Origin of the sequence: Streptacidiphilus monticola, from assembly GCF_042658505.1 — a bacterium.
Lineage (GTDB): Bacteria > Actinomycetota > Actinomycetes > Streptomycetales > Streptomycetaceae > Streptacidiphilus > Streptacidiphilus monticola.
Window position 1 is genome coordinate 1 of record NZ_JBHSQJ010000055.1, and the last position, 57671, is coordinate 57671.

At 72.5% G+C, this 57671-nt stretch carries 50 protein-coding genes (1 of these 50 running past the window's edge); 18 read left to right on the forward strand and 32 right to left on the reverse strand.

What is annotated here, in order from left to right; genetic code table 11:
* Nucleotides 1-76 precede the first annotated feature (76 nt).
* The 8 genes from hisF to hisD are packed head-to-tail and all read right to left on the reverse strand — an operon-like array spanning nt 77 to nt 5822.
* Nucleotides 77-838, reverse strand: coding sequence for an imidazole glycerol phosphate synthase subunit HisF (hisF, locus tag ACFP3V_RS13995; RefSeq protein ID WP_380583317.1), 762 nt, complete (start codon nt 836-838; stop codon nt 77-79).
* Nucleotides 835-1242 (reverse strand): RidA family protein, encoded by a 408-nt coding sequence (locus ACFP3V_RS14000; RefSeq protein ID WP_380583318.1) that lies wholly within the window; start codon nt 1240-1242, stop codon nt 835-837. The genes hisF and ACFP3V_RS14000 overlap by 4 nt, the downstream gene beginning before the upstream one ends.
* Before the next feature lie 21 nt (nt 1243-1263).
* A complete protein-coding gene (priA, locus tag ACFP3V_RS14005) occupies nt 1264-2019 on the reverse strand; it encodes a bifunctional 1-(5-phosphoribosyl)-5-((5-phosphoribosylamino)methylideneamino)imidazole-4-carboxamide isomerase/phosphoribosylanthranilate isomerase PriA (RefSeq protein WP_380583319.1) in 756 nt (251 codons plus the stop codon).
* Nucleotides 2016-2648 carry an imidazole glycerol phosphate synthase subunit HisH gene (gene hisH, locus ACFP3V_RS14010; RefSeq protein ID WP_380583320.1) on the reverse strand — a complete coding sequence of 211 codons (633 nt, stop codon included), beginning with the start codon at nt 2646-2648 and terminating at the stop codon, nt 2016-2018. Before hisH ends, priA begins: the two co-directional genes overlap by 4 nt.
* A 28-nt stretch (nt 2649-2676) precedes the next feature.
* Nucleotides 2677-2829 (reverse strand): hypothetical protein, encoded by a 153-nt coding sequence (locus ACFP3V_RS14015; RefSeq protein WP_380583321.1) that lies wholly within the window; start codon nt 2827-2829, stop codon nt 2677-2679.
* On the reverse strand, nt 2826-3419 hold the full coding sequence (gene hisB, locus ACFP3V_RS14020; RefSeq protein ID WP_380583322.1) for an imidazoleglycerol-phosphate dehydratase HisB: 594 nt from the start codon (nt 3417-3419) through the stop codon (nt 2826-2828). Before hisB ends, ACFP3V_RS14015 begins: the two co-directional genes overlap by 4 nt.
* Nucleotide 3420: 1 nt before the next feature.
* Nucleotides 3421-4518: a histidinol-phosphate transaminase gene (locus ACFP3V_RS14025; RefSeq protein ID WP_380583323.1), complete on the reverse strand. Its 1098-nt coding sequence runs from the start codon at nt 4516-4518 to the stop codon at nt 3421-3423.
* Nucleotides 4518-5822: a histidinol dehydrogenase gene (gene hisD, locus ACFP3V_RS14030; RefSeq protein WP_380583324.1), complete on the reverse strand. Its 1305-nt coding sequence runs from the start codon at nt 5820-5822 to the stop codon at nt 4518-4520. The genes ACFP3V_RS14025 and hisD overlap by 1 nt, the downstream gene beginning before the upstream one ends.
* Nucleotides 5823-5939: 117 nt before the next feature.
* Here hisD and ACFP3V_RS14035 point away from each other — a divergent pair, with 117 nt between their 5' ends.
* Both ACFP3V_RS14035 and ybaK read left to right on the forward strand, forming a co-directional pair.
* Nucleotides 5940-6650, forward strand: a complete 711-nt coding sequence (locus ACFP3V_RS14035; protein ID WP_380583325.1) for an LON peptidase substrate-binding domain-containing protein — start codon at nt 5940-5942, stop codon at nt 6648-6650.
* Nucleotides 6651-6719: 69 nt separating this feature from the next.
* Complete coding sequence (gene ybaK / locus ACFP3V_RS14040; protein ID WP_380583326.1) at nt 6720-7217, forward strand: Cys-tRNA(Pro) deacylase; 498 nt, start codon at nt 6720-6722, stop codon at nt 7215-7217.
* Here ybaK and ACFP3V_RS14045 read toward each other — a convergent pair.
* Nucleotides 7189-8625 carry an aminopeptidase P family protein gene (locus ACFP3V_RS14045; protein ID WP_380583327.1) on the reverse strand — a complete coding sequence of 479 codons (1437 nt, stop codon included), beginning with the start codon at nt 8623-8625 and terminating at the stop codon, nt 7189-7191. The two genes, ybaK and ACFP3V_RS14045, sit on opposite strands and share 29 nt — an antisense overlap.
* 93 nt (nt 8626-8718) lie before the next feature.
* On the opposite strand from ACFP3V_RS14045, the gene ACFP3V_RS14050 reads away from it, so the two are divergent.
* The 6 genes from ACFP3V_RS14050 (at nt 8719) to ACFP3V_RS14075 (ending at nt 14391) form a co-directional block, all read left to right on the forward strand.
* Entirely contained in the window at nt 8719-9891 is a 1173-nt protein-coding gene (locus ACFP3V_RS14050; RefSeq protein ID WP_380583328.1) for an NAD(P)/FAD-dependent oxidoreductase, read from the forward strand.
* Nucleotides 9888-10190, forward strand: a complete 303-nt coding sequence (locus tag ACFP3V_RS14055; RefSeq protein ID WP_380583329.1) for a (2Fe-2S)-binding protein — start codon at nt 9888-9890, stop codon at nt 10188-10190. The genes ACFP3V_RS14050 and ACFP3V_RS14055 overlap by 4 nt, the downstream gene beginning before the upstream one ends.
* Entirely contained in the window at nt 10183-11559 is a 1377-nt protein-coding gene (locus ACFP3V_RS14060) for an FAD-dependent oxidoreductase (protein ID WP_380583330.1), read from the forward strand. The genes ACFP3V_RS14055 and ACFP3V_RS14060 overlap by 8 nt, the downstream gene beginning before the upstream one ends.
* A 7-nt stretch (nt 11560-11566) precedes the next feature.
* Nucleotides 11567-12454, forward strand: a complete 888-nt coding sequence (locus ACFP3V_RS14065) for a dihydrodipicolinate synthase family protein (RefSeq protein ID WP_380583331.1) — start codon at nt 11567-11569, stop codon at nt 12452-12454.
* Between the two features lie 33 nt (nt 12455-12487).
* Nucleotides 12488-13489 (forward strand): proline racemase family protein, encoded by a 1002-nt coding sequence (locus ACFP3V_RS14070; protein WP_380583332.1) that lies wholly within the window; start codon nt 12488-12490, stop codon nt 13487-13489.
* Nucleotides 13490-13671: 182 nt separating this feature from the next.
* Complete coding sequence (locus ACFP3V_RS14075) at nt 13672-14391, forward strand: GntR family transcriptional regulator (protein ID WP_380583333.1); 720 nt, start codon at nt 13672-13674, stop codon at nt 14389-14391.
* A 7-nt stretch (nt 14392-14398) separates the two neighbouring features.
* Here ACFP3V_RS14075 and ACFP3V_RS14080 read toward each other — a convergent pair whose 3' ends face one another.
* The gene (locus ACFP3V_RS14080; protein ID WP_380583334.1) at nt 14399-15160 is read right to left on the reverse strand and encodes a hypothetical protein; all 762 of its coding nucleotides are present in this window, start codon (nt 15158-15160) and stop codon (nt 14399-14401) included.
* 169 nt (nt 15161-15329) lie between these two features.
* Between ACFP3V_RS14080 and ACFP3V_RS14085 the strand changes: the two genes are divergently transcribed.
* The 4 genes from ACFP3V_RS14085 (at nt 15330) to ACFP3V_RS14100 (ending at nt 19090) form a co-directional block, all read left to right on the forward strand.
* Nucleotides 15330-16457 carry an NYN domain-containing protein gene (locus tag ACFP3V_RS14085; protein ID WP_380583335.1) on the forward strand — a complete coding sequence of 376 codons (1128 nt, stop codon included), beginning with the start codon at nt 15330-15332 and terminating at the stop codon, nt 16455-16457.
* 220 nt (nt 16458-16677) lie between these two features.
* Complete coding sequence (locus tag ACFP3V_RS14090) at nt 16678-17691, forward strand: ABC transporter ATP-binding protein (RefSeq protein ID WP_380583336.1); 1014 nt, start codon at nt 16678-16680, stop codon at nt 17689-17691.
* On the forward strand, nt 17676-18458 hold the full coding sequence (locus ACFP3V_RS14095) for an ABC transporter permease (RefSeq protein WP_380583337.1): 783 nt from the start codon (nt 17676-17678) through the stop codon (nt 18456-18458). Before ACFP3V_RS14090 ends, ACFP3V_RS14095 begins: the two co-directional genes overlap by 16 nt.
* 23 nt (nt 18459-18481) lie before the next feature.
* Nucleotides 18482-19090: a DUF2567 domain-containing protein gene (locus ACFP3V_RS14100; protein ID WP_380583338.1), complete on the forward strand. Its 609-nt coding sequence runs from the start codon at nt 18482-18484 to the stop codon at nt 19088-19090.
* A gap of 525 nt (nt 19091-19615) precedes the next feature.
* Here ACFP3V_RS14100 and dnaE read toward each other — a convergent pair.
* The 6 genes from dnaE to ACFP3V_RS14130 all read right to left on the reverse strand — a co-directional run bounded on the left by dnaE (nt 19616) and on the right by ACFP3V_RS14130 (nt 28583).
* On the reverse strand, nt 19616-23167 hold the full coding sequence (dnaE, locus tag ACFP3V_RS14105) for a DNA polymerase III subunit alpha (RefSeq protein ID WP_380583339.1): 3552 nt from the start codon (nt 23165-23167) through the stop codon (nt 19616-19618).
* A gap of 80 nt (nt 23168-23247) precedes the next feature.
* Nucleotides 23248-24561: an amino acid permease gene (locus ACFP3V_RS14110; RefSeq protein WP_380583377.1), complete on the reverse strand. Its 1314-nt coding sequence runs from the start codon at nt 24559-24561 to the stop codon at nt 23248-23250.
* Between the two features lie 104 nt (nt 24562-24665).
* Nucleotides 24666-26237, reverse strand: coding sequence for a Na+/H+ antiporter (locus ACFP3V_RS14115; RefSeq protein WP_380583340.1), 1572 nt, complete (start codon nt 26235-26237; stop codon nt 24666-24668).
* A gap of 111 nt (nt 26238-26348) precedes the next feature.
* Nucleotides 26349-27287 carry an RluA family pseudouridine synthase gene (locus ACFP3V_RS14120; RefSeq protein WP_380583341.1) on the reverse strand — a complete coding sequence of 313 codons (939 nt, stop codon included), beginning with the start codon at nt 27285-27287 and terminating at the stop codon, nt 26349-26351.
* Between the two features lie 21 nt (nt 27288-27308).
* Nucleotides 27309-27884, reverse strand: a complete 576-nt coding sequence (gene lspA / locus ACFP3V_RS14125) for a signal peptidase II (protein WP_380583378.1) — start codon at nt 27882-27884, stop codon at nt 27309-27311.
* A 174-nt stretch (nt 27885-28058) separates the two neighbouring features.
* The gene (locus ACFP3V_RS14130) at nt 28059-28583 is read right to left on the reverse strand and encodes a TraR/DksA family transcriptional regulator (protein ID WP_380583342.1); all 525 of its coding nucleotides are present in this window, start codon (nt 28581-28583) and stop codon (nt 28059-28061) included.
* Nucleotides 28584-29062: 479 nt separating this feature from the next.
* Here ACFP3V_RS14130 and ileS point away from each other — a divergent pair, with 479 nt between their 5' ends.
* Both ileS and ACFP3V_RS14140 read left to right on the forward strand, forming a co-directional pair.
* Nucleotides 29063-32197 carry an isoleucine--tRNA ligase gene (ileS, locus tag ACFP3V_RS14135; RefSeq protein ID WP_380583343.1) on the forward strand — a complete coding sequence of 1045 codons (3135 nt, stop codon included), beginning with the start codon at nt 29063-29065 and terminating at the stop codon, nt 32195-32197.
* A 115-nt stretch (nt 32198-32312) separates the two neighbouring features.
* Entirely contained in the window at nt 32313-33011 is a 699-nt protein-coding gene (locus ACFP3V_RS14140; RefSeq protein WP_380583344.1) for a hypothetical protein, read from the forward strand.
* An 84-nt stretch (nt 33012-33095) separates the two neighbouring features.
* Here ACFP3V_RS14140 and ACFP3V_RS14145 read toward each other — a convergent pair whose 3' ends face one another.
* The 16 genes from ACFP3V_RS14145 to rsmH form a co-directional block, all read right to left on the reverse strand.
* On the reverse strand, nt 33096-34292 hold the full coding sequence (locus tag ACFP3V_RS14145) for a DivIVA domain-containing protein (RefSeq protein WP_380583345.1): 1197 nt from the start codon (nt 34290-34292) through the stop codon (nt 33096-33098).
* A 49-nt stretch (nt 34293-34341) separates the two neighbouring features.
* Nucleotides 34342-34626 carry a YggT family protein gene (locus ACFP3V_RS14150; protein WP_380583346.1) on the reverse strand — a complete coding sequence of 95 codons (285 nt, stop codon included), beginning with the start codon at nt 34624-34626 and terminating at the stop codon, nt 34342-34344.
* Nucleotides 34627-34667: 41 nt separating this feature from the next.
* A complete protein-coding gene (locus ACFP3V_RS14155; protein WP_380583347.1) occupies nt 34668-35243 on the reverse strand; it encodes a cell division protein SepF in 576 nt (191 codons plus the stop codon).
* Between the two features lie 130 nt (nt 35244-35373).
* Entirely contained in the window at nt 35374-36096 is a 723-nt protein-coding gene (locus tag ACFP3V_RS14160) for a YggS family pyridoxal phosphate-dependent enzyme (RefSeq protein WP_380583348.1), read from the reverse strand.
* A complete protein-coding gene (gene pgeF / locus ACFP3V_RS14165; RefSeq protein ID WP_380583349.1) occupies nt 36093-36830 on the reverse strand; it encodes a peptidoglycan editing factor PgeF in 738 nt (245 codons plus the stop codon). Before pgeF ends, ACFP3V_RS14160 begins: the two co-directional genes overlap by 4 nt.
* 141 nt (nt 36831-36971) lie before the next feature.
* On the reverse strand, nt 36972-38183 hold the full coding sequence (gene ftsZ / locus ACFP3V_RS14170; protein WP_380583350.1) for a cell division protein FtsZ: 1212 nt from the start codon (nt 38181-38183) through the stop codon (nt 36972-36974).
* A 273-nt stretch (nt 38184-38456) separates the two neighbouring features.
* Nucleotides 38457-39233: a cell division protein FtsQ/DivIB gene (locus tag ACFP3V_RS14175; protein ID WP_380583351.1), complete on the reverse strand. Its 777-nt coding sequence runs from the start codon at nt 39231-39233 to the stop codon at nt 38457-38459.
* A complete protein-coding gene (murG, locus tag ACFP3V_RS14180) occupies nt 39226-40335 on the reverse strand; it encodes an undecaprenyldiphospho-muramoylpentapeptide beta-N-acetylglucosaminyltransferase (protein ID WP_380583352.1) in 1110 nt (369 codons plus the stop codon). Before murG ends, ACFP3V_RS14175 begins: the two co-directional genes overlap by 8 nt.
* Before the next feature lie 6 nt (nt 40336-40341).
* Entirely contained in the window at nt 40342-41682 is a 1341-nt protein-coding gene (gene ftsW / locus ACFP3V_RS14185; protein WP_380583353.1) for a putative lipid II flippase FtsW, read from the reverse strand.
* Between the two features lie 81 nt (nt 41683-41763).
* On the reverse strand, nt 41764-43194 hold the full coding sequence (gene murD, locus ACFP3V_RS14190) for a UDP-N-acetylmuramoyl-L-alanine--D-glutamate ligase (protein ID WP_380583354.1): 1431 nt from the start codon (nt 43192-43194) through the stop codon (nt 41764-41766).
* Complete coding sequence (gene mraY, locus ACFP3V_RS14195) at nt 43194-44255, reverse strand: phospho-N-acetylmuramoyl-pentapeptide-transferase (protein WP_380583355.1); 1062 nt, start codon at nt 44253-44255, stop codon at nt 43194-43196. Before mraY ends, murD begins: the two co-directional genes overlap by 1 nt.
* Complete coding sequence (locus ACFP3V_RS14200; RefSeq protein WP_380583356.1) at nt 44252-45661, reverse strand: UDP-N-acetylmuramoyl-tripeptide--D-alanyl-D-alanine ligase; 1410 nt, start codon at nt 45659-45661, stop codon at nt 44252-44254. Before ACFP3V_RS14200 ends, mraY begins: the two co-directional genes overlap by 4 nt.
* A gap of 7 nt (nt 45662-45668) precedes the next feature.
* The gene (locus tag ACFP3V_RS14205; protein WP_380583379.1) at nt 45669-47333 is read right to left on the reverse strand and encodes a UDP-N-acetylmuramoyl-L-alanyl-D-glutamate--2,6-diaminopimelate ligase; all 1665 of its coding nucleotides are present in this window, start codon (nt 47331-47333) and stop codon (nt 45669-45671) included.
* Complete coding sequence (locus ACFP3V_RS14210; RefSeq protein WP_380583357.1) at nt 47327-49162, reverse strand: peptidoglycan D,D-transpeptidase FtsI family protein; 1836 nt, start codon at nt 49160-49162, stop codon at nt 47327-47329. Before ACFP3V_RS14210 ends, ACFP3V_RS14205 begins: the two co-directional genes overlap by 7 nt.
* 547 nt (nt 49163-49709) lie before the next feature.
* Complete coding sequence (ftsL, locus tag ACFP3V_RS14215) at nt 49710-50195, reverse strand: cell division protein FtsL (RefSeq protein ID WP_465270098.1); 486 nt, start codon at nt 50193-50195, stop codon at nt 49710-49712.
* Between the two features lie 46 nt (nt 50196-50241).
* On the reverse strand, nt 50242-51210 hold the full coding sequence (rsmH, locus tag ACFP3V_RS14220) for a 16S rRNA (cytosine(1402)-N(4))-methyltransferase RsmH (protein ID WP_380583359.1): 969 nt from the start codon (nt 51208-51210) through the stop codon (nt 50242-50244).
* A gap of 530 nt (nt 51211-51740) precedes the next feature.
* Between rsmH and ACFP3V_RS14225 the strand changes: the two genes are divergently transcribed.
* The 4 genes from ACFP3V_RS14225 to ACFP3V_RS14240 form a co-directional block, all read left to right on the forward strand.
* Nucleotides 51741-52742: an AAA family ATPase gene (locus ACFP3V_RS14225; RefSeq protein ID WP_380583360.1), complete on the forward strand. Its 1002-nt coding sequence runs from the start codon at nt 51741-51743 to the stop codon at nt 52740-52742.
* A 5-nt stretch (nt 52743-52747) separates the two neighbouring features.
* Nucleotides 52748-54085: a DUF58 domain-containing protein gene (locus ACFP3V_RS14230; RefSeq protein ID WP_380583361.1), complete on the forward strand. Its 1338-nt coding sequence runs from the start codon at nt 52748-52750 to the stop codon at nt 54083-54085.
* Nucleotides 54082-56400: a transglutaminase TgpA family protein gene (locus tag ACFP3V_RS14235; RefSeq protein WP_380583362.1), complete on the forward strand. Its 2319-nt coding sequence runs from the start codon at nt 54082-54084 to the stop codon at nt 56398-56400. The genes ACFP3V_RS14230 and ACFP3V_RS14235 overlap by 4 nt, the downstream gene beginning before the upstream one ends.
* Nucleotides 56401-56615: 215 nt before the next feature.
* Nucleotides 56616-57671 carry the 5' end (the start) of an ATP-binding protein gene (locus ACFP3V_RS14240; RefSeq protein ID WP_380583363.1) on the forward strand. It continues 1269 nt past the right edge of the window, so only the first 1056 of its 2325 coding nucleotides appear in the window; its start codon is at nt 56616-56618; its stop codon lies beyond the right edge, outside the window.

A 57671-nucleotide genomic window follows, 5' to 3' on the forward strand; every position in this document is an offset into this window, starting at 1 on the left:
CTCTGGCGGCCGCGCCGCCGAAGGGGCCGCGCCGCCGCGAGGGGGCTGCGCCCCCGGAAGGCGCTGCAGCCGCAGGTCAGCGCACGGGGTAACCGGCGTCCTTCAGGCTGGCCTTGACGGCGGGGATCGTCAGATCCCCGAAGTGGAACACGCTCGCCGCCAGCACCGCGTCCGCGCCCGCGCCAACCGCGGGGGGGAAGTCCTCCAGCCGGCCCGCGCCGCCGCTCGCGATGACGGGGATGGAGACGGCCTGGCGCACCGCGCGGATCATGTCCAGGTCGTAGCCGTCCTTCGTGCCGTCCGCGTCCATCGAGTTGAGCAGGATCTCGCCCGCGCCCAGCGCCGCCGCCTGCTCGGCCCAGAGGACCGCGTCCAGGCCGGTGCCCTTGCGCCCGCCGTGCGTGGTGACCTCGAAGCCGGAGTCCGTGCCCACCGCGCGCCGGGCGTCGACGGAGAGCACGAGCACCTGCCGGCCGAAGCGCTCCGCGATCTCCTCGATCAACCGGGGCCTGGCGATCGCGGCGGTGTTGACGCCGACCTTGTCCGCCCCGGCCCGCAGCAGCCGGTCCACGTCCTCCACCGTGCGGACTCCCCCGCCGACCGTCAGCGGGATGAAGACCTGCTCGGCCGTGCGCCGCACCACGTCGTAGGTGGTCTCCCGGTCCCCCGAGGACGCCGTGATGTCCAGGAACGTCAACTCGTCGGCGCCCTGGGCGTCGTAGAGCTTGGCGAGCTCCACCGGGTCCCCGGCGTCGCGCAGGTTCTGGAAGTTGACGCCCTTGACGACCCGCCCGGCGTCCACGTCCAGGCAGGGGATCACGCGCACGGCGAGGGTCATTCGGGGTACTCCAAACCTTTCCGGTAGGCGTCGATCTCCACGGACACCGACATCCGCGAGTCGATCAGCGCATTGATCACGACCATGGTGCTGGCCGGTCGGACCTCGCCGAAGAGGTCCAGATGGGCCCGCCCCACCTCCTCGGTGTCGCGGGCGTGGGTCACGTACATCCGGGTCCGCACGACGTCCTTCGCCGTGAGGCCGAAGCGGGAGATGGCGTCCAGCGCCACGCCGAACGCGGCGACGGTCTGGTCGTAGGGGGAGCCCTCGAAGCGGACCGAGCCGTCGTCCCATGCCGTGCAGCCGGAGACGAAGACGAAGTCCCCTATGGCCACCGCCCGGGAGAACCCGAACTGCTCCTCGTAGGGGCTGTATCCGCCGACCTGCCGCCGGTCGTCCGCCATCCGCCATCTCCTGTCACATCGTCAGGACACTTCCGACAGTGCCTCTTCGAGCGTGAACGCCTGTGCGTAGAGGGCCTTGCCCACAATCGCCCCCTCCACACCCAGCGGCACCAGCGTGGCGATGTCGCGCAGGTCCTGGAGCGAGGACACGCCGCCGGAGGCGACGACCGCCCGGTCGGTGGCGGCGCAGACGTTGCGCAGCAGCTGCAGGTTGGGGCCGGACAGCGTGCCGTCCTTGTCCACGTCGGTCACGACGTAGCGGGCGCAGCCCTCGGCGTCCAGCCGGGCGAGGGCCTCGTAGAGGTCGCCGCCCTCGCTGGTCCAGCCGCGCCCACGAAGCGTGGTGCCGACGACGTCCAGGCCGACCGCGATCTTGTCGCCGTGCTCGGCGATGACCTTGGCGACCCACTCCGGGGACTCCAGGGCGGCGGTGCCCAGGTTGACCCGGGCGCAGCCGGTGGCGAGCGCGGCGGCCAGCGAGGCGTCGTCGCGGATGCCGCCCGAGAGCTCGACCTTGACGTCCAGCCGGCCGGTGACTTCGGCGAGCAGCTCGCGGTTGTCGCCGGTGCCGAAGGCGGCGTCGAGGTCGACCAGGTGGATCCACTCGGCCCCGGCCTCCTGCCAGGCGAGGGCGGCGGAGAGCGGGTCGCCGTAGGAGGTCTCGGAGCCGGACGCGCCCTTCACCAGGCGGACGGCCTGGCCGTCGCGGACGTCCACCGCGGGCAGCAGGATGAGCTTCTGACGGTCGGTCACGGCGTCGGTCACAGGGGCGCTCACAGCGTGTCGGTCCAGTTCTTCAGGAGTGCGGCTCCGGCGTCGCCGGACTTCTCGGGGTGGAACTGCGTGGCGGACAGCGGGCCGTTCTCGACCGCCGCGACGAAGGGCTCGCCGTGCTCGGCCCAGGTGACCAGCGGCGCGCGCAGCTGCTCGATGGGCGGCAGCTCCCATGTCCGCACCGCGTAGGAGTGCACGAAGTAGAACCGGGTGTCCGGTTCCAGCCCGGCGAACAGGACGCTCTCCTGCGGCGGGGTGACGGTGTTCCAGCCCATGTGCGGGATGATCGGCGCCTGCAGCGGCTCGACCGTGCCGGGCCACTCGTCGCAGCCCTCGGTCTCCACGCCGTGCTCGACGCCGCGCGCGAACAGGATCTGCATGCCGACGCAGATGCCCAGCACCGGGCGGCCGCCGGCCAGCCGGCGGCCGATCAGGGTGTCGCCGCGGACGGCCTTGAGGCCGTCCATGCAGGCGGCGAAGGCGCCGACGCCGGGGACGAGCAGTCCGTCGGCGTCCAGGGCCCGCTGGAAGTCGCTGGTGATCTCCGCCTCCGCGCCCACGCGCTCGACGGCGCGCTGCGCGGAGCGGACGTTGCCGGAGCCGTAGTCGAGCACGACCACGCGCTTGGCCATGGGTGTTTCCCTTCGGGTGCTCGGCTGCTCAGATGCGCAGCACGCCGGCGGCCAGGCACATGCCCGAGCCCAGCGCCAGCAGGAGGACTAGGCCCTTCGGGAGCTTCTGCTTCCAGAAGGAGTAGACCCCGCCGGCCAGGAACAGGCCGACGAAGATCAGGAGGATCGCGGAGGTGCTCACAGTGCGCCCTTGGTCGAGGGGATGATGCCTGCGGCACGGGGGTCCAGCTCGCTGGCGTACCGCAGCGCCCGCGCGAGTGCCTTGAACTGGCACTCCACGATGTGGTGGGCGTTCCGTCCATACGGTACGTGCACGTGGAGCGCGATCTGCGCCTGGGCCACGAAGGACTCCAGGATGTGCCTGGTCATGGTGGTGTCGTAGGAGCCGATCATCGGCGCCATCCCGGCCGGCTCGGTGTGCACCAGGTAGGGGCGGCCGGACAGGTCCACGGTCACCTGGGCCAGCGCCTCGTCCAGCGGGACCGAGGCGTCGGCGAAGCGGCGGATGCCGACCTTGTCGCCGAGGGCCTGGCGGAAGGCGTGGCCGAGCGCCAGCGAGGTGTCCTCGATGGTGTGGTGGGTGTCGATGTGCAGGTCGCCGTCGGTCTTCACGGTGAGGTCGAAGAAGCCGTGGCGGCCCAGCTGGTCCAGCATGTGGTCGTAGAAGCCGACGCCGGTGTGGATGTCGGTCTTGCCGGTGCCGTCGAGGTCGATCTCGACCTTGACGGAGGTCTCCTTGGTGGTGCGCTCGACGCGCCCGATGCGGCTCATTTCAGGACTCCTTGAGGACGGAGCGGACGGCGTCGAGGAAGGCGTCGTTCTCCTCCGGCGTGCCGGCGGTGACGCGCAGCCGGCCGGGGACGCCGTTGTCGCGCACCAGCACGCCGCGGTCGAGGATCGCCTGCCAGACGGCGCGGGTGTCCGCGAAGACGCCGAACTGGACGAAGTTGGCGTCGGAGTCGGTGACGTCGAGGCCCATGGCCCGCAGCTCGGTGACGATCCGATCGCGCTCGCCCTTGAGCCGGTCGACGTAGCCGAGCAGCACGTCGGTGAACTCCAACGCGGCGAGCGCGGTGGCCTGGGTGACGGAGGAGAGGTGGTAGGGCAGCCGGACCAGTTGCACCGCGTCCACCACGGCGGGGTCGGCGGCCAGGTAGCCGAGGCGCAGCCCGGCCGCGCCGAAGGCCTTGGACATGGTCCGGGTGACCACCAGCAGCGGGCGGCCGTCCAGCAGCGGCAGCAGCGAGGGCCGGTGCGAGAACTCGGTGTAGGCCTCGTCCACGATGACCAGCGTCGGCTTGACCGCCTGGGCCGCGTCGTAGAGCCGCTCGACCGTGCCGCGGTCCACGGCGGTGCCGGTGGGGTTGTTCGGGGAGCAGATGAACAGGACGTCAGGTCGCTGTTCCCGCAGGGCGGTTGCGGCGGCGGCCTCGTCGATCGTGAAGTCCGGGTTGCGCGGGCCCTCGATCCAGGTGGTGCCGGTGCCCCGGGAGATCAGGTCGTGCATCTGGTAGGTCGGCGAGAAGCCGAAGGCGCTGCGGCCGGGGCCGGCGAAGGTCTGCATCAGCTGCTGGATGATCTCGTTGGACCCGTTGGCGGCCCAGACCTGCTCGCGGCTGACGGCGTGTCCGGTGGAGCGGGACAGGTAGGCGGCGAGCGCGGTGCGCAGCTCGACCGCGTCCCGGTCCGGGTAGCGGTTGAGGTTGCGGGCGGCCTCGGCGACGCGCTCGGAGATCCGCGCCACCAGGTCCTCGGGGAGCGGGTACGGGTTCTCGTTGGTGTTGAGCAGCACCGGCACGTCCAACTGCGGTGCGCCGTAAGGGGACTTGCCCTTGAGTTCGTCGCGGATGGGAAGGTCGTCGATCTGCATTACTCGGGCACACTCCAGTCGAAGCGGGCACGGATCGCGTCTCCGTGGCCCGGAAGGTCCTCTGCGTTGGCCAGCGTGACCACGTGCCCGGCCACCTCGGCCAGGGCGTCGCGGTCGTACGCGACCACATGGATGCCGCGCAGGAAGGACTGGACGGAGAGCCCCGAGGAGTGGCAGGCACAACCCCCGGTCGGCAGGACGTGGTTGGAGCCCGCCGCGTAGTCACCGAGGGAGACGGGGGCGTAGGGGCCGACGAAGACCGCGCCCGCGTTGACGACCCGGGCGGCGACGGCGTCGGCGTCCGCGGTCTGGATCTCCAGGTGCTCGGCGCCGTAGGCGTTGACGACGACCAGGCCCTGGTCGAGGTCGTCGACGAGGACGATCGCGGACTGCTTGCCGCCGAGCGCCTCGGTGATCCGCTCGCTGTGCTTGGTCGCGGCGACCTGCCGGGGCAGCTCGGCCTCGACGGCCTCGGCCAGTGCGAGCGAGTCGGTGACCAGCACGGCGGCGGCCATCGGGTCGTGCTCGGCCTGGCTGATCAGGTCGGCGGCGACGTGCCGGGGGTCGGCGGTGGCGTCGGCCAGGATGGCGATCTCGGTCGGCCCGGCCTCCGCGTCGATGCCGATGCGGCCCTTGAGCAGCCGCTTGGCCGCGGCCACCCAGATGTTGCCGGGCCCGGTCACCAGGTTGACCGGACGGCACTCGCCCGCGCCGTAGGCGAACATCGCCACGGCCTGGGCGCCGCCGACGGCGTAGACCTCGTCGACGCCGAGCAGCGCGCAGGCGGCGAGGATCGTCGGGTGCGGCAGCCCCCCGAACTCCTTCTGCGGGGGCGAGGTGACGGCCAGTGAGCCGACGCCTGCCTCCTGGGCGGGGACGACGTTCATCACGACGGAGGACGGGTACACCGCCCGGCCGCCCGGGACGTAGAGGCCGACGCGCTCGACCGGCACCCAGCGCTCGGTGACGGTGCCGCCGGGGACGACCTGCGTGGTGTGGTCGGTGCGGCGCTGCTCGCGGTGCACGATCCGGGCCCGGCGGATGGACTCCTCCAGGGCGGCGCGGACCGCGGGGTCCAGCTCCTCCAGGGCCCGCGCGATCACCGCGGCGGGCACCCGGATGTCGGACAGCGTGACCCCGTCGAAGCGCTCCGTGATCTCGATCAGCGCCTCGACGCCCCGATGGTGGACGTCCTCGCAGATCGGCCGCACCTTCTCCAGGGCAGCCTCGACGTCGAGCTCGGCGCGCGGCAGGACGGCGCGCGGGTCTGCAACGGATCCGCGGAGGTCGATTCGAGAAATCACAGTGCCGAGTCTAGTGAGGGGTGATTTGTGGTGCCGTTGCGTACCAGTCCCTGATACGCGGAGTGAGACCTGGCGGCTGCGGGTTCCGGATGGCGTGCACCCTCTAGGCTTTCGCCCGTGACGGAACGGCTGCCTCTCTTCCCCCTCAGCACTGTGCTGTACCCGGGGCTGGTGCTGCCCCTCCACGTCTTCGAGCAGCGGTACCGCACGATGATGGCCGACCTGGCGGCCGGACCGGAACCCCACCGCTTCGGCGTCGTCGCCATCCGCGACGGCCAGGAGGTGGCCCCCACCGGCCAGGACACCCGGAATCCCGCGCTGGCCGGGCTGAACCCGGACCCGGCGCAGGCCCTGTACGACGTGGGCTGCGTGGCCGAGGTCGCCTCGCTGCAGCGGCGGCCCGACGGCCGCTACGAGATCCTCGCGAGCGGCACCACCCGGTTCAGGGTGACGGACCTCGACCCCTCCGGGCCGTACCTCACGGCGTCGGTGGAGCCGTACCCGGACGAGAAGGGTGAGGAGGCGGAACTGCTGGCGGCGGGGGTGGACCGGGCGTTTGCCACCTACCAGAAGCGGCTCGCGGGGGCGCGGGAGAGCAGCGTCGCGGGCAAGGCGGACCTGCCGGACGACCCGACGGTGCTGTCCTACCTGGTCGCGGCGACGGTGATCCTGGACACCCCGGCGAAGCAGCGGCTGCTCGCCGCGGAGACATCCGCCGAGCGCCTCCGCGAGGAGCTGCGCCTGCTGCGGCGCGAAGCCGCGATCCTGGGCCGGCTCCCGTCGCTCCCGGCGGTGGAGCTGACCCGGCAGGCCTTCCATCCGAACTGAACCAGTCACCGCCCGACAGCGGCGCGAGGCCGCGGTCGCGTGCCCGTGACGAACTGAGGGAGCGTCAGAGTGGCGAAGAGGACCAAGCCGTCCGGCGGGACGCCGGCCACGCTGGCCCTGGAGCAGGCCGGGGTCCCGCACACCATCCACGCCTACGAGCACGACCCCGCCGCCGCCTCCTACGGGGAGGAGGCGGCGCGGGCCATGGGCGTGCCCGAGGAGCGCGTCTTCAAGACGCTCCTCGCGGAGATCGACGGCACCCTGCACGTGGCCGTCGTGCCCGTCAGCGCGCAACTGGACCTCAAGGCCCTCGCGGCGGCCGTCCGCGGGAAGCGGGGGCAGATGGCGGACCCCGCGGTCGCCGAGCGGGTGACCGGCTACGTCGTCGGGGGCATCTCGCCGCTGGGGCAGAAGCGCCGGCTGGCCACCGTCGTCGACGAGTCCGCCCTGGGCCACGAGACCGTCTTCGCGTCCGCCGGGCGGCGGGGACTGGAGATGGAGCTCGCCCCCGCCGACCTCGTCCGGCTGACCGGCGCGGTCACCGCGTCTGTGGCGCGCCGCCGTTGAGCAGTCCGGCCATCCACGCCTCGACCTCCTCCGCGGACCGGGGCAGCGCGGCGGACAGGTTCTCGTTGCCGTCCTCGGTCACCAGGATGTCGTCCTCGATGCGGACGCCGATGCCGCGCCACTCCTGAGGCACCGTCAGGTCGTCGGGCTGGAAGTACAGTCCGGGTTCGACGGTGAGCACCATGCCGGGCCGCAGCACTCCGTCCACGTACTCCTGCGTCCGCGCGGAGGCGCAGTCGTGGACGTCCAGGCCCAGCATGTGGCCGGTCCCCGCCATGGTGAACCGGCGCTGCAGGCCGAGCTCGTAGGCGCGCTCGGCCGGCCCCGCGATCAGGCCCCACTCCACCAGCCGGGCGGCCAGGGAGCGCTGCGCGGCCTCGTGGAAGTCGCGGTAGCGGGCGCCCGGCCGGACCGCGGCGATGCCCGCCTCCTGGGCCGCGTGGACGGCGTCGTAGATCTGCCGCTGCAGCGGGGTGAACGTACCGCTGATCGGCAGGGTGCGGGTCACGTCCGCCGTGTAGAGCGAGGTGGTCTCCACCCCGGCGTCGAGCAGCAGCAGGTCGCCGGGGCGGACGGGGCCGTCGTTGCGGACCCAGTGCATGATCGTGGCGTGCTCCCCCGCGGCGCAGATGGTGCCGTAGCCGACGCTGTTGCCCTCGACGCGGGCGCGCCGGTAGAAGGTTCCCTCGATCCAGCGCTCGGAGGTGGCGACGGCCTTCGGCAGTTCGCTCACGGCGTCCGCGAAGCCGCGCACCGTGGACTCCACGGCGCGGCGCAGTTCGCCGATCTCCCAGGGGTCCTTGACCAGCCGCAGCTCCGCCAGGGCGTCGTCGAGCTCCTGGTCGCGGTCGGGGTCGGTCGTCCCGACGGCCGCCTCCAGCCCGGGGTCGTGGCCGCGCACGATCCGCACCGGGACGGCCGGACCGGAGGCCAGCTCCTTCGCCGCGTCCCGGACGTCGCGGCACTCGACGCCGAGCAGCTGCGCGGCCTCGGCGAGGCTGTTGCGGCGGCCCGCCCACAGTTCGGCGTTCGCGCCGGTCCAGAACTCGTCGCTGTCGCGGTCCTCGCGCGGCAGTTGGTAGACCCACGCGTCGTGGCCCCCGTCCGGGCGCGGCTCCAGCACCAGGGCGGCGTCGCGGGCCTGATCGCCCGTCAGGTGGACGTAGCCGGAGTAGGGCCGGAACGGGTACTCGTCGTCGTTGGAGCGGGTCTTGAGCCGTCCGGAGGGGACGACGAGCCGCTCGCCGGGGAAGCGGGCGGAGAGCGCGGCCCGGCGCCGGGCGGCGTACGGAGCCTGCTCGATCGGCTCCAGGCCGCGCCGCTCGGTGTCGGCCCAGCCGGTCCGCATGAGCGCGGAGAGCTCGGGCGAGATGGTCGGGTAGAGGCCGTTCTTACGTCCCTGGGCCACGGTGGGAACCTGCTTCCGGATCGACGTCGAGGCGGACGCGGTCCACGGTAGAGCCTCTTGGCGAGCTAGGAAACATGTGACATATTACTGGCCATGCAATCGGCACTGACCTGCGACGTCGTGGTCGTCGGGGCGGGCATCACCGGAGCTGCCTGCGCCCTGGCCGCGGCCCGGGCGGGGCTGCGTACGGCGCTGCTGGACCGCGGTCCGGTGGCCGGCGGGACGACCGGCGCGGGCGAGGGCAACCTGCTGGTGTCCGACAAGGCGCCGGGTCCGGAACTGGATCTGGCCCTGCTCTCCGTCGGACTCTGGGCGGAACTGGCCGCGGAGCTGGGACCGGCGGCCGAGTACGAGCCCAAGGGCGGTCTCGTGGTCGCCTCCTCCCCCGAGGGCTTCGCCGCCCTCGAGCGCTTCGCCTCCCGCCAGCGTGCCGCCGGGGTCGCCGCGCAGACGGTGACGGCGGATCAACTCCCGGGCCTGGAGCCGAAGCTGGCCCCAGGTCTGACCGGCGGCGTGTACTACCCGCAGGACGCGCAGGTCATGCCGGCCCTCGCCGCCGCGGGCCTGGTCCGGCTGGCCCGCGACGCCGGGGCCGAACTGCACGCCGGACAGGAGGTCACCGCCGTCCTCCGCGGCCGCGACGGAGCCGTGCGCGGCGTGCGCACCGCCCGGGGGCACACCTTCCACGCCCCCGCCGTCGTCAACGCCGCGGGCGTGTGGGGCGGACAGCTGGCGGCGCTGGCCGGCGTGCGCCTGCCCGTGCTGCCGCGCCGGGGCTTCGTCCTGGTCACCGAGCCGCTGCCGCGCCTGGTGCGGCACAAGGTCTACGCCGCCGACTACGTCGCGGACGTGGCCAGCGATTCCGCCGCGCTGCAGACCTCCCCGGTCGTCGAGGGCACGTCCGCCGGGCCGGTGCTCATCGGCGCGAGCCGGGAGCGGGTCGGCTTCGACCGGACGCCGTCGCTGCCCGCGCTGCGGGCGCTGGCGGCGGGGGCGACGAGGCTGTTCCCCTTCCTGGCGTCGGTCCGCGCCATGCGCAGCTACCTCGGCTTCCGTCCCTACCTCCCCGACCACCTGCCAGCCATCGGCGCGGACCCGCGGGTGCCCGGACTGCTCCACGCCTGCGGCCACGAGGGCGCGGGCATCGGACTCGCGCCCGGCACCGCCCAGTTGATCGTCCGACAGCTCACCGGCGGCGTCCCCGCGCTGGACCTCGCCCCGTTCCGCCCCGACCGGTTCCCCGACCCGGAGGAGGCCCCCCGATGACCACCCCCCTGCGCCTCGCGGACGCCCACCCCGGCCCCGCCGTCCCCTTCCGCTTCGACGGCCGCGCGCTCACCGCGCTGCCCGGACAGTCGGTCGCCGCCGCGCTCTGGTCCGCGGGCGTCGTCTCCTGGCGGCGGACCCGGGGCACGGGCGCACCGCGCGGCGTGCTCTGCGGCATCGGCGTCTGCTTCGACTGCCTGGTCACCGTGGACGGCAGGCCCAACCGCCGGGCCTGCCTGGTCCCGGTCGAACCCGGCATGGACGTCCGCACCCAGGAGGGGACGGGACACGATGGCTGACCGCCCGCACCTCGCCGTCGTCGGCGCCGGCCCCGCCGGGCTCGCAGCGGCGCAGGCCGCCACGCGTGCGGGCCTGCGCGTCACCGTCGTGGACGCCGCCCCCGCCCCCGGCGGCCAGTTCTACCGCCAACCCGCCGCCGGGCTGCGCGCCGGACGGCCCCAGGCGCTGCACCACCGGTGGAGCACCTGGCAGCGGCTGCGACCCGGCCCCGGCACCACGCTGCTGACAGAGCATCACGTCTGGTTCGCCGAACGGCTACCGCAGGGCTTCGCACTCCACGCCCTGCTCGGACCCGACCAGGAGCGGGGCGCCACCGTCCACGCCGACGGGCTGCTGCTGGCGACCGGCGGCTACGAGACGCTGCTGCCCTTCCCCGGCTGGACCCTTCCCGGCGTGCTCACCGCAGGCGGGGCGCAGGCCATGCTCAAGGGGTCGCTCGTGCTGCCCGGCCGGAACGTCGTCGTCGCCGGGACCGGCCCGCTGCTGCTCCCCGTCGCCACCGGCCTCGCGGGCGCGGGCGCCCGGGTGGCGGCCCTGGTCGAGAGCACCCGCCCGCGCGACGCCCTCCCGCACGCCGTCCGGCTGGCAGGCCGGCCCGCCGCACTGGGCGAAGCCGCCACGTACGCGGCCCGGTTGGCCCGCCACCGCGTCCCCGTGCTCGCCGGGCACACCGTCCTCCGCGCCCACGGCGAGGAGCGGGTCGAGGCCGTCACCGTGGCCGCGCTCGGCGCCGACGGCCGTTCGCTGCCCGGCACCGAGCGCCGCATCGCCTGCGACACCCTCGCCGTCAGCCACGGCATGCGCCCGCACACCGACCTCGCGGACGCCCTCGGCTGCGCGCTCGACGGGCTCCGCGTCGCCGTGGACGACGAGCAGCGCACGGACGTGCCCGGCGTCTGGGCCGCCGGCGAGGCGACCGGTGTCGGCGGCGCGCCGCTGGCCGTGGCCGAGGGCCGCGTCGCCGGGCTCTCGGCGGCCGCCCGCCTGCGCGGTCTCGCCCCTGTCCTGCCCTCGCGCACGGTCCGCGCCCGTGCCGCGCTGCGCCGCTTCGCGGACGCGATGGACGCCGTCTACCGCCCGCCCGCGCGCTGGACCGAGGAGCTGCCCGACGACACCCTCGTCTGCCGCTGCGAGGAGGTGACCGCCCGTCAGGTCCGGGACGCCGCGGCCGAACTGGGCTGTCCGGACGCCCGCACCGTCAAGCTGCTGACCCGGGCCGGCATGGGCTGGTGCCAGGGCCGCGTCTGCGGCCCCGCCGTCGCCGCCCTGAGCCGCTGCCAGGAGCAGGCCGCGCGCCGGCCCTTCGCCCGGCCCGTCCCCCTCGGCGTCCTCGCCGGGACCCCGACCGCAGACGACCAACGAGAATGAGGTAGCGATGTCCGAAGCACCCCGCCCCTGGCACGGCGTCATGGTCGCCACCGCGCTGCCGCTCCGGGAGGACCTGTCCGTCGACTTCGACGCCTACGCCGCCCACTGCGCCTGGCTGGTGGAGAACGGCTGCGACGGCGTCGTGCCCAACGGCTCCCTGGGCGAGTACCAGACGCTCACCCCGCAGGAGCGCGCCCGCGTCGTGGAGACCGCGGTCGCCGCCGTGGGCGGCGCGCGGGTGATGCCCGGCGTCGCCGCGTACGGCTCCGCCGAGGCCCGGCGCTGGGCCGAGCAGGCACGCGAGGCGGGCTGCGCGGCGGTGATGCTGCTGCCGCCCAACGCCTACCGCGCCGACGAGCGCTCGGTGACGGCCCACTACGCCGAGGTCGCGCGCGCCGGACTGCCGGTGGTCGCCTACAACAACCCGATCGACACCAAGGTCGACCTCACCCCCGAACTGCTCGCGCAACTGCACGCGGCCGGGCACGTCCAGGCCGTCAAGGAGTTCTCCGGCGACGTGCGCCGCGCCTACCGGATCGCCGAGCTGGCGCCCGGACTGGACCTGCTGGCCGGCGCGGACGACGTCCTGCTGGAGCTGGCCCTGGCCGGCGCCAAGGGCTGGGTGGCCGGCTACCCGAACGCGCTGCCCGCCGACTGCGTCGCCCTCTACCGCGCCGCCACGACCGGGGACCTGGCCACGGCCACCTCGCTCTACCGACTGCTGCACCCGCTGCTGCGCTGGGACTCACGGACCGAGTTCGTCCAGGCGATCAAGCTCTCCATGGACGTCCTCGGCCGCCCGGGCGGCCCCTGCCGGCCGCCCCGGATGCCGCTGCTGCCGGAGCAGGCGGCCGGGATCCGCAAGGCCACCGAGCGGGTCGCGGAAGCGAACTGACCGTCCGTCACCGAGCAGGGAGGCAGCAGCACCATGCGCAGCAAGCTCGTGCTCCACGCCGTGGACTCGCACACCGAGGGCATGCCCACCCGCGTCGTCACCGGCGGCATCGGGACGGTCCCGGGCGCGACGATGAACGAGCGGCGGCTCCACTTCCGCGAACACCTGGACCACCTGCGCCACTTCCTCATGGACGAACCGCGCGGCCACGCCGCGATGAGCGGCGCGATCCTCCAGCCCCCGACCCGGCCCGACGCGGACTTCGGCGTCCTCTACATCGAGGTCTCCGGCCTGCTCCCGATGTGCGGGCACGGGACGATCGGCGTGGCCACGGTCCTCGTGGAGACCGGCATGGTCGAGGTGACCGAGCCGGTGACGACCATCCGCCTGGACACCCCCGCCGGCCTCGTCATCGCCGAGGTCCGGGTCGAGGACGGCGCGGCGGTCGCGGTGACCCTGCGCAACGTCGCCTCCTACAGCGTCGGCCTCGACCGGGAGGCGGTCCTGGCGGACGGACGCACCGTCCGCTACGACCTGGCGTACGGCGGGAACTTCTACGCGATCCTGCCCCTGGAGCGGCTGGGCCTGCCCTTCGACCGCTCCCGGAAGGAGGAGATCCTCGCGGCGGGGCTGGCCCTGATGGACGCCATCAACGCGCAGGACGAGCCGGTCCACCCCGAGGACCCGTCGATCCGCGGCTGCCACCATGTGCAGTTGCTCGCGCCCGGATCCGACGCCCGGCGCTCCCGCCACGCCATGGCGATCCACCCGGGCTGGTTCGACCGCTCGCCCTGCGGGACCGGAACCAGTGCCCGGATGGCCCAGTTGCACGCCCGGGGCGAACTGCCGCTGCACACGGAGTTCACGAACGAGTCCTTCATCGGGACCACGTTCACCGGCCGGCTGCTCGGCACGACGACGGTGGCCGACCGCCCCGCCGTCCTCCCCAGCTTCACCGGCCGCGCCTGGATCACCGGCACGGCCCAGTATCTTCTCGACCCGACCGACCCCTTCCCCGCAGGATTCGTGCTCTGACGCCCCCGCCCTGGGGGCCGAAGGCCCCGCAGAGGCGCGGGGAACTGCGCGACCAGCCCTCCACCGAGGGAGGTTCGACCCTACGCACGGGTCGGACCTCCCTGAGTGCCGTGTTGCTCGCGCAGTTCCCCGCGCCCCTGCGGGGCGGTGCACCTCAAGGCCGTAACGAAGGAGACGCCCGCATGACCCCGCCCGCCGCGCGCCCGAGCGCATCCGGTCCTGCCCTCCCCCGCCTCGGCGGTCACCGGGGCAGTTACCGCGAGCGCGTCGCCGACGCGCTCCGCGCCGCCCTCGTCGCGGGCGAGCTGCGGGCCGGGGAGGTGTACTCCGCCCCCGCCCTCGCCGCGCGCTTCGGCGTGTCCGCGACCCCCGTCAGGGAAGCCATGCTGGACCTCGCCAAGGAGGGCCTCGTGGACGCCGTTCCGAACAAGGGCTTCCGGGTCACCGCCGTGTCCGAGCGCCAGCTCGACGAGTACACCGAGATCCGCGCCCTCATCGAGATCCCGACCACCGTCCAGCTGGCCACCACCGCGGACCCCGCGGCCCTCGCGCGCCTGCGGCCCGTCGCCGAGGAGATCGTCACCGCCGCCCGCGCCGGGGACCTGATCGCCTACGTCGAGGCGGACCAGCGGTTCCACCTCGACCTGCTCGGCCTCGCCGGGAACGAGCACCTGGTCGAGGTCGTCCGCGACCTGCGCCGCCGCTCGCGGTTGCTGGGGCTCAACGCCCTGTCCGCCGCAGGGCGGTTGGAGTCCTCGGCCGAGGAGCACCTGGAGCTGTTGGACGCCCTGCTCTCCGGCGACGAGGGCGCGGTCCGCGCGGTGATGACCCATCACCTCGCCCATGTCCGCGGCCTGTGGGCGAAGGCCCCCGAAGCCCCGGAGGCCCGGGACCGCGCCTGACGGGACGTCAGCCCACGGTGATGGCGATGGTCGGCGAACCCATCGCCTGCGCCCAGAACTTGCCCGGGTAGTACCACTGGTAGGTGCCGCTCTCGGTGACCCGCACGTCCGCGGTCATCGTGCCGGTGCCGCTGGTACGCAGGGCCTTCACCGTCTGCCACGTCGAGCTGCCCTTGGGCTGGAAGCGCAGCTCGATCGGCTGCCAGGCGTTGGCCACCCAGGACTGGCTGCGCCAGTCCGGCTGCTCCAGCAACCCGTCCACGGTGATCGTGTCACCCGCGCGGGCCCTGGCCGGCACGCCGGTGATGATGATCGTGGACTCCTTCTTCACCTGGAAGTTGCCCGCCGTGTCCGACTCCGCCCTGCTGCCGTCCTTGGCGTGGACGGTCGCCTGGACGTGCCAGTTGCCGGCCTGGTCGTCCCAGATCTGACGCTTCTTCACATTCACCGAGGCCGTGCCGGTGCACACGGAGACCGCGGGGTCGGCCGTCGCCTTGCAGGTCACCGCCGAGGGCCGGAGCACGCCGTAGTTGTTGCCCCAGATGCCGACGTTGTCGACGCCCGCGATGCCGGAGTCGTCCTTGGCGGTGATCGAGAAACCGAAGGTCGTGGTGGTGCTCGGCCCCAGCACCACGTCGTCGCCGTGGTTGACCACCACGCTCAGGATCCGGGTGTCGCCCCTGGACTGCTGCTGCTGGATCGACGGGAGCACCAGTCCGCCCACGGCGAGCACGCCGGACACGGCCAGCAGCATCGACCTTCTACGCATCTCTTCTCTTCCGTCGGGGGCAGGGCGGCACCAGCCACCCATTGTCCCCGACCGCGGCACAACCCCCGTTCCCCCGTTCGAGTCCCTTCGCGCGAGGCGCGGCGTCGCCGTGCCGCGCCGTGGATACGCTGCGCCCCGCGGGGTAGGGGGCGAGCGAGAGGTGTTGCACGTGGACCGGTGCGTCGTCCTGGTGGACGCCGGATACCTGCTCGGCGCGGCGGCCAGCCTGCTGGTCGGCGAGAGCGCGCGCTCGCGCATCGAGGTCGACCACGCCGAGCTGATCCGCCGGCTGCGTGAGCGCGCCGAGCGGGAGACCGGGCTGCCGCTGCTGCGCATCTACTGGTTCGACGCCGCGTACGAGCGCCGCCCCACCCCCGACCAGCGCCGGCTGCGGGTCCTCCCCCGGGTGACCGTCCGTCTGGGCGCGCTCACCCGCGCCGAGGGCCGCTGGGTGCAGAAGGGCGTGGACGCGGCCATGCACGCCGAGCTGTCCGAGCTCGCCCGCAACCGGGCCTGCGCCGACGTGGTGCTGGTCACCGGCGACGGCGACCTGCTGCCGGGCATGACGGCGGCCAAGGACTACGGCGTGGCCGTCCACCTGTGGGCGGTCCAGGCCGCGGACGGCGACTTCAACCAGTCCGAGGACCTGGTCGCCGAGGCGGACGAGCGGCGGGTGCTCGACCGCGAGTGGATCACCGGCGCGATCACGGTCCGCGAGGAGCCGCCCCCGGCTCCGGCGTACTGCGCGACGGACGAGGCGGGCCCCGAGGTCGTCCCGCACCTGCTGCCGCCTCCGGCGGACGCGGGGACCGGGCCCGCGGAGGAGAAGCACCGCATCCCGACGCCCAAGGAGATCGCGGCCGCGCTCAGCCGCCCTCCCGCCCACCCCGCGTCCCAGCTGCGCTGGACCTCCGAGCAGCGCCCGGCCGCGAACGCGGCTGACGGCGCGTCACCCGGTGACGCCCTGCCCACGCTGGCCGTGCTGACCACGGCGGAGCAGCGGTGGGCGGACCGCGAGGAGGACATCACCTCCGTCGGCGGCGACCCCTCCGAGGTCGGCCAGGTCTTCGCCCGCCGCTGGGTCGCCCGCCTGGGCGACGAGTCGCGTCTGACGCCCCTGCTCGCCGAGTACCCGCGCATTCCCCACCGCCTGGACGCGGAGCTGCTGCGGTACGCGGCACGGTTCGGCCTGCTGACGCACAAGGACGAGCAGATCGACGAACACGACCGCTACGCGATCCGGGCCGGCTTTTGGCACGAGATCAGCACCCACGCCCACGCCGAGCCGCCCCGCTAGTTGCTGTGTCCAGCGGCGCGAGGAACTGCGCGAGCATCCCACCACTCGGGGAGGTCCGGCCTGCGATCAGGGTCGCACCTCCCTCAGCGGTGGGCCGGTCGCGCCCACGCGGCGGAAGCCGCACGCGCCGACAGCCCCGCGCCCCTGAGGGGGCTCAGCGCCGTTGCTCACGCCTGGGGAGGTGCGTGGTGCCCGGGGGCGCGGAGGTAAAGTCTCCGGAGTGGAGACCGTGGCACGACCCGAGGCGGGGCAGGTAGGCGTCCGGGCGGAGGCCTGCGCCGTCCGCGGGCTGACCAAGTCCTACCTCGTCGGCCGCGGCGCCAAGGCCACCACCGTCGAGGCCAACCGGGGCATCTCGCTCGACGTCCACCCCGGTGAGGTGTTCGGGCTCCTCGGCCCCAACGGCGCGGGGAAGTCCACCCTGGTCCGGCAGTTGACCGGCCTGCTGCGGCCCGACTCCGGCTCCGTCGAGATCCTCGGGCACGACATCGTCCGCCACCCCGAGCGGGCCGCCCACCTCCTCGCGTACCTGGGGCAGGAGTCCACCGCACTCGACGAGTTGACGGTCTCCCTCGCCGTCGAGACCACCGGGCGGCTGCGCGGCCTGACGGCCCGTCAGGCCCGCGCCGTGCGCGACGAACTGGCCGACGAGCTCGGCCTCGGGCCGATCCTCGCCCGCCCGCTGGCCAAGCTCTCGGGCGGCCAGCGCCGACTCGCCTGCTTCGCCGCGGCTCTCGCGGGCGAGCGCCCGGTGCTGGTCCTGGACGAGCCGACGACCGGCATGGACCCGGTCGCCCGCCGCGCCGTCTGGACCGCCGTGGACCGGCGCCGACGGGAGCTGGGCACGACGGTGGTCCTGGTCACCCACAACGTCATCGAGGCCGAGACCGTCCTCGACCGGGTGGCGGTCGTCGACCGCGGCCAGGTGATCGCCTGCGACACCCCGGGCGGGCTCAAGGCCCTGGTCGACGGGGACGTGCGGCTCGACCTGGTCTGGCGGGAGGACCCGCCGCTGCACCTGCCGTTCGTCGCGGAACTGGCCGGCCGGGCGCTCGCCAACGGCCGCCGCTGGACCGTGCGGACCGCCCCCGAGCAGGCCCGCGAGCTGGTGGCCGAGGTGACCTCCGGCCCGGCCTTCGCGGCGCTCGACGACTTCTCGCTCTCCACCCCGAGCCTGGAGGACGTCTACCTCCTGCTCGGCGGACACCAGGTCGAAGGATGGGCCGCCTCGTGACCGCCGCCGTGCTGCCGCCGCGCACGCCCCTGCTGCCCGCTCTCGGTGCGGTGTACCGGGCGCAGCTGTCCCGGGCCCGGGTGGCCCGGATCCCGCTGCTGTTCGTGGCGACCTTCCAGTCCGTCGGCATCCTGGTGATGATGCGCGGGGTCGTGCACAGCAGCGACACCGAGGCGGCCCGGGACGTCGTCGCCGGGTCGAGCGTGCTCGTCGTCGCCTTCGTCGCGCTGAACCTGCTGGCCCAGTACTTCGGCCGGCTGCGGGCCACCGGGGGCCTGGACTTCTACGCCACCCTCCCGGTCGCGCCCGCCTCGGTGGTCCTCGGCACCGCCGCGGCGTACGCCTCCTTCACCGTGCCGGGCACGCTGGTGACCGCGGCCATCGGCTGCGCCCTGTTCCAGCTGTCCTGGGTGCACCTGTGGGTGCTGCTCGCGGTGATCCCGCTGGCGGGCGCGGCGCTGTCCGGACTCGGCGCGGCCTGCGGCCTGCTGGCGACCCGTCAGGAACTGGCGACGCTGTTGGGCCAGCTCGGCATGAGCGCCGCGCTGCTGCTGGGCGTGCTGCCCGCGAGCCACCTGCCGGAGGCGGTGCGCTGGCTGCGGGACCTGCTGCCGTCCACCTACGGGGTGGAGGCGCTGGCCCGGACGTTCGCGGCCCGGCCGGACTGGGGGATGGTCGGCGTGGACCTGGCCGTCTGCGCCGTGGTCGGCGTCCTGTCGCTGGCCGTCTCCACCGTGGCGTACCGCAGGGCGGCCACGCGCTCCTAGCGCGTACGTGCGACGATGGCGCCGTGACCGTACCCAACGCCCCCCATGAGGCTCACCCCTCGGCCCCGCAGGACGAGTTCGACGCCCGCCTCTCGCGCCGCTGGAACGGACGCACCGTCAGGAACGAGCTGCTGATCCTGCTGGCCTGCGTCGCGGCGGCGACGCTGCTGGGCCTGGTCATGGGCGCGCTGTGGCACTGGTGCGCGCCCCGGGTGCCGGTCTACGCGGACAGCAGCGCGGTGTACCTGCGCGACCCGGAGGGCGAGCAGCAGATCGCCGCCGACGGCTGGTTCGGCGGGCTGGGCCTGCTCTTCGGCGCGGTGTGCGGGGCGCTCGGCTACGTGCTGACCCGCCGCCGCGACGGCGGCGCGGGGGTCGTCTTCGGCCTCGCCCTCGGCGGCCTGGCCGGCGCCTGGGTCGCCTGGCAGTTCGGTGTCTCGCTCAGCGGCGGCAACGAGTCCCTGCTGGCCCTGGCCAAGTCCGTCCCCGCGGGACAGACCTTCTACCGCCCCCTCGCCCTCAGCGCCAAGGGCGTCCTCCTCGCCTGGCCCGTCGCCGCCCTCGCCCTGCTCATGCTGTGCACCGCGCTCTTCACCCCCAAGGCCCAACAGCCCACCCCCGACTGGCATTAGCCCCTCCCGGGCCCCTTCTCCCCGCTCACGCTCCCTCCGGGCCCCTGCCGCGCGCCCCGCCCTGCTCATGCTCCCTCCGGTGCCCCTGGTCCCCGCCCCCGCGCCGGTCCAGCCCCCCGACCACCGGCGCGAACCACCCCCAGGAAGGAGCGCCCGCCCGCGCCGGGTCGGGCGCATCCCGCGGGAGACAGCCCACCCGTGCCAGCGCGAAGCGCAGCACGCCATCTGACGGAGTGCGCCAGGGGCGCCCACGCAGCCGTGTTGGACACCTCCCACGGCACAGCCGATCCCGCTCCCGCGACGCGCGCAGCGCACCACCTGAGGGAACGCGCCCCAGGGAGCACCCGCGCAGCGGATCCCTCCCTCGGGAACCGCACGCCAGGCCACGGCCGCCTTCAGTCCGGCCCGGCCGTCCCCGCCTCCGGCGGGGCAGGTCGCCGTAGCGGGGACCGGGCGGGGGCCCGGACCCCCGCCCGGTCCCCGGGGGCACGCTGCCCGCTCCCTGCCAGGGGTGGGCGGGGCTGACTACGCCGCCCAGGCGCCCGCGCCGAGCATGCCCTTGATGTCGCTGGCGAAGCCGTTGTCCGGGTCCACCAGGAAGCCCAGCTCGAAGAGGACGGACTTGCGGTGGCCCTCCAGCATCAGCCGCACCGGCACGTCGCCGGGATGGGCCTGCAGGGCCCGCTTCAGCTCCGCGATCAGCTGCTCCGTCACCTTCCGCTCGGGGATGGTGAGTTGGATCGGCGGCTTGCCGCCGTACTCCGCCGCCGAGATGTCCAGCAGCTGCAGCTCCGAGCCGAAGATGCTCAGCGCGCCGTCGCGCTCGTTCAGCCGGCCCTTGACCGCGATGACGTTGTCCTCCACCAGCATCTCGCTGAGCAGCATGTAGGTCTTCGGGAAGAAGAGCACCTCCACGCTGCCGTCACGGTCGGCCAGGGTGATCAGCGCCCACGCGTTGCCCGCCTTGTTGATGCGGCGGTCCACCGACGTGATCAGGCCGGAGAGCTTGACCTCGCCCTCCGTCCGGCCGGAGCCCAGCAGCTCCGCGATCGAGATGTCCCGGTTCCGGGCCAGGATGTGCTCCGCGCCGTCCAGCGGGTGGCTGGACACGTACAGGCCGAGCATCTCCCGCTCGGTCGAGAGCAGGTGCTTGCGCGGCCACTCCTTGTCGTCGATGACGAAGTCGAGGCCGATGCCCTTGCCCTCGCCGCCCTCGTCCATCCCCCCGAAGAGGTCGTCCTGGCCGATGGCAGCCTGCTTCTTGACGCCGATCACGGCGTCGATCGCGCTCTCCGCGACCGCGACCAGGCCGCGCCGGGTGTGGCCGAGCGAGTCGAAGGCACCGGCCTTGATCAGGGAGTCCACCGCGCGCTTGTTGCAGACGGGCAGCTCGACCTTGTCCAGGAAGTCCGCGAAGGAGGTGAACTTGCCCTTGGACTTCCGGGTCTCCACCAGCGAGTCGATCACGTTCTCACCGACGTTGCGGATGGCCTTGAGGCCGAAGCGGACGTCCTCGCCGACGGCGGTGAAGTCGGTGACCGACTCGTTGATGTCCGGCGAGAGGACCTTGATGCCCTGGGCCCGCGCGTCGGCCAGGTACACGGCCATCTTGTCCTTGTCGTCGCCGACGGACGTGAGCAGCGCGGCCATGTACTCGGCCGGGTAGTTGGCCTTGAGGTAGGCGGTCCAGTAGGAGACGAGTCCGTAGGCCGCGGAGTGCGACTTGTTGAAGGCGTAGCCGGCGAAGGGGACCAGCACGTCCCACACCGCCTGGATGGCCTCGTCGCTGTAGCCGCGCTCCTTGCAGCCCGCGTGGAAGGGGACGAACTCCTTCTCCAGGACCTCCTTCTTCTTCTTGCCCATGGCCCGGCGGAGCAGGTCGGCCTGTCCGAGGCTGTAGCCGGCCAGCACCTGCGCGGCTCGCTGCACCTGCTCCTGATAGACGATCAGACCGTAGGTGGGGCCGAGGACGTCCTTGAGCGGCTCCTCCAGCTCCGGGTGGATCGGCGTGATCTCCTGCTGCCCGTTCTTGCGCAGCGCGTAGTTGGTGTGCGAGTTCATGCCCATCGGGCCCGGCCGGTACAGCGCCGAGACGGCGGAGATGTCGGCGAACTCGGTGGGCTTCATCAGCCGCAGCAGCGCGCGCATGGGGCCGCCATCGAGCTGGAACACGCCCAGGGTGTCGCCGCGCTGCAGGAGTTCGAAGGTGACCGGGTCGTCCAGCGGGATGGAGTCGGTGTCGACCTCGACGCCCCGGTTGGCCTTGATGATCTTGATGCAGTGGTCGATGATGCCCAGGTTCCGCAGACCCAGGAAGTCCATCTTGATCAGGCCCATGGCTTCGCACGACGGGTAGTCGAAGCCGGTGATGATCGTGCCGTCCTTGTCCCGCATGTGCAGCGGGATCAGGTCGAGCAGCGGGGTCGACGAGAGGATGACCGCCGCCGCGTGGACGCCGGTGCCGCGGATCAGGCCCTCGATGCCCATGCCGGTGTCGATGATCTTCTTGACGTCCGGCTCATTCTCGTAGAGGGCGCGGATCTCGGCGCCCTCGTTGTACCGCGGGTGCTCGGGGTTGAACAGGTCCTTGAGCGGGACGCCCTTGCCCATCACGTCCGGCGGCATCGCCTTGGTGATCTTGTCACCCATGGCGAAGGGGTAGCCGAGGATGCGCGAGGCGTCCTTGACGGCGGCCTTGGCCTTGATCGTGCCGAAGGTGTTGACCTGCGCGGTGTACGCGGCGCCGTACTTCTCGCCCACGTAGCGCACCATCTGGTCGCGCTGGCGGTCGTCGAAGTCGATGTCGACGTCCGGGGGGTTGATGCGCTCGGGGTTGAGGAAGCGCTCGAACAGCAGGTCGTGCTCGAGCGGGTCCAGCTGGGTGATGCCGGTGAGGTAGGCGACCATCGAGCCGGCCGCGGAACCACGGCCCGGCCCGACCGGGATGCCGTTGTCCCGGGCGTACTGGCAGATGTCGGAGACCACGAGGAAGTAGGAGGAGAAGCCCATCGGGTCGATGACGGACATCTCCAGCTCGATCCGGTCGAGCACCTCCTGGCTCGGGTTGTCGCCGTACCGCTGCTTGAGCCCGGCCTGGATCTTCTTGCGCAGGAACGACGCCTGCGTCTCGCCCTCCGGCACGTCGAACTGCGGCATCCGGTCGACGTAGTCGAAGACCTCGTCGTACGGCTCGATCATCTCGCCGATCAGCAGCGTGTTGTCGCACGCCTCCGGCAGCTCGCGGAAGAGCTCGCGCATCTCCTCGGCGGTCTTGATGTAGTAGCCGGAGCCGTTGAACTTGAACCGGTTCGGGTCGTCCTTGTTCTTGCCGACGCCGATGCACAGCAGGTTGTCGTGGGCGTCGGCCTGATCCGCCGTCACATAGTGGGAGTCGTTGGTGGCCAGCAGCGGGATGCCCAGCTCCTTGGCCAGCCGCAGCAGGTCGGCCCGGACCTCGCGCTCGATGTCGAGCCCGTGGTCCATCAGCTCCAGGAAGTAGTTCTCCTTGCCGAAGATGTCCCGGTACGCCGCCGCGGCCTTGACCGCCTCCTCGTACTGGCCGAGCCGCAGCCGGGTCTGCACCTCGCCGGAGGGGCAGCCGGTGGTGGCGATGATGCCCTCGGCGTGCTGCGAGATCAGCTCGCGGTCCATCCGGGGCTTCATGTAGTAGCCCTCGATGGAGGCCAGCGAGGAGAGCCGGAACAGGTTGCGCAGGCCCCTGGCGTTCTTCGCCCACATCGTCATGTGGGTGTACCGGCCGCCGCCGGAGACGTCCTTGCCGCCCTCGCCGCTGACGTCGGCCGAGGGACGCCCGCCCTGCTGGCCCCAGAACACCTGCTTCTTCTCGAAGCGCGAACCGGGGGCGACATAGGCCTCGATGCCGATGATCGGCTTCACCGGGTGCTTCTTCGCGATCTGGAAGAACTCGTAGGCGCCGAACATGTTGCCGTGGTCGGACATGGCGATGGCGGGCATGCCCTGCCGCTCGACCTCGGCGAACATCTTCCCGTTCTTGGCGGCGCCGTCGAGCATCGAGAACTCGGTGTGCACGTGCAGGTGGACGAAGCTGTCAGCCACGGGGACGGATACTCCTCAAGGGGCGTCGGAGCGAGGGAACTCCTCACCCTATCTCCTGGGACTGACGGTGCAGGACGGCTTCAGGCGCGTCGCCGCGAGAGTCGCCAACCCACCGTCAGCGCGGCCGCGATCGGCACGATCAGCAGCACCGTCCAGCGCCCCACGTCGCCCCCGTTGACGCCCATTTCGACCAGCACGAAGAGCAGGAAGGCCAGCGTCGCCAGCTCGGTGAAGGGGGAGAGCCAGAGCCGGAACGCGGGCCGCCGCACGCGCCCCTGCCGGGCGCGGCGCACGAAGACCAGGTGGCAGATCATGATCATGCCCCAGGTGCAGATGATGCCCAGCGAGGCGATGTTGACCACGATCTCGAAGGCCTCGCCCGGCAGCCACGCGTTCAGGCCCACGCCGAGCAGCGCCACGCCGGCCGTCAACAGGATGCCGCCGTACGGGACCTGATGCCTGTTCATCACCGAGGTGAACCGGGGCGCCGATCCGGCCGAGGACATCGAGCGCAGGATCCGTCCGGTGGAGTAGAGCCCCGAGTTGAGGCTGGACATCGCCGCCGTCAGCACCACCAGGTTCATCAGCGAGCCCGCGGCCGGGATGCCCAGCTTGGAGAAGACGGTGACGAACGGCGACTCGTCCGCCGAGTACGCGTTCCACGGCAGCAGCAGGGTGAGCAGCACGACCGAGCCGACGTAGAACAGCGCGATCCGCCACATGATCGAGTTGACCGCCTTCGGCACCACCTTGCGCGGCTCCGCCGTCTCGCCCGCGGTGATGCCGACCATCTCCACGGCCGCGTAGGCGAAGACGACGCTCTGCAGGATGGTGATGCAGGCGGTGATGCCCTTGGGGAAGAAGCCGCCGTTGTCCCGGATCATGTGCCAGCCGGGGGCCGCGCCGCCCACCGGGTGCCCGGTCACCAGCAGACTGACGCCCACCACCAGGAAGACGGCGATCGCCGCCACCTTCACCAGGGCGAACCAGAACTCCATCTCGCCGAACAGCCGCACCGAGATCAGGTTGACCGTCAGCACCACCGCCAGCGCGACCAGCGCCAGCACCCACTGCGGGATGCTGCTGAACGCGCTCCAGTAGTGCACGTAGAGGGCGACCGCCGTGATGTCGGCCATGCCGGTCGTGGACCAGTTGAGCACGTACATCCAGCCGGTGACGAAGGCGCCCTTCTCCCCCAGGAACTCCCGGGCGTAGCTGACGAAGGACCCGGACGAGGGCCGGTGCACCACCAGTTCGCCCAGGGCCCGCACCACGAAGAAGGCGAACAGCCCGGCCACCGCGTAGGCCAGGGCCAGGGAGGGGCCGGCCTTCTGCAGGTTGCCGCCCGCGCCCAGGAACAGTCCGGTGCCGATCGCCCCACCGATGGCGATCATGCCGATGTGACGGGGCTTCAGCGTCTTCGCATAGCCGGCGTCCCCGGCGTCCGCCGCACCTTCCGCCGTCTCCAGTGTCTCCTCGACGGACAAGCGCGCCGCACCTACCTCTCGCTGCGCAGATCCAGCCGCCGGATCACCCGGTCCACCACCTCGGGATCGGCGCCGGGTTCCAGTCGGGCGATCTGCATCTCCTGACGGGACGCGGCCAGCATTTCATCCGCGACGCGCCGGAACTCGCGGGCACGCCGGACGCGGTCCTTGAACTCGGCGCGCTGCTGCTCGTCGTAGATGTCCGGGCGGCTGCGCGCCAGCAAGTCCGTCTGACGCTGCCTCAGGCGTTCGACCAGGTCCTCGGGGAGCTCCTCCGCCTTGGCCAGCTCCTTGAGCCGCAGCAGCCCGGCCCGGGTCGCCCGGAACCACAGCCGCCGCTCCTCGCGGTCCTCGGCGTCCTCGTCCCGGCCCAGCCGCAGCCACTTCACCAGCTGAGGCAGCGTCAGTCCCTGGACCACCAGGGTGAACAGGACCACCGCGAAGGCGATCAGGACCAGCTCCGGGCGCTGCGGCACGGCGGCGGGAAGGGCGAGGGCGAGCGCGACCGACGCCACCCCGCGCATCCCCGACCACCACAGCACCACGGACTCCCGCCAGCCGAGCGGGGTGGCGTCCTCGCGCTCGCCGATGCGCCGGTCCCACCAGTTGGCGAGCCAGCCGCCGCCGAGCAGCCAGAGCAGCCGCACGCCGACCACCACGCCGACGACGATCGCCGCGTCCCCGACCATGTGCTGCCAACTGCGGCCCACCTGCTCGACGACGGCGGCGAGTTCGAGCCCGATGAGGCCGAAGGCCATGCCCGAGATCAGCAGCTCGACCACGTCCCAGAAGGCGCTGCCGACCAGCCGGAACCCCACGTCGTCGGCGCCCACCGCCCGGTCGTTGATCCACAGGGCGCAGACCAGCACCGCCAGCACGCCGGAGCCGTGCAGCTCCTCGGCCGCCACATAGGCGGCGAAGGGCACCAGCAGGCTCAGCGCCACCTGCAGCGTGGGCTCGTCCAGCAGCGACATCAGCCGACCGCTGATCCAGCCGAGGCCGACCCCCAGCACGACGGCGAGCACGGCGGAGAGGATCAGCCGCAGCACCGCCTGCCCGCTGCTGAAGTGGCCGCTCACCGCCGCGTCCACGGCCAGGCCGTAGACGACCAGCGCGGTGACGTCGTTGAACAGGCCCTCGGTCTCCAGGATCCCCATCAGCCGGCGCGGCATGCCGACGCTGCCGGCCACGGCGTTGGCGGCGATCGGGTCCGGCGGGGAGACCAGCGCGCCGAGCGCCACGGCCGCGGCGACCGGGACGGCGGCGTTGGCCCAGTGCAGCACGGCGGCGACCACCGCCGTGGTGACCAGCACCAGGGCCACCGCGAGCAGCAGGATGACCCGGAAGTTGCGCTTGAAGTAGCCGAAGCTGGACCGCTGGGCCGAGGCGTAGATGAGCGGCGGCAGCACCAGCGGCAGGATCAGGTCCGGCTCGATGGCGATGTTCGGCACGAAGGGCAGGACCGCGAGCACCCCGCCGAACAGCGTCATCACGACCGGCTGCGGGAAGCCGATGCGCTCGGCCAGCGGGGTGGTGACGACAGCGGCGAAGAACAGGGCGAACAGCAGGATCAGCTGGGTCATCCCGCCCGACCGCTCCTCTCCCGGCTCACTGCCTGTGCGTGCCCAGCCTGCCAGCGTGCGCGCCCCCGTGCGCTGCCGACTCCGTCATCCGGGTCGGCCGGTGACGCGGCGTCAGCTCTCGGAGCTGATGATCTCCAGGGCGCGGGCCAGGTCCGCCGGGTACGGGCTGTCGAACTGCACCCACTCGCCGGTCGCCGGGTGCTCGAAGCCGAGCGAGACGGCGTGCAGCCACTGGCGGGTCAGCCCCAGCCGCTTGGCCAGCGTCGGGTCCGCGCCGTAGGTGAGGTCGCCGACGCAGGGGTGGCGCAGCGCCGACATGTGCACCCGGATCTGGTGGGTGCGGCCGGTCTCCAGCTTGATGTCCAGCAGGGAGGCGGCGCGGAACGCCTCGATCAGGTCGTAGTGGGTGACCGACGGCTTGCCGTCGGCCACCACGGCCCACTTCCAGTCACTGTGCGGGTGGCGGTCGATGGGCGCGTCCACGGTCCCGGACAGCGGGTCGGGGTGGCCCTGGACCAGGGTGTTGTACTTCTTCTCCGGCACCCGGTCGCGGAACTGCTGCTTGAGGTTGGAGTAGGCCAGCTCCGACTTGGCGACCACCATCAGCCCTGAGGTGCCGACGTCGAGCCGGTGCACCACGCCCTGCCGCTCGGCGGCACCGGAGGTGGAGATGCGGTAACCCGCCCCCGCCAGACCGCCGATGACGGTGGGTCCGGTCCAGCCCGGGCTCGGGTGCGCGGCCACGCCGACGGGCTTGTCGACGACGACGAAGTGCTCGTCGTCGAAGACGATCTTCATGTCGTCGATCTTCTCCGGCACGATCTGCACGGGCGCCGGAGGCGCCGGGATCTCGACCTCGAGCCAGGCTCCGGCGGTCACCCGCTCGGACTTGCCGACGGCCGAACCGTCCACGGTGACCTTGCCCTCCGCGGCCAACTCGGCGGCCTTGGTCCGGGAGAACCCGAACATCCGCGCGAGCGCGGCGTCGACACGCTCGCCCTCGAGTCCGTCGGGCACGGGCAGGCTGCGGTACTGGGGAACGGTGCTCACCTGAACGAGTATGCCCGACGGTCAGGAGTCGATCTTCGCCTGCTGCTGCTCACGCTGGTGGCTGCCGTCCGGGTTGCTGCCGAGGAAGCTGAGCAGGACGACCAGGATGCCGCCGCAGACGATGGCGGAGTCGGCGAGGTTGAAGACGGCGAAGTGCTTGACCGCGATGAAGTCGACGACGTGCCCCTGGAAGATGCTGGGCGCGCGGAACACACGGTCCGTCAGATTGCCCAGCGCGCCGCCGAGGAGCAGCCCGAGGGCGATGGACCACGGCAGGCTGTAAAGCTTGCGCGCGAGCCGGACGATCACGACGATCACACCGGCGGCGATGGCCGTGAAGACGATCGTCATGGCCTGCCCCATCCCGAAGGCGGCCCCGGCGTTGCGGATCACCTCGAACTGCACCCAGTCCCCGACCACACGGATCGGGTCCTGCCCCTCCAGCCGGGAGACGACCAGCAGCTTGCTCCCGAGGTCGATGAGGTACGCGAGGACGGCGACGACGACCAGCACCCCGATCTTGCGCTTCCGCGCGGGGGCGGCCACCCGCGCCGTCTCGACGGGCGGGGCGTCGTTGGTGGAACCGGAGGTGTTGATGATGCGCTCCGCGAGGACCGTAGGCCGACGTACATACAGCCCCGAGCCTACAGGTGCCCGTAGGAGCCCGAGGAACTGCGCGAGCAACCCACCACCCGGCGAGACTCGTCCCGCACGTGGGGAAGGACCTCCGCAGGTGGTGGGTTGCTCGCGCGGTTCGCGCACCCCTGGGGGCTACCGCCGTTCCTGCTTCTGCTTGCACTCCACGCACAGCGTGGCCCGGGGGAAGGCCTGCATCCGCGCCTTGCCGATCGGCTTTCCGCAGGACTCGCAGCTGCCGAAGCCCGTCGCCGTCAGGCGACCCAGCGCGCGCTCCGTCTGGGCCAGCATCTCCCGCGCGTTCGCGGCGAGCGACAGCTCGTGCTCCCGCGAGATGTTCTTCGTCCCCGCGTCCACCTGGTCGTCGCCGGCGCCGTCGCCCGAGTCCCGCATCAGGCCGGTGACGGCCTCCTCGGCGGTGGCGATCTCCGCGCGCAGGCTGGCGGCGTCCGCCGTCAGCTCCTGCTGCAGCTCGGCGACCTCCTCGGCCGTCCACGGGTCCTCGCCCGGACGTACCGGCAGGGACGCCGGGTCCGTGCGCGCGCCGGAGGCGGTGTGCGGACGGGCCGCCGCCGTGGTCTTGAGCCGGGCCTCCCGGTCGCCCGCGGACACTCCGGTGCGGCCTGCCCCCGCTGCCCCGCTCCTTGCCTTGTCCGCCATCTGACCTGACCTTTCTGACGCTCTGACCCGACTGTGAACGTGTGCGGGAACGATAATCCGTGAACATTCGTGCCACAACGGGACATACCGGTACATGCGTGCAACATGCCGCCGGGACTTTCCCGTCTGGGTGGACGAAGAGGTTGTGCCCAGAACGTGACGCGATAACCGCGATGCGTTATGCGTTTGCATCCGCCTGTAGGCTTGCCCTGCAAGGCGTTGATGGGGACGAGTACCCACGTACGCAGCCTTGAGCGACCCGGGGACGGTGCGAGCCCGGGGGCGTGCGCGTGGCGAAGATCACCCCGGAGCCGCCGGAGGAACGCCCAGTTGACGCTGGGTCAGTAGAACCGGCAGCAAACCCCAATGAGGGGGTCGCGCGCTCCGGCGCACGGCCAAGGAGGGTGGTACCGCGGGGCGCGCAGCGCGTCTCGTCCCTCCGTCGGATCATCGAGCCAGCGCTCTCCGCCGGAGGAAGCATGTCAGCGCAGTACCGCGCCGTCCCCGCCCAAGTCGACCTGCCCGCACTCGAGCACGGCATCCTCTCCTTCTGGCAGGACAACAAGATCTTCCAGCGCAGCCTGGAGCAGTCCGAGGGCCGCCCCGAGTGGGTCTTCTACGAGGGCCCGCCGACCGCCAACGGCATGCCCGGCGCGCACCACATCGAGGCCCGCGTCTTCAAGGACGTGTTCCCGCGGTTCAAGACCATGAAGGGCTACCACGTCGCCCGGAAGGCCGGCTGGGACTGCCACGGCCTGCCGGTCGAGCTCGCCGTCGAGAAGGAGCTCGGCTTCTCCGGCAAGCAGGACATCGAGGCCTACGGCATCGCGGAGTTCAACGCCAAGTGCCGCGAGTCGGTCACCCGGCACACCGACGCCTTCGCCAACCTGACCACGCGGATGGGCTACTGGGTCGACCTGGACCAGGCCTACCGGACCATGGACCCCTCCTACATCCAGTCGGTCTGGTGGTCGCTCAAGCAGATCTTCGACAAGGGCCTGCTGGTCCAGGACTTCCGCGTCGCTCCCTGGTGCCCGCGCTGCGGCACCGGTCTGTCCGACCACGAGCTGGCCCAGGGCTACGAGACGGTGGTCGACCCGTCCGTCTACGTCCGCTTCCCGCTGACCTCGGGCCCGCTGGCCAGCAAGGCCTCGCTACTGGTGTGGACGACCACGCCGTGGACTCTGGTCTCCAACGTCGCGGTCGCCGCCCACCCGGAGGTGACCTACGTGGTCGCCACCGACGGCACCGAGCGGGTCGTCGTCGCCGAGCCCCTGGTCGAGAAGGCGCTGGGCGAAGGCTGGAGGCTGACCGGCGAGCGGTTCACCGGCAAGGAGATGGAGCGCTGGACCTACCGGCGTCCGTTCGACCTGCTGGCCGTCGAGGGCGCCCACTTCGTCGTCAACGCCGAGTACGTCACCACCGAGGACGGCACCGGCATGGTCCACCAGGCGCCCGCCTTCGGCGCGGACGACCTCGCGACCTGCCGCGCCTACGGCCTGCCGATGGTCAACCCGGTCCGCGCCGACGGCACCTTCGAGCCCGAACTCCCGCTGGTGGGCGGCGTGTTCTTCAAGAAGGCGGACGAGGCCCTGGTGGCCGACCTGCAGGCGCGCGGGCTGCTGTTCCGCCACGTCCCGTACGAGCACAGCTACCCGCACTGCTGGCGCTGCCACACCGCGCTGCTCTACTACGCGCAGCCGTCCTGGTACGTGCGCACCACGGCGGTCAAGGACGCCCTGCTGCGGGAGAACGAGGCCACCAACTGGCACCCGGAGAGCGTCAAGTACGGCCGTTTCGGCGACTGGCTGAACAACAACATCGACTGGGCGCTCAGCCGTAACCGCTACTGGGGCACCCCGCTGCCGATCTGGCGCTGCGAGAACGACCACCTCACCTGCGTCGGATCGCTCGACGAGCTGGGCGAGCTGACGGGCCGTGACCTCAGCGAGCTGGACCCGCACCGGCCCTTCATCGACGAGGTCGTCTTCGACTGCCGCGAGTGCGGCACCACCGCCACCCGCGTGCCGGAGGTCATCGACGCCTGGTACGACTCGGGCTCCATGCCCTTCGCCCAGTACGGCTACCCGTACGCGAACAAGGAGCTGTTCGAGGCGCGTTACCCGGCGCAGTTCATCTCCGAGGCCATCGACCAGACCCGCGGCTGGTTCTACACGCTGATGGCGGTCGGCACGCTGGTGTTCGACAAGTCCTCGTACGAGAACGTGGTCTGCCTGGGCCACATCCTGGCCGAGGACGGCCGCAAGATGTCCAAGCACCTCGGCAACATCCTCGACCCGATCGAGCTGATGGACACCAACGGCGCGGACGCGGTGCGCTGGTTCATGGCCGCCGGCGGCTCCCCCTGGAGCGCCCGCCGGGTCGGTCACGGCACGATCCAGGAGGTCGTCCGCAAGACGCTGCTGACCTACTGGAACACCGTGGCCTTCCAGGCCCTCTACGCCCGCACCGCCGGCTGGGCCCCCTCCGACGCCGACCCCGCCGTCGCGGACCGTCCGCTGCTCGACCGCTGGCTGATCGGCGAACTCCACGCGCTGGTACGGGACGTGGACGCGGCGCTGGAGGCCTTCGACACCCAGCGGGCCGGCAAGCTGCTGTCCGCCTTCGTCGACGACCTGTCCAACTGGTACGTCCGCCGCGGCCGTCGCCGCTTCTGGCAGGGCGAGCCGGCCGCGCTCGCCACGCTGCACGAGACGCTGGAGACGGTCACCCGGCTGATGGCCCCGCTCACCCCGTTCATCACCGAGCGGGTCTGGCAGGACCTGGTCGTCCCGGTCGTCCCCGGCGCTCCGGAGTCGGTCCACCTGGCGAGCTGGCCGGAGGCGGACGAGTCGCTGATCGACACGGACCTCTCCCGTCACATGGCGCTGGTGCGCCGCCTGGTGGAGCTGGGCCGCGCGACCCGTGCGGACAGCGGCGTGAAGACCCGTCAGCCGCTGTCGCGTGCCCTGGTCTCGGCGCAGGGTTACCAGGAGCTGCCGCCGGAGCTGCTGGCACAGATCGCGGAGGAGCTGAACGTCACCGCGATCGAGTCGCTGGCGGAGGTCGGCGGCTCACTGGTGGACACCAGCGCGAAGGCCAACTTCCGCGCGCTGGGCAGGCGTTTCGGCAAGGGCGTCCAGGACGTCGCCAAGGCGGTCGCCGCGGCGGACGCGGCCGCGCTCAACGCCGCGCTGCGCAGCACCGGCTCCGCCGAGGTCGAGGTCAACGGCGAGACGGTCTCCCTGTCCCCGGAGGAGGTCGTCATCACCGAGACCCCGCGCGAGGGCTGGGCCGTGGCGAACGAGGCCGGCGCGACGGTCGCGCTCGACCTCCACATCACGCCCGAGCTGCGACTCGCGGGCGTCGCGCGCGACGCCATCCGCCAGGTCCAGGAGGCCCGCAAGAACAGCGGGTTGGACGTCGCGGACCGGATCACGCTGCGCTACCGGGCCGACAGCCCGGACACCGCGGCCGCCCTGACCGCCCACCGCGACCTCCTCGCGGACGAGGTCCTCGCCACGGACTTCGCCGAGGGCGACCCCGAGTGGTCCGACGCCCGGGCGTTCACGGACGAGTCGCTGGGCCTGACCTTCTGGCTGACCCGGGCCTGACGGCCCGTCAGCCTGGGGTACCGCGCCGCGGGACGCGGCGCGNGCGGGACGCGGCGCGGTACCCCCTTCGGCACGTGCGGTGTTGCCGCCTCCGGCGGCCGTCCGAGAATGAGGTATGGCGTCAAGCACGGGACCCGACGCTCCGGGCCGTGCCGCGCCGGAGCGGCCCGACGCGCGGGGTGAGCGCTGGTGGCCCGTGGCACTGGCCGTCGTGGTGGCCGCCGGCCTGCACGTCGCGCTGCCGGCGCGGTACCGGGTCGACCCGCCGTGGGTGGTCCCCGTCGTGCTGTTCATCCTGCTGGCCGTGCTCGTCGTCGGGGATCCCGGCCGGATCGACCGGCAGAAGGCGTGGCTGCGGGTGGCCACCGACGCGATGATCGCTTTCGTCACGGTGGCGAACCTGGTGGCAGCCGGACTGCTGGTGGCCGACATCCTCACCGGCAACAAGGTCTTCGCGAACAACGCCACGGGCCTGCTGGCGACCGGCGGAGTCGTGTGGATCACCAACGTGATCGCGTTCGCGCTCTGGTACTGGGACCTCGACCGCGGCGGCGCGGCGTCCCGGGCCCATCCGGCTCGCGCGCCGGACCCCGCTTTCGTCTTTCCGGAAATGCAGCACTCCAGCCACCGCCCCGCCTGGACACCGGGGTTCGCCGACTACCTGTCGCTGGCGTTCTGGACCGCCACGGCACTCAGCCCCACGGACGTCTCCGCGATCAGGCCCTGGGCGAAACTGCTGATGATGACCGAGGCGGCGGTCTCCCTGGTGATCGCGGCGCTGGTCATCGCCCGCGCGATCAACATCCTGCAGTAGCAACGGACGACAACGACCGACCGCCGACCGCTCCCGAGGTGCGGGGAGCGACCGGCGGTCGGTCGTACGGGTGCTGACGATCTGTCAGGACTCGTCGTCCTGGTCGATCAGGAAGCCGCGCATGGGCTGGGGTGCCTGCTGCAGCGGAGGCTGCGGCCGGACCGCCGCCATGGGCTGGGTCATCGCCGCCGGAGGCGTCGGCTGCGGGGCGCCGGCGGGCGCGAACCCGTTGCCGCCGAAGCTCGGCTGGGGCGCGGCACCGTTTCCGCCGCCGAAGGACCCGCCGCCGAAGCTCTGGTTCCCACCGAAGCTCGGGGCGCCAGAGCTCATCGGCGAGGCACCGACCGGCGTCATGGACGGCGTCGGCATCGGGGACGGCGCCGGCGGCAGCGAGGCCGTGGCCGGGGTGCGCGGCGGGGCGAGCGAGTCGTCCGCCTGCGACTCCAGCTGGCGCAACTGCGTCTCCAGGTAGGACTTCAGGCGCGTGCGGTACTCGCGCTCGAAGGCGCGCAGGTCCTCGACCTTGCGCTCCAGCGTGGCGCGGGCGGACTCCAGGGAGCCCATGGCGACGCGGTGCTTCTCCTGGGCGTCCCGCTCGAGGGCGTCGGCCTTGGCGCGGGCGTCGCGCTCCAGACCCTCGGCGCGGCTGCGGGCCTCTCCGACGATCTTGTTGGCCTCGGAGCGGGCCTCGGCGATCGCCTGGTCGGCGGTCTGCTGGGCCAGCGCGAGGACGCGGGCGGCGCTGTCGTTGTTCGGCTGCTGCTGGGCCGGCAGGTGCGGCTGCAGCTGACCCATGGGCTGCAGACCGCCGCCCATGGTGTGGCCGCCCATCGGGCCGCCCTGCATCTGCGGGGCCGGCTGCAGCTGCGGACCGCCGGGGCCGGGCAGGGCCGGGGCGCCCGGAAGCGCCGGCTGGCCGGGGTGGCCCATCGGCGGCTGGCCCGGGTGGCCCTGCATCTGCTGACCGGGCATCTGCTGGCCGGGCATCTGCGGCGGCATGCCCTGCTGCGGAACCGGCGGGCCGGATATGGCAGCGGGGACCGGAGCACCGCCCGGACGCTGGTGCTGCTCCTGCTCCTTGCGCATGTTCTGCTGGTTCTGCGCCGCGGCACGAGTCGCGGCGGCCAGTTTGGCGCGCAGGTCCTCGTTCTCCCGCAGCAGTCGGGTCAGCTCTCCCTCGACCTCGTCGAGGAAGGCATCGACCTCGTCCTCGTCATAGCCTTCGCGGAGGCGGACGGTCGTGAACTGCTTGTTCCGCACGTCCTCGGGGGTCAATGCCATCTCTTCACCTCAACGTGATCGTCGGACAGTTCGGCGCGTGAAACCCTCATCACATCGCCGCCACGACCTGGATCAGAATCAACACAATGATGATCAGCAGCATGAAGGCCAGGTCGAGCGCCACTCCCCCGAAGCGGACCGGCCGGATCCATCGGCCGAGCAGCTTGAGCGGGGGATCCGTGACGGTGTAGACGCTCTCCAGGACGACCACCATGGCGCGACCGGGGCGCCAGTCGCGGGCGAAGAACTGCACCCAGTCCATCACCATGCGGATCAACAGCAGACCGAGGAAGCAGTACAGCACGATGTACAGCACCTGCCATACAACGTTCACCGCAGCGTCTCCCCTCGATCCTTCGTTCTTCTCACAGAGCGTCAGCTCTGGTTGAAGAAACCACCCTCGGCGATCCTGGCCTTGTCCTCCGCCGTGACATCGACGTTAGCAGGAGACAGCAGGAACACCTTCTGCGTCACTCGCTCGATGCTGCCGTGCAGTCCGAAGACGAGTCCGGCTGCGAAGTCTACGAGTCGCTTGGCGTCCGTGTCGTCCATCTCCGTGAGATTCATGATCACAGGGGTGTTCTCGCGGAAGTGTTCCCCGATGGTACGGGCCTCGTTGTAGGTCCGCGGATGCAGCGTGGTGATGCGGTAAGGCTCCCGTTCGGAGGCGGACTTGGAGGTGATCACCGGCGCACTCTTCTCGACGGAACGACGTTCGGGTGTGATGGATGCCACTGGCGCCATCCGCGGCTCGGGACGCATCGGCGCGATCACGGCCGAGGTGGCGACGGGAGCCGGAGCCGGGCGCGGGACCTCCTCGGTGCGGCCCGTCCGCAGGGGCTCGGGCTCGGGGCCGTAGTCCTCGTCGTCAGGGTCGTAGCCCTGAGCGTCGTAACCATCGTCCTCCACGAGACCGAGGTAGACCGCCATCTTGCGCATTGCGCCGGCCATACTCCTGTCCTCCGCTCTGTGGTGGATCGGCCCGGGGCGGTTCTACGATCCACGACCTGCCCCCGCTGCGCGAGGGAGATTCCTGATTGTCCGGATTTGTTCTTCCGGTCTGATCTTCTAACTGGTGACGTTACCGGAGCGGTGGCCGCGCACCGAGCACCGCCGTTCCGACACGGACGTGTGTCGCACCGGCGGCGATGGCCTCCTCCAGGTCCCCGCTCATCCCTGCGGAGACCATCGTGGCAGCCGGGTGCGCCTTTCGTACGGCGGATGCGATTTCCGCGAGGCGGTCGAACGCGGCACGTGGATCGCCTGCGTACGGTCCGACGAGCGGGGCGACCGCCATCACCCCGTCAAGTCGCAGGCCCGGAGCGGAAGATACGGCCTCGGCCAACTCCTCGACGCGGGCCGGCGCGACGCCGCCGCGGGCCTGGGCCTCGGGGGTGTCCCCCTCGAGGCCGACCTGGATCAGGCACCCCAGATCGCGGCGTCCGCTTTTCCGTACTTCGTTGGAGAGAGCGGTGACGAGTCGGAGCCGGTCCACGGAATGCACACAGTCGGCGTAACGCAGAACAGAACGGACTTTGTTGGTCTGCAATTGGCCGACGAAATGCCACCGGAGCGTCAGGTCCGCGCATTCCGCGGCCTTCGGTGCGGCGTCCTGATCGCGGTTCTCCGCAACGTCCGTGACACCGAGTCCGGAAAGGAGCCGGGTGTCGGAAGCGGGGTAGGTCTTGGTGACGACGATCAGCGTGACGTCCGCGCGCGGGCGGCCGGCTGCGGCGCACGCCGCGGCGATGCGCTGCTCCACGGCGGTGAGGTTGGCGCGGAGCTCCTCGACGCGCGCCGTCATGAGCCGTCCCCGAGTCGGATGTAGCTGCCGAGCCGACCGGTGGTCCGCTCCCGGCGGTAGGAGAAGTGGTCCTTCGACTCGACCGTGCAGACGCCGAGTTCGGCGACCTCGGTCACCCCCAGCTCGGCGAGCTGGGAGCGGACCCCGGCGGGGATGTCGAGGGAGGGGGTGCCCCAGCTGGTCTCCGCGTAGGCGGCCGGGGTGTCCTCGGCGACGGCGGCGCGGAGATCGGCGGGGACTTCGTAGCAGCGTCCGCAGACGCCGGGCCCGATGAGAGCGCTGACGCGCTCGGGGTGCGCGCCGCGCTCCCGCATCAGGCGGAGGACGGTCCCGGTGACATGGGCGGCGAGGCCGGGCCGTCCGACGTGGGCCGCGCCGACGACCCGGGCGACGGGGTCGACGAGGAGGAGCGGCGTGCAGTCCGCGGTGAGGACCGCGAGGACCAGGTCCGGCCGGTCCGTGACCACGGCGTCGACGGAGGGCGCGTGGCCCGCGGGCTGACGTTCCGTCACGATGGCGCCGTCGGCGCCGTGCACCTGGTTCATCCAGACGACGTCGGCGGCGGCGAAGCCGAGCGCCTTCGCGACGAGCTCCCGGTTCTCGGACACGGCGGCGGGGTCGTCACCGACGGCGCCGCCGAGGTTCAGCGACGCGTACGGCCCGCTGCTCACCCCGCCCCACCGGGTGGTGAACGCGACCCGCGCCCCGGGCAGTTCGCCAGTCTGAACGATCATGCCGCTCACCCTACCGAACCATTCGGGGGCGCGAGGAACTGCGCGATCGGCCCACCACCCGCGGAGGTCCGACCCCATCGGCGGGACGAACCTCCCCGAGCGGTGTGTNTCGCCCAGCTCCTCGCGCCCCTGGCAGTGCGACTACGGCTTGAGGAAATCGGGAACGTCCAGCTCCTCCGCCGGGGTGTCGACGAAGGCCGGGCGCGCCGGAGGCGCCTGCTGGGGCACCGGCGGGATCGTGGGCTCGGGCGCGACCGGACGCGGAGCGTCCTCCGCACGCGGCACCGCCCCGAGATGCAGGCCGCGGCCGCCCGCCGCCGTGGCGCCGCTGGTGCGCGGGGCATCCGCCTGCGCGGACGCGGACTTGGTGCCCATGATCGGCGTCTCGCGCACGATCGGGGTCGGCTGCCCGCCGTCGAACCCGGCCGCGATGACGGTGACCCGGACCTCGTCGCCCAGGGCGTCGTCGATGACGGCACCGAAGATGATGTTCGCCTCGGGGTGCGCGGCCTCGCTCACCAGCTGGGCGGACTCGTTGATCTCGAACAGGCCCAGGTCGGAGCCGCCCGAGATGGAGAGCAGCACGCCGCGGGCGCCGTCGATGGACGCCTCCAGCAGCGGGGAGGAGATGGCCATGACCGCCGCGGCCTTCGCCCGGTCCTCGCCGCGCGCCGAGCCGATGCCCATGAGGGCCGAACCCGCGCCGGACATCACGGACTTGACGTCGGCGAAGTCGAGGTTGATCAGGCCGGGGGTGGTGATCAGGTCGGTGATGCCCTGGACACCGGAGAGCAGCACCTGGTCCGCCGAGCGGAACGCGTCCAGCACGCTGACCTGGCGGTCGGAGATGGAGAGCAGCCGGTCGTTCGGGATGACGATGAGGGTGTCCACCTCCTCGCGCAGCTGCGCGATGCCGTCCTCCGCCTGGTTCGCGCGGCGGCGGCCCTCGAAGGTGAACGGGCGGGTGACCACGCCGATGGTCAGCGCACCGAGGGAGCGGGCGATGTTGGCGACGACAGGAGCGCCGCCGGTGCCGGTGCCGCCGCCCTCGCCTGCCGTCACGAAGACCATGTCGGCGCCCTTGAGCACCTCTTCGATCTCCTCGCGGTGGTCCTCGGCGGCCTTGCGGCCGACCTCCGGGTTGGCGCCGGCGCCCAGGCCGCGGGTCAGCTCACGGCCGACGTCCAGCTTGACGTCGGCGTCGGACATGAGCAGGGCCTGCGCATCCGTGTTGATCGCGATGAACTCGACGCCCTTGAGCCCGACCTCGATCATCCGGTTGATGGCGTTGACGCCGCCGCCGCCGATCCCGACGACCTTGATGACTGCGAGGTAGTTCTGGGGTGCTGCCACGTCGGAAGGCCTCTCGCCTCGGTTTGCCTGTGCCGGAGGGGCGGGGGAGGCCCGACCCATAACCCTAAACCTTACGTTTAGAGTTGATGCAGTGTCACTGCGCCATTGTCTTCTGTCACAGGACACTAGGACTCCACGCAATCGCGTTCAATGGACACGCCGAGTCCGCGCGTTTTTATTGTGAGCCTATGCGATCTACGGGCTGGGTGTTCACCCGGGGGTGCACCAGGTTCGTACCGGAGTTCCCCCCGCGTCAACACCGTATCGCCCGGCTCAGCCCCGAATCGCCGGTGAGTCAGGGGAACTGACGTCGTATCGGCTCGCCTTCTGCCGCATCAGCGCGGCGAGGACGACGGCCTTGCGCGGGTTCTCCTCGGGGCTGCCCCACACCACCGTGACGCCGCCGGTGAGCTGCAGTTCGATGTCGTCGAAGGAGTGCACGGTCAGCACCCGGGTGCGCGAAGCCACAGGCGCCGGAAGGGACTTGGCCACCTCGACCGCCCCGTTCACCAGCACCGGCTCCGGGAACTGCGCCAGCGCGGCGCGGCCCGCGGCGGACAGTGAGAGCTCGACCACGGGCACGCCCGCCGGGGGCCGGGCGTCCGTCGCGAAGCGCACTCCCCCGGCGTCGACCTGGGTGAACTTCCCGTCGCCGCCCTTGATGGCGGCGACCGGCACCCGCTCCGTGATCCGGATGCGGACCGTGTGCGGGAAGGAGGTGCTGACGTCCGCGCGGGCCACCCGGGGCAGCGCCTTCTCGATGCGGTCCGCGATGGCCCCGGTGTCCAGCGACTCCACCGGCCCGCCGTACGGAACCTGTGCGGCGGCGGTGACCTGATCGGTCGTCAGCACCTTGGTGCCGCTGACCGTGGTGGTCCGGACGTCGAAGACGGAGGAGAACCACACCAGCCAGACGAGGGTGCCGAGCAGCGCCGCGCCGAAGGCGACGACGACGGCGATCCCCCGCCGGGACAGGCGCAGCTTCGGGCGCGGCGGCCGCGGGTAGGCGGCCGCCTCCTCCTCCAGCTCGTCCGAGACCAGGTCAGCCACGTCGGCGGCCGCTCCTCGCACTCTCCTGGACGGCCTCGTAGACCATGCCGACCAGCAGTTCGTCCGCGTCGCGGCGGCCGAAGGCGGCGGCGGCGTGGCTCATCTCCCACAGCCGCTGCGGGTCCGTCAGCACCGGCAGCAGCTGGGACTCGATCCACTGCGGGGTGAGTTCGGCGTCGTCGACCAGCAGGCCGCCGCCGGCCCGGACCACGGGCTGGGCGTTGAGGCGCTGCTCGCCGTTGCCGATCGGAAGCGGCACGAAGGCGCCCGGCAGGCCGACGGCGGCGAGCTCGGCGACGGTCATCGCGCCGGCCCGGCACAGCATCAGATCCGCCGCGGCATAGGCGAGATCCATCCGGTCGAGGTACGGCACGGCCCGGTACGGGGGCATGCCCGGCAGCTCGTCGATGACCGGCAGCTCGTTCTTCGGGCCGACCGCATGCAGGATCTGCACGCCGTACTGCTGCAGCCGCGGCGCGATGGCCTGGATCGTCTCGTTCAGGCGGCGCGCGCCCTGGGACCCGCCGGAGACGAGCAGCGTGGGCAGCCGCTGGTCGAGGCCGAAGTAGTGCCGGGCCTCGGGGCGCAGGGCGCCGCGGTCCAGCGTCGCGATGGAGCGGCGCAGCGGGATGCCGATGTAGCGGGCGTCGCGCAGCTTGCTGTCGGGGGTGCTGACCGCGACGTGCGTGGTGTAGCGGGAGCCGATCTTGTTGGCCAGGCCGGGGCGGGCGTTGGCCTCGTGGACCACGATGGGCACGCCCATGCGCTTGGCCGCGAAGTAGGCGGGCATGGCGACGTAGCCCCCGAAGCCGACCACGGCGTCCGCCTTGGTCCGCTCCAGGATGTCCTGGACGGCCTTCACGGTGCCGCGCAACCGCCCTGGCACGGTGATGAGTTCGGGCGTGGGCTTGCGCGGCAGCGGGACGGCCGGGATCAGTGCGAGTTCGTAGCCGCGTTCCGGGACCAGGCGGGTCTCCAGCCCCCGTTCCGTGCCCAGTGCGGTGATGCCGACCGTGGGGTCGTGCCGCCGCAGTGCGTCCGCCAGGGCGAGCGCGGGCTCGATGTGACCGGCGGTCCCCCCGCCGGCGAGAACGACATGCACCGAAATTCACCGCTCCCTGCGCGGGCGGGGCTTTCGGCCCAGCCGCGCGATAGTCCGCTCCGGGCGCCGGAGGATCCGGCGCCGGTTCTTGGTCCTCCGGGCGGCGAGCGCCGCCTTCGCGGCCGGTTCGCTGCGTGCGAAGCAGAGCAGCATGCCGACCGCGAACATGGTGGGCAGGAGCGAGGAGCCTCCGTAGGAGAACATCGGGAGCGGGACGCCCGCGATGGGCAGAAGTCCCAGCACCGCCCCGATGTTGATCACGGCCTGAGCCATGATCCAGGTGGTGGCGCCTCCCGCTGCGTACCTGATGAAGGGGTCCTTCGTCCGTCCGGCCACGCGGATACCCGCATACCCTAGTGCCGCGAAGAGACCGAGGACCGACAGCGTCCCCGCGAGGCCGAGTTCCTCGCCCGTGACAGCGAAGATGAAGTCGGTGTGCGGCTCCGGAAGTTGGCCCCACTTCTCGATGCTGGCGCCCAGCCCGGTGCCGAACAGCCCGCCGGAGGCGAGGGCGTAGACGCCGTGCACGGCCTGCCAGCAGGAGCCGTCGGCGGGGATGTGGGTGGCCCCGATGCAGCTCAGCCGGTCGAGCCGGTGCGGCACCAGGATGACCAGGACCGCGCTGACGCCGACGGCCACAGCGGCCGTGACGGCGAAGAGCTTTGACGGTGCGCCGGCCAGCCAGAGCAGGCCGAAGAGCAGGGCGCAGATGATCATGGCGGTGCCCATGTCGCCGCCGGCGAGGACCAGCGTCAGCAGCAGGCCCGCGACCGGCACGAGCGGGACGAGCAGGTGCTTCCACTGGTCGAGCAGCCGCATCTGGCTCTTCCGGGCCAGCAGGTCGGCCCCCCAGAGGACCAGGGCGATCTTGGCGAACTCGGACGGCTGGATCTGGAAGCCGGCGCCGAAGCGCAGCCAGTTGCGGTTGCCGTTGACGGCGGTGCCGACGCCGGGGATCGCGACGAGCGCGAGCATGCCCACCACGCCGAGCAGCAGCGGATACGCCAGGGCCCGGTGCAGCCGCGGGGCGACGCGCGCGGCGAGGGCCATCAGCACCGCGCCGATCACCACGCTGATCAGCTGCTGCTTGAAGAAGTAGTAGAACGGCAGGCTCAGGTTCTTGGCCTCGATCTGGGAGGCCGAGAAGACCATCACCAGACCGAGGACGAGGATCAGCGACGCCGAGCCGAGGATGAGGTAGTACGGCGTCAGCGGCTTCGCCAGGCCGCTCTGCAGGTGGCGCTTGGCCCGGCTGAGCCGGGGGAACCGGCTGTAGGACCGGAACAGGCTGACGGAGGTGGAGAAACGATCCGTCGTGCCCGGTGCGCGCACATCCGTGCGGGCCACTGCGCTTCTCCCTCCGGTCGGTAGGTGCACCGCTGCCCGCGCCCGCGCGGCGGAGCCCCAGGTGTCCGCAGCCACGCGCCCCTAAGGGGCGGGGGCGACCACCGCTGCTGCGAAAAGGTCGCCGCGTTCACCGTAGTTGGTGAACATGTCCATCGAGGCGCAGGCGGGAGCAAGGAGCACCGTGTCGCCCGGCCGGGCGAACTCGCGGGCCAGGCGGACGGCTTCGGCCATCGCCTCGGCGCCCTTCGGGCCGTCGGGCAGCTCGACCACGGGGACGCCCGGGGCGTGCGCCGCGAGCGCCTCGCGGATCACCGCCCGGTCCTGGCCCATCAGCACCGCGGCCCGCAGGTGGCCGGCCGCGCCCTGGGCCAGCTCGTCCATCTCGGCGCCCTTGGCCAGGCCGCCCGCGATCCAGACCACCGACTCGTAGGCGGCCAGGGAGGCCGCCGCCGCATGGGGGTTGGTCGCCTTGGAGTCGTCGATGTACCGGACGCCGTCCTGCTCCGCGACGAAGGCGATCCGGTGCTTGTCCGGCGTGAAGGCGCGCAGGCCGTCGCGGACCGCGCGGGGCTCGACGCCGTAGGCACGGGCCAGGGCCGCGGCCGCCAGGGCGTCGGCGATGTTGTGCGGGGCAGGCGGGTTGACGTCGTTCACCGAGGCCAGCTCGGCCGCCGCGCGCTGCCGGTCGGCGACGAAGGCGCGGTCCACCAGCAGGCCGTCCACGACGCCCAGTTGGGACAGGCCGGGCGCTCCCAGGGTGAAGCCCACGGCGCGGCAGCCCTCCACCACGTCGGCCTCGCGGACCAGCGCTTCCGTCGTGGGGTCGGCGGTGTTGTAGACGCAGGCGACGACGTTGCCCTCGTAGATCCGGCCCTTGTCGGCGGCGTAGGCCTCCATGGAGCCGTGCCAGTCCAGGTGGTCAGGGGCGACGTTGAGCACGACGCCGCTGAACGGGCGCAGACTCGGGGCCCAGTGCAGCTGGTAGCTGGACAGCTCGACCGCCAGCACGTCGTAGGGCTCCTCGGCCAGCACCGCGTCCAGCACCGAGACGCCGACGTTGCCCACCGCGGCCGTCCGCTTGCCCGCCGCGGTCAGGATGGAGGCGAGCATCTGCGTGGTCGTGGTCTTGCCGTTGGTGCCGGTGACGCAGAGCCAGGGGGCCGGCTCGCCGGTCTCCGGCAGCGGCCGCCGCAGCCGCCAGGCGAGTTCGACGTCCCCCCAGATCTCCACGCCGGCCTGGGCGGCGGCCTTGAACAGCGGGGCGAACGGCGGCCAGCCAGGGGAGGTGACGATCAGTTCGGTGCCCTCGGGCAGCGTGTCGCCGTCGCCCAGCCGGACCGTGATGCCGAGCGCCCGCAGCTCCTCCGCCTGGGCCTGCTGCCGCGGGCCGTCGCCGCCGTCCACGACGGTGACGACCGCGCCGCGCTCCCGCAGCACCTTGGCGGCCGGGACGCCGGAGACGCCCAACCCGGCGACGGTGACCCGCTTCTGCCGGAACGTCACCTCATTCATCAGGAGGTCACCCAACCCGCGTAGAAGAGGCCCAGGCCGACGGCCACGCACAGGCCCTGGATGATCCAGAACCGGACCACGATCAGGACCTCGGACCAGCCCTTGAGTTCGAAGTGGTGCTGCAGCGGCGCCATCTTGAAGACGCGCCTGCCGGTCATCCGGAAGGACCCGACCTGGATGATCACGGACAGGGTGATCAGCACGAACAGGCCGCCCAGGATGGCGAGCAGCAGCTCGGTGTGGGAGCAGATCGCCAGACCGGCCAGCGCGCCGCCGAGGGCCAGCGAGCCGGTGTCGCCCATGAAGATCTTGGCGGGCGAGGTGTTCCACCACAGGAAGCCGAAGCAGGCGCCCATCAACGCGGCTCCGACGACGGCGAGATCGAGGGGATCGCGTACCTCGTAGCAGGTGGCCAGCGCGGTGGCCTGGGAGGCGCAGGTCTGGCCGTACTCCCAGATGCCGATGAAGACGTAGGCGCCGAAGACCATCACCGAGGCGCCGGTCGCCAGGCCGTCCAGACCGTCCGTCAGGTTCACGCCGTTGGACATGGCCAGGATCATGAAGATGGCCCAGATGGCGAAGAGCACCGGGCCGAGCTTCCAGCCGAAGTCGGTGACGAAGGAGAGCTTAGTCGAGGCCGGGGTCCATCCGCGCTCGTCGGGGAAGCGCAGCACGCCGATGGCGAAGACGATGCCGACGATCAGCTGTCCGGCCATCTTGGCCTTGGCCCGCAGACCCAGCGAGCGCTGCTTGACGATCTTGATGTAGTCGTCGAGGAAGCCGACCAGCCCCAGGCCCGCGAAGAGGAAGAGGACCAGGATGCCCGAGGCGGTGGGCTCGGTGCCCAGCGCCAGGTGGGTCAGCGCGTAGGCCAGCAGCGTGGCCAGGATGAAGGCGATGCCGCCCATCGTCGGAGTGCCGCGCTTGCTGTGGTGCGCCTTCGGGCCGTCGTCGCGGATCATCTGGCCGTAGCCGTGCCGGGCCAGGATCCGGATCAGGATCGGTGTGCCGATGAGCGAGAAGAACAGGGCGAAGGCCGCCGCGAAGAGGATCGCCTTCACTCGGCCGCTCCGTCCGCCAGCAGGGCCTGGGCGACACGCTCCAGCCCCACCGAACGCGACGCCTTCACCAGCACCACGTCCCCTGGCCGGACCTGCTGCCGCAGCAGCTCGATCGCCGTATCCGCATCGGGCACCTGCACGGACTCCTCACCCCACGAACCTTCGTTCCTCGCGCCGAGCTCCATCACGGCCGCGTCCGTGCCGCCCACCGCCACCAGCGTGGAGATGTTCAGCCGGACCACGAACCGCCCCAGTGCGTCGTGCTCGGCCACGGACTCGTGGCCGAGCTCCCGCATCTCCCCCAGCACCGCCCAGGTCCGGCGCGCCTCCGGCCCGCGTCCCGCGATGGCGACGAGGGCGCGCAGCGCGGCGCGCATGGACTCCGGACTGGCGTTGTACGCGTCGTTGATGACGGTGACGCCGTCCGGACGGTCCGTCACCTCCATCCGCCACTTGGACAGGCTGCCGGCCCCGCTCAGCGCGGACGCGATCGCCTCGGTGTCCATGCCGCAGGCCAGCGCGACCGCGGCGGCGGCGAGGGCGTTGCTCACGTGGTGCTCACCGTAGAGCTGCAGGGCGACCGGCGCGGAACCCGCAGGGGTGACCAGGGTGAACGACGGGCGTCCCGAGGCGTCCAGGACGACGTCCGCGGCGCGCACGTCGGCCTGCTCGGACTCGCCGAAGTACAGCACCTTCGCCTTGGTCCGCGCGGCCATGCCGCGCACCAGCGGATCGTCGGCGTTGAGCACGGCGGTGCCCGACTCCGGCAGGGACTCGACGAGTTCGCCCTTCGCCTGGGCGGTGCCCTCGCGGCTGCCGAACTCCCCCACGTGCGCGGAGCCGACGTTGAGCACCAGCCCCACCCGGGGCGGCGTGATGGCGCAGAGCGAGGCGATGTGCCCCTTGCCGCGCGCCCCCATCTCCAGCACCAGGAAGTCCGTGTCCTGACGGACCTTCAGCGCCGTGATGGGGAAGCCCAGTTCGTTGTTGAAGCTGCCCTCGGTGTAGACGGTGCCGCCGTGCCTGCCCAGCACCTGGGCGAGCAGGTCCTTGGTGCTGGTCTTGCCGACGGAGCCGGTCAGGCCGACCACGGTGGTCGCCGTCAGCCGCGAGGTGACCTCGTGGGCCAGGGCCGCGAGGGCCTCCAGCACGTCGGTCACGATCACGGCCGGGACGCCGACGGGACGGGTCGCCAGCACGCCGACGGCACCGCCCTCGGTGACCGCCCGGGCGGCGAAGTCGTGGCCGTCCACGCGCTCGCCGACGACCGCGGTGAACAGCGAGCCGGGCTCGACCTGCCGCGAGTCGTAGACCACGGGGCCGGTGACGCGCACCGACGGGTCCGGGCAGTCGGACAGCGTCCCTCCGGTGGCCTGGGCCACCTCGGCGAGGGTCAGGGGGATCACGTTGTCTCTACTCCTCGTTGGAGTGTCGGGCGGGGTCGAGGCGCTCGATGGCCTGGCGGAGCACGACGCGGTCGTCGAAGGGGCGGACCTCGCCCTTCACGTACTGGCCGACCTCGTGGCCCTTGCCGGCCACCAGGATCGAGTCGCCCGGGTGGGCGCGGGCCACGGCGGCCGCGATGGCACGGGAGCGGTCGGGTTCCAGCAGCACCTCCCCGCGCTCGGCCTCGGGCACCTCGACGGCGCCCTTGAGCATCGCGGCGAGGATCGCGAGGGGGTCCTCGCTGCGCGGGTTGTCGCTGGTGAGCACGGCCGTGTCGGCGAGCCGGACGGCCAGCGCGCCCATCGGGCCGCGCTTGAACGGGTCCCGGTCGCCGCCGCAGCCGACCACCACGTGCACCCGGCCCTTGGTGACCTCGCGCAGCGCCTTGAGCGCGCCCTCCAGGGCGTCCGGCTTGTGCGCGTAGTCGACCACGGCCAGGTAGGGCTGTCCGGCGTCGACCTGCTCCATCCGGCCGGGGACGCCGGGCACGGCGGCCACGCCGGCGGCCGCCTTCTCCAGCGGCAGCCCCGCGCAGGCCGCGGCCACGACGGCGGCGAGGGCGTTGGCGACGTTGAAGGGACCGGGCAGGGGTGACGCGGCGTCAACTTCCTGGCCGTCAGGTCCGGTGATCCGGAAGGTTGATCCGGCGTGCCCGAGGTGGACGTTCTCGGCGCGCCAGTCGGCGGCGGGGTCGCCCTCGGCGGAGTAGGTGACCACCGGCACCTGGGCCTCCTCGGCGAGGCGGCGGCCGTAGCGGTCGTCGATGTTGACCACGCCGAGGCGGGACCGGCGCGGGGTGAACAGCCCGGCCTTGGCCCGGAAGTAGTCCTCCATGTCCGGGTGGAAGTCCAGGTGTTCGGGCGAGAGGTTGGTGAAGACCGCCACGTCGTAGACGACGCCGTCGACCCGGCCGAAGACCAGGGCGTGGCTGGAGACCTCCATCGCCACCGAGTCCGCGCCGTGCTCGCGCATCATCGCGAACACCGCGTGCAGGTCGGTGGCCTCGGGGGTGGTCCGCTCCGACTTGATCCGCTGCTCGCCGACCCGCATCTCGACGGTGCCGACCAGCCCGGGCGTGTGGCCGGTGCCGCGCAGCGCGCCCTCGACCAGGTAGGTCGTGGTGGTCTTGCCGCTGGTCCCGGTGATGCCGATGGTGAGCAACTGCTCGGCGGGGCGGCCGTAGACGGCGGCGGCGACCTCGCCCATCCGCCCGCGCGGGTCGGGCACGACGAGCAGCGGCAGCCCGGAGTCGGCGGCGCGGCCGGCGCCGGCCTCGTCGGTCAGCACCGCGACGGCGCCGTGGCCCGCCGCCTGCGCGGCGAAGTCCGCGCCGTGCACGTTGGCTCCCGGCAGCGCCGCGTAGAGGTCACCCGGACGGATGGCGCGGGAGTCGTGCGTGATGCCGGTGATCCGCACCTCGGGTGCCTGCGTGCTCAGGCCCAGCAGGGCCGCGACCTCGGCCAGCGCGAGTGCGCGGGTGGTCGCGGGGCGGAGCGAGGGCTGATCACTTGAGGGCACGGCGGCGAGATTACCCGTACCGGAGTCGTCAGGGCCAAGTGAGGGTGTGGGCTGCATGTTCATGCCCTTTCGTTGTGCCTTTCCGTGGCCGCGCTGTTGACGCACCGTCACCAGTTGACCGGCAGGTTCGCCGGCGCCGCCCCGGTGGGGGCGACCCCGAGGGTCTTCAGCGCGAACTCCATCACCTGCTTGAAGACGGGCCCGCACAGCTGCCCGCCGAAGTGGCCGTTCACCGGCTTCTGCAGCACGCAGGAGACGGTGACGGCAGGCCTGTCGGCGGGCGCGAAGCCGATGAAGGAGGACGTGTAGCTGTGGTAGCCCTTGGTGCCTTCGTCGTACCGGTTGGCCGTGCCGGTCTTGCCCGCCACCAGGTAGCCGGGGATCTGCGCCTTGGTGCCGGTACCCTCCTGGGACGCCACGACGGACTGCAGCATCTGGGCCAGGGTCTGCGCGGTCCGCAGGCTCACCACCCGTGTCTGGGCGGGCGCGGGCGACGGGGTGTACCGGCCGTCCGGCCCGGTCGTCCCCTCGACCAGGGTGGGCGCGACCCGGACCCCGCCGTTGGCGATCGTCGAGTACACGGAGGTGGTCTGCAGCGCGTTGACCGACAGGCCCTGTCCGAAGGGGATGGTGTACTGCTGCGCCGAGTCCCACTTCTGCGGCGGCGGCAGCAGGCCCGGCGTCTCGCCCGGGAAGCCGAGCCCGGTGGGCTGACCGATGCCGAACTTGGTGAGGTAGCCGTAGAGCACCTTGTTCGCCTCGGCCTGGGTGCTGCCCAGGTGCTCGGCCGCGAGGATCGTGCCGATGTTGGACGACTGCGCCAGCACGCCGTTGAGGGTCAGGTGCTCGGTGCCGTGGGCGACGTCGTCGTGGAAGACGGTCGCGGCGCGCGGCAGCGTGCCCGGGACGGTGACGTGGGTGAGCGGCGTCGCGACGTTCTGCTCGAGCACCGCCGCCATCGTCATCAACTTGCTGACGGAGCCCGGCTCGTAGACGTCGGTGAGGGCGGTGTTGGGCAGCGTGGCCGGGTTTGCGTGGGCCAGGTCGTTCGGGTCGAAGCCCGGCGCGGTGGCCATGGCGAGGATCCGCCCGGTGTGCACGTCCTGCACGATGACGTAGCCGCGCAGCGCCCCCGCGGCCTTGACCTCGTCGGCGAGGACCTGCTGGGCCTCCCACTGGATGTCCCGGTTCAGGGTGAGCCGGAGGGAGGACCCGGGCACGGGGTCGGTCTGCCGCTGGCCTCCGGCGGTGGGGACCTCGCGCCCCCCTGACTGCGCGTAGGTGAGCTTCCCGTCGGTGCCGCGCAGCAGTTCGTCGTACTGCTGCTCCAGGCCGCCGGCCCCGTCGCCCTCGGCGTTGACGAACCCGAGGACGGAGGCGGCGAGGCCGCCGTCGGGGTAGACCCGCTTGCTGTGCTCGGACCGGAAGACGCCGTTGAGCGGGTTCGCGCAGGCCTCGCTGACCCGGCCGCTGTCGCCCTGCTTGGTCGCGAGCGCGACCTCCCCGGCGCAGGAGGTGCCCCAGGCCTTGGCCGCGAACTGGCTCTGCAGGGCCTTGATCTGATTCCACGTCTGCGGCGACTGCTGCTTGGCGAGGAGCTGGTAGCGGTCGCCCTTGCCGGTGTAGGTGAGCTTGCGCTGCAGGGTCGCCGCGTCCACGCCCAGGATCGGCGCGAGGAGCTGGGCGGCCTTGGCCGGGGCGTCCTCGATGTGGGACTGGCCCGGCGTGAAGAGATACGGGTCGGCGGTGACGTCGTAGGCGTCCACGGTGGTGGCGAGCGGGTTCCCGGCGGCGTCGGTGATGGTGCCGCGCTGTGCGGGCAGCGCGATCGTCACGTACCGGTTGACGGCGGCCTCGTCCGCGAGGGCGGAGGCGTCCAGGAACTGGAGCTGGACGAGACGCCCCACGAACAGCGTGAACACCGTCCCCAACGCGACGGTCATCAGCCGCAGGCGCCGCCTCGGCTTCCCCATCCGCAGGGGGCCTGCCGGCCCTGACCCGCCGTCAGCCCCACTCCCCCTCGGCGCAGGCGGCCGCGCCACCCTCCCCCCACCAAGCCCCGGCCGGGACGGCACCCCCGCCGAACCATCACGCCCAGCCCGCGACCCGTCCCCGCGCGAAGCGCGGGACGGCACAGCCGACACACCGTCCACGTCCCTGCGCGAAGCGCGGGACGACGGAGCCGACGCAGGGTCAACACCTCCGCCACCCGGCGCGGGGCGCCGCCCCTGGCCTGCGGCGGAGCCACGCCCCGAACGCCCGTCCCCACCGCCGGGCGCGGAGCGCCCCGGCCGGGACGGCACCCCCGCCGAACCATCACGCCCAGCCCGCGACCCGTCCCCGCGCGACGCACGGGACGACGAAGCCGACACACCGTCAGCGTCCCCGCCCCGAGTGGGGCGAGGCGGCGGCCACTGTTCGGCGGACCAGGGGTCGTCGGGGTTGCGGCCGGTCATCGGGGGGACCTCCCGGAGAGGCTGTGCATGACGATCACCTGACGCCGATCAGTCCGTCGCCGGGGCTGGCGGTAGCCGACGACGCGGCGGAGGGGTTCGAACTCGACGACGGCGACGCGGAAGCCGACGCAGAAACCGAAGCGGAGGACGCCGAAGGCGAAGGCGAAGACGACGGAGCCGCGCTCGGCGACGAGGTGGGGACCGGCGGGCCGGTCAGAGGGCTGGTCGTGCCCTGGATGATGCCGTTGGGCTGCAGGAACGCCGGGCCGTTGCCCGGCACCATGCCCAGCTGCCGGGCGCGCTGCTCCAGCGCGTCGGGCGCGGACCACCGGTCGATCTGCTGCTGCAACCCCTGCTGCTCGTCCGTCAGCGTCGTCGTCCGCTTCTGAAGCTTCGTCAGTTCGAAGCTGCCCTGGTTCAGCGCCGTGTTCAGCATCAGCAGCGCGATCAGGCCCCCGGCCAGCAGCACCACGATCAGCAGGGCGAACGGCCCGCGGCCGGCCGGTCTCGCACTCGCCACCGTGCTCCCCCTCCTCCAAGCCCTCGGACTTCCAGGTCAGGTCACGTCAGGTCAGACGCTCCCTGATTCTCTCCGCCGCACGCAGCCGCGCGGGCGCGGCACGACGGTTGCGGGCGAGTTCCTCCTCGCTCGCCTGCTCCGCGCCGCGGGTGAGCAGCCGGAAGCGGGGCTGGTGCTCCTCCGGCACCACCGGGAGCCCGGGCGGGGCCGTCGAGCGCGTCGCCTCCGCGAAGAAGCCCTTGACGATGCGGTCCTCAAGCGACTGGTAGGACATCACCACGATCCGCCCGCCGAGCCCCAGGGCGTCCATCGCGCCGGGGATCGCCCGCTCCAGCACCGCCAGTTCGCGGTTGACCTCGATCCGCAGGGCCTGGAAGGTGCGCTTCGCGGGGTTGCCTCCGGTGCGCCGCGTCGCCGCGGGGATGGCGTTGCGCACCAACTCCACCAGACGCGCGCTCGTCGTGAACGGTTCCTTCTCCCGCTCCCGGACGATCACCGAGGCGATCTTCCCGGCGAACCGCTCCTCCCCGTAGACCTTGAGGATCCGGGCCAGGTCCCCGTGCGAGTAGGTGTTGAGCACCTCGGCCGCGCTCATCCCGGTCGACTGGTCCATGCGCATGTCCAGCGGCGCGTCCTGTGCGTACGCGAACCCCCGCTCCGCCTCGTCGAGTTGCATGGAGGAGACGCCGAGGTCGAAGAGGACGCCGTCGATCCGGTCGATCCCCAGCCGCCCGACCACCTCGGGGATCTCGTCGTAGACGGCGTGCACGAGCGCGGCCCGGTCGCCGAAGGGGGCCAGCCGCTCGCCGGCCAGCCGCAGTGCCTCGGGGTCGCGGTCCACCGCGACCAGCCGGACCTCGGGGAAGCGCCGCAGCATGGCCTCGCTGTGGCCGCCCAGGCCCAGCGTGGCGTCCACCACGACCGCCCCCGGCGCGGAGATCGCGGGGGCGAGCAGGTCCAGACAGCGGTCCAGCATCACCGGGACGTGCTTGGCATTGTCCGCGGCGGTGCTCATCGCTCGGGGTGCCTCTCGTGGTTCGCAGCATGGGCACGTACCACCTGGTCCCCACCCGCTCGCCCGGGGGAAGCGGCGTCTGACACCGGGGAAGTGGAGTCAGCGGCCGGGCGGGCGGAGCGGGAGGAGGCCGGGGGGCGCGTGCGCAGGTTTCGTGCCGTCAGGTCGGGGAAGTTCGCGTCACTCTACTCCACGCGCGTCGCTGGTCAACGAATGGACGACACGTCCGCGTGCCTGCACGCCCCCGGGAAAGTCCAGGTCAGCACGGCAGTTCGGACACCAGCGCGCAGCGCGGCGCGCCGGAGTGCGCCCTGCGGTACGCGCCCCCGGCACCGGACCGCGGCAACGCTCCGGGCCCGCTGACCCGCCTGCCCCGGTTCGGGCAAGATCACCCGGCTCGCCACGAACACGCCCGGTCTCCCCCGCGCGAGTGACGAATCGGCATACGTCACGCAACAATGCAGTCGGGTGGGCCCGAGCCGGGGACAAGGCGGAGGCCCTGTATATCGGGTGGGCCGAGGAGCTGCCGAGTGACGACCTTCAACGAGCGCACCAGTCTCGACCAGCACGCGGCCGGTGGGCTCGCCGAGCTCGGGTCCGTGGTCGAGCGGATCCGGGCCTCGGTGCAGAGCGTGATCGAGGGCAAGCCGGAGGCGGTGGAGCTCGCGCTCACGGTGCTGCTCGCCGAGGGCCACCTGCTGATCGAGGACGTGCCCGGTGTCGGCAAGACCATGCTGGCCAAGGCGCTCGCCCGGTCGGTGGACTGCTCGGTGCGCCGGATCCAGTTCACCCCCGACCTGCTGCCCACGGACATCACCGGCACCAGCGTCTTCGACCAGAACCGGCGCGACTTCGAGTTCAAGCCCGGCGCGATCTTCGCGCAGATCGTCGTCGGCGACGAGATCAACCGCGCCTCGCCGAAGACCCAGTCGGCGCTGCTGGAGTCCATGGAGGAACGCCAGGTCACCGTGGACGGCACCAGCTACCCGCTGCCCGCGCCGTTCATGGTGGTGGCCACCCAGAACCCGATCGAGATGGAGGGGACCTACCCCCTCCCGGAGGCGCAGCGGGACCGGTTCATGGCCCGCATCTCCATCGGCTACCCGGGCCCCGAGGCCGAGCTGCAGATGCTGGACGTGCACGGCGGCGCCGACCCGCTGGACGACCTGCGGGCGGTGGCGCACGCCGACGACGTGCTCAAGCTGATCGAGGTGGTCCGCCGGGTCCACGTCGCGGACGAGCTCAAGCGCTACGCCGTCGCCGTCGTCGCGGCCACCCGCACCTCGCCGGAGCTGCGGCTCGGCGCCTCCCCGCGGGCCACCCTGCACCTGCTGCGCGCCGCCCGCGCCGCCGCCGCGCTCGACGGCCGCACCTACGTGATCCCCGACGACCTGCAGGCGCTCGCCGTGCCGGTGCTGGCGCACCGTCTGCTGCCCACCGCCGAGGCGCAGTTGGGCCGCCGCTCGACCGAGGACGTGGTGCGCGACCTCGTCCGGGCGCTGCCGCTGCCGCAGCCCGGCCAGGGGCGCTGACCGGCATGGCCGCCAAGGCCGCACCCCGCGAGGGCGGAGACCAGGCAGGCACCGGCTTCCGGATCGCCATGCACGGGCTGACCACCCGGGGCCGCTCGTTCCTCGCGGCCGGCCTGACCGCGATCGTCTGCGCCTACGTGCTGGGACAGCCGGCGCTGCTGCAGGTCGGCGTGCTGCTCGCGGTGCTGCCGCTGGGCGCCGTGCTGCTGCTGGTGCGCACCCGCTACCGGGTCGCCAGCGGACGCCGGCTGACGCCCGGTCGGACGCCGGCCGGGACCGAGGCCCGGGTGCAGCTGCGGGTGGACAACGTCTCCCGGGTGCCCACCGGCGTGCTGATGCTGGAGGACCGGGTCCCCTACGTGCTGGGCCCGCGGCCGCGGTTCGTGCTGGACCGGGTAGAGCCGCGCGGCCACCGCGAGGTGTCCTACCGGGTCCGCTCCGACCTGCGCGGCCGCTTCCCGCTCGGCCCGCTGCAGCTGCGCCTTGGCGACCCGTTCGGGCTGTGCGAGCTGACCCGTGCCTTCACCGCCGCCGATGTGCTGACGGTGATCCCGCAGGTGCAGCAGCTGCCCGAGCTCAACCTGTCCGGCGAGTGGGCGGGTTTCGGCGACAGCCACTCCCGCGCCGTCGCCCTGGCCGGCGAGGACGACGTGGTGCCGCGCGAGTACCGGCACGGCGACGACCTGCGCCGGGTGCACTGGCGTTCCACCGCCAAGTACGGCGAACTGATGGTGCGTCGGGAGGAGCAGCCGCTGCGCAGCCACGCCACCGTGCTGCTGGACACCCGTGCCCGCGGGCACCAGGGTTCCGGGCCTGCGTCCTCGTTCGAGTGGGCGGTCAGCGCCGCCGCCTCGGTCGCGGTGCACCTGCTCGAACGCGGCTTCGCGGTGCGGCTGCTGTACGACACGGGCGAGGCGGTGTCCGGGCCGGACTCCGGCAACGGCCTGTCGGGCGAGGCCGCCGGGCTGCTGCTGGACAGTCTGGCGCTGGTCCAGCAGTCCGACGGCCTGGGCCTGTCCCGGGCCGAGGAGGTGCTGCGGCTGGGCGGCGAGGGCCTGGTCGTCGCGGTGCTCGGTGCGCTGGAGGACGAGCAGCTGGCCGAGTTGGGCCGGCTGCGCCGCCGCGCGGGCACGGCCGTCGCGATCCTGCTGTCCACGCCCAGCTGGTCCATGGTCCGCGGCGCCGAGGACCCCGAGGTCGAGCAGCGCCACCACCGGCTGCTGGGCGAGGCCGGCTGGCGGGTGCTCGGCGCCCGCTCCGGGGACGCGATTCCGGACCTCTGGCGCTCCCTCGGGCGCAACCGCCGCCAGCAGATGACGTCCCGTCACAGGAGCACCCCATGAGCGGACGCACCCGGATCGCCTGGTGCGGGGCGGCGGCCACCGTACTCACCTCGCTGTGCCTGTTCCCCCTGGTCAGTCCGAGCAGCTGGCTGGTCGAGGCGGCCTTCTTCGTCTTCCTGCTGGCGGGCGTCGGGCTTCTGGCGCGGCGGCTCTCGCTGCCCCGCCCGGTCACCGTGCTGGTGCAACTGCTGGTCGCCGTCCTGCTGGTGACGCTCGCCTTCGCCGCGGGCGCGGCCTGGGCCGCGGTGGTCCCCTCCCCCGCCGCGCTGCGGCAGCTCGCAGAGCTGTTCGGCCAGGGCGCGAGCGACACCACCCGCTACGCCACCCCGGCCCCGGACACCCCTGGGCTGAGGTTGCTGCTGGTCACCGCCGTGGTCGCGATCGGCCTGCTGGTGGACGCGCTGGCGGCCACCTACCAGCGGGTGGCGCTGGCCGGGCTGCCGCTGCTCGGCCTGTACGCGGTGGGCACCGGGATGCACCCGCACGGACCGCTGTGGCTCTGGTTCCTGCTGGCCGGCTTCGGCTATCTGGCACTGCTGCTGACGGAGGGTCAGGACCGGCTCTCGCGCTGGGGCAAGGTGTTCACGGGCACCGCGGCCAGCATGGCGGGCACCCCCGGCAGCCCGGTCAACTCGGCCGGGTACCGGATCGCCGCGGTGGCGGTGGTGGCCGGCCTGGTGCTGCCGGTCGCCCTGCCGGGCGCGGAGGGCGGCCTGGTCCCCGGCATCGGCCACGGCGGCTCCGGCAGCGGCGGCAACGGCGTGATCACCTCGGTGGACCCGATGGCCTCCCTGGCCCGCGCGCTGCAGCAGCCGCGGGAGCAGCCCGTGCTCTCCTACCGCACCACCGCCGTCGACCTCGGTGACCAGTACCTGCGCATCGTCGACCTGGACGTCTTCAACGGGGTGGCCTGGACGGCGGGCACGCACTCGGTCACGGACCTGCACAAGGCGCTGCCCTCGGTCGGGGACCTCGGCCCGGCCGTGCCGCAGACCGCGGTGACCACCCAGATCACCACCGAGCCCAGCTACCAGCAGCAGTGGCTGCCGATGCCGTACCCCGCGGTCTCGGTCGACGTGGACACCTCGAAGTGGAAGTACGTCCCGGAGGGTCGGACCGTCATCGGCAAGGACGACGGCCAGACCGCCGCCGGGCTCGACTACTCCGTGGGCAGCCTGGCCCTGCACCCGAGCGCGGACGAGCTGCGGCAGGCGGGCGGCGTCCCGGGCGACATCCGCAAGAACTACCTGTCGCTGCCGAAGGACCTGCCCGCCGTCGTCGGCCGGCTGGCCCGGACCGTGACCCAGAACGCGCAGACGCCCTACGACCAGGCCGTGGCGTTGCAGGACTGGTTCACCAAGACCGGCGGCTTCAGCTACAGCACGACCGTCCCGGCGGGCACCGGTGCGAGCGCCATGGCGGAGTTCCTGCAGCGCCGGACCGGCTTCTGCGTCCACTACGCCTCCACGATGGCGGCGATGGCCCGCTCGCTGGGGATCCCCGCCCGGGTCGCCGTCGGCTTCACCCCCGGCACCCAGCAGGGCGACGGCAGCTGGCTGGTCACCACGAAGGACGCGCACGCCTGGCCCGAGCTGTACTTCGCGGGCCTGGGCTGGCTGCGGTTCGAGCCGACGCCGACCCGCGGCGTCACCCCCGGCTACACGGTCCCGCAGGTGACGTCCTCCACCGGCCCGCAGGCCAGCAGCGCGCCCACCCAGGCCGCCCGGCCCGGTCCGAGCGCCTCCTCGGCCGCGGGCTGCTCGGCCGAGCGCCGCCGCATCGGCGACTGCGGACTGCAGCCCCAGTCGGCCGGTACCGCGGCCGGCAGTGGCAGCGGCTGGCCCAGCGCGACGGTGATCACCCTCTGCGTCCTGGCCGCGCTGCTGGTACTGGCGCTGCTCTTCCCGATGCTGTGGCGGCTGCGGCTGCGGCAGGCACGGCTGCGCCGTCGGCCGGAACTGACGGACCAGCAGGTGCTGGCGGCCTGGCGGGAGTTGATCGACTCCGCCTGGGACCTGGGCATCGCCCCCGACGACGCGGAGACGCCGCGGCGCACCGCCGCCCGGCTCGCCACCGTGGGCGCGCTCTCGCCGGAGGCGTCGGCGGCGGTGGGGCGGCTGGCGCTGGCGACGGAGCAGGTGCTGTACGCGCCGCAGGTGCAGGGCCCCGTGTCCCCCCGCACCGACCTGCGCCTCGCCCGAGCGGGGCTGACCTCCTCCGTCGACCGCGGCACGCGCTGGCGCGCGGTGCTGCTCCCGGCCTCGACCACTCGGCTGCTCAACTGGCGCAACTGGCGGCGGTCCGGCCGCGGCTGACGAACCGGCACGGCACAGAGCCCGGTCGGCCATCCCCCCGTGACGGCCGATCGGGCTCTGTGCTGGGCAAGGGACTCCATGAGCGGTTGGAGCGGCCTTGCCCGGTCAAGCCTTCCAGCCCGTGGTGGGTGGAGTCGCGTAGTCCGTCCAATTCCGTACACTCCTGCGAGGCCGGAAAGGGCTTGCGGCCATGGGGTTTTCGAGGGGACTGAACGGTGGACGACAGGAGCACGGGCCTGCCGGAGCCGGAGCAGATCGTGGATCTGCCCCACTTCGTCACGGCCCTCGGACAACTGCGACTGTGGGCCGGCGCGCCCTCGTACCGCTCTCTGGCCAAGGCGGTGGGCCCGCTGATGCGACCGCCGCAGGTGGTCGCGCACACCACGGTCACCGACATGTTCAAGCCCGGCCGCCGCCGTCTGGACGTCGATCTGGTGGCGGCGGTGCTGCGGGCGCTGGGGCTGGACGAGCCGACCGCGACCCGCTGGCTGGCGGCCTGCGTCCGGGTGCACAGCGAGGCCAAGACGGGCGGCTCGGCCGGAGCGCTGCGGCAGCTTCCGCCGGACCTGCCCACCTTCGTGGGCCGTGAGCGCGAGATCGCGCAGGTGCTGGCGGCCACCTTCGGCACGGCCGACCCGGCGGGCAACGCGGACGGCGTGGGCGCCGCGGACTCGCCGACCGTCGTGATCTCGGCGATCGAGGGCATGGCCGGGGTCGGCAAGACCCAACTGGCCGTCCACGCGGCCCATCTGATGGTGCGTGCGGGCCGGTACGCCGACGTCCAGCTCTACGTGAACCTGCGCGGCCACGATCCCGAGCACCCGCCGGCCGACCCGGCCGCGGTGCTGGACGCCTTCCTGCGCCACCTGGACGTGCCCGCCCAGCAGATCCCCGAGGACCTGGACGGCCGGGCGGCGATGTTCCGGGACCGGCTGACCGGCCGGCAGGCTCTGCTGCTGCTCGACAACGCCGCCGACGAGGAGCAGGTCCGGCCGCTGGTCCCGGCCGAGCCGGGCTGCCTCGTCCTGGTCACCAGCCGCCGCACACTGGCGGGCCTCGACGGCGCCGTGCTGCACCAGTTGGCGCCGATGACCCCCGAGGAGTCCCTCGCCCTGCTCGCCGGAATCGCGGGCGCGGAGCGCGTCGAGGCCGAACCCGGCGCCGCCGCCCGCCTCGTGGAGACCTGCGGCCATCTGCCGCTGGCCGTCGCGCTGCTCGCCTCCCGGCTGCGGACCCGCCCCAACTGGAAGATCAGCCACCTGCTGGAGCGC

Bases quoted from the DNA above. Each gene is read 5' to 3' on its own strand.
- hisF (WP_380583317.1), bottom strand. From the start codon at position 838: ATGACCCTCGCCGTGCGCGTGATCCCCTGCCTGGACGTGGACGCCGGG.
- ACFP3V_RS14000 (WP_380583318.1), bottom strand. From the start codon at position 1,242: ATGGCGGACGACCGGCGGCAGGTCGGCGGATACAGCCCCTACGAGGAG.
- hisH (WP_380583320.1), bottom strand. From the start codon at position 2,648: ATGGCCAAGCGCGTGGTCGTGCTCGACTACGGCTCCGGCAACGTCCGC.
- hisB (WP_380583322.1), bottom strand. From the start codon at position 3,419: ATGAGCCGCATCGGGCGCGTCGAGCGCACCACCAAGGAGACCTCCGTC.
- ACFP3V_RS14025 (WP_380583323.1), bottom strand. From the start codon at position 4,518: ATGCAGATCGACGACCTTCCCATCCGCGACGAACTCAAGGGCAAGTCC.
- ACFP3V_RS14050 (WP_380583328.1), top strand. From the start codon at position 8,719: ATGCAATCGGCACTGACCTGCGACGTCGTGGTCGTCGGGGCGGGCATC.
- ACFP3V_RS14055 (WP_380583329.1), top strand. From the start codon at position 9,888: ATGACCACCCCCCTGCGCCTCGCGGACGCCCACCCCGGCCCCGCCGTC.
- ACFP3V_RS14060 (WP_380583330.1), top strand. From the start codon at position 10,183: ATGGCTGACCGCCCGCACCTCGCCGTCGTCGGCGCCGGCCCCGCCGGG.
- ACFP3V_RS14065 (WP_380583331.1), top strand. From the start codon at position 11,567: ATGTCCGAAGCACCCCGCCCCTGGCACGGCGTCATGGTCGCCACCGCG.
- ACFP3V_RS14070 (WP_380583332.1), top strand. From the start codon at position 12,488: ATGCGCAGCAAGCTCGTGCTCCACGCCGTGGACTCGCACACCGAGGGC.
- ACFP3V_RS14075 (WP_380583333.1), top strand. From the start codon at position 13,672: ATGACCCCGCCCGCCGCGCGCCCGAGCGCATCCGGTCCTGCCCTCCCC.
- ACFP3V_RS14080 (WP_380583334.1), bottom strand. From the start codon at position 15,160: ATGCGTAGAAGGTCGATGCTGCTGGCCGTGTCCGGCGTGCTCGCCGTG.
- ACFP3V_RS14095 (WP_380583337.1), top strand. From the start codon at position 17,676: ATGGGCCGCCTCGTGACCGCCGCCGTGCTGCCGCCGCGCACGCCCCTG.
- ACFP3V_RS14110 (WP_380583377.1), bottom strand. From the start codon at position 24,561: ATGATCGCCATCGGTGGGGCGATCGGCACCGGACTGTTCCTGGGCGCG.
- ACFP3V_RS14115 (WP_380583340.1), bottom strand. From the start codon at position 26,237: ATGACCCAGCTGATCCTGCTGTTCGCCCTGTTCTTCGCCGCTGTCGTC.
- ACFP3V_RS14130 (WP_380583342.1), bottom strand. From the start codon at position 28,583: ATGGCGGACAAGGCAAGGAGCGGGGCAGCGGGGGCAGGCCGCACCGGA.
- ileS (WP_380583343.1), top strand. From the start codon at position 29,063: ATGTCAGCGCAGTACCGCGCCGTCCCCGCCCAAGTCGACCTGCCCGCA.
- ACFP3V_RS14140 (WP_380583344.1), top strand. From the start codon at position 32,313: ATGGCGTCAAGCACGGGACCCGACGCTCCGGGCCGTGCCGCGCCGGAG.
- ACFP3V_RS14145 (WP_380583345.1), bottom strand. From the start codon at position 34,292: ATGGCATTGACCCCCGAGGACGTGCGGAACAAGCAGTTCACGACCGTC.
- ACFP3V_RS14155 (WP_380583347.1), bottom strand. From the start codon at position 35,243: ATGGCCGGCGCAATGCGCAAGATGGCGGTCTACCTCGGTCTCGTGGAG.
- ACFP3V_RS14160 (WP_380583348.1), bottom strand. From the start codon at position 36,096: ATGACGGCGCGCGTCGAGGAGCTCCGCGCCAACCTCACCGCCGTGGAG.
- pgeF (WP_380583349.1), bottom strand. From the start codon at position 36,830: ATGATCGTTCAGACTGGCGAACTGCCCGGGGCGCGGGTCGCGTTCACC.
- murD (WP_380583354.1), bottom strand. From the start codon at position 43,194: ATGAATGAGGTGACGTTCCGGCAGAAGCGGGTCACCGTCGCCGGGTTG.
- ACFP3V_RS14210 (WP_380583357.1), bottom strand. From the start codon at position 49,162: ATGACCGTCGCGTTGGGGACGGTGTTCACGCTGTTCGTGGGGCGTCTC.
- rsmH (WP_380583359.1), bottom strand. From the start codon at position 51,210: ATGAGCACCGCCGCGGACAATGCCAAGCACGTCCCGGTGATGCTGGAC.
- ACFP3V_RS14230 (WP_380583361.1), top strand. From the start codon at position 52,748: ATGGCCGCCAAGGCCGCACCCCGCGAGGGCGGAGACCAGGCAGGCACC.
- ACFP3V_RS14235 (WP_380583362.1), top strand. From the start codon at position 54,082: ATGAGCGGACGCACCCGGATCGCCTGGTGCGGGGCGGCGGCCACCGTA.